Origin of the sequence: Mesorhizobium sp. WSM2561 (genome assembly GCF_000513915.1) — a bacterium.
Classification (GTDB): Bacteria; Pseudomonadota; Alphaproteobacteria; order Rhizobiales; family Rhizobiaceae; genus Mesorhizobium; species Mesorhizobium muleiense.
Map to the genome: position 1 here is coordinate 1 of NZ_AZUX01000041.1, position 55574 is coordinate 55574.

45 protein-coding genes and 1 riboswitch are annotated in these 55574 nt (G+C 63.2%); of the genes, 25 read left to right on the forward strand and 20 right to left on the reverse strand.

The features are described from left to right. Nucleotides 1–249 precede the first annotated feature (249 nt). Both M727_RS0126405 and pdeM read left to right on the forward strand, forming a co-directional pair. Nucleotides 250–2772: a ligase-associated DNA damage response DEXH box helicase gene (locus M727_RS0126405; RefSeq protein ID WP_027155151.1), complete on the forward strand. Its 2523-nt coding sequence runs from the start codon at nt 250–252 to the stop codon at nt 2770–2772. Continuing rightward, nucleotides 2769–3485, forward strand: a complete 717-nt coding sequence (pdeM, locus tag M727_RS0126410; protein ID WP_027155152.1) for a ligase-associated DNA damage response endonuclease PdeM — start codon at nt 2769–2771, stop codon at nt 3483–3485. Before M727_RS0126405 ends, pdeM begins: the two co-directional genes overlap by 4 nt. Nucleotides 3486–3491: 6 nt before the next feature. On the opposite strand, the gene M727_RS0126415 is transcribed toward pdeM, so the two are convergent. Genes M727_RS0126415 through M727_RS0126425 form a run of 3 tightly spaced genes read right to left on the reverse strand, consistent with a single transcriptional unit; the run spans nt 3492 to nt 8101 of the window. Further along, on the reverse strand, nt 3492–4427 hold the full coding sequence (locus tag M727_RS0126415; protein WP_027155153.1) for a DmsC/YnfH family molybdoenzyme membrane anchor subunit: 936 nt from the start codon (nt 4425–4427) through the stop codon (nt 3492–3494). A gap of 9 nt (nt 4428–4436) precedes the next feature. Next, nucleotides 4437–5171 carry a 4Fe-4S dicluster domain-containing protein gene (locus M727_RS0126420; RefSeq protein ID WP_027155154.1) on the reverse strand — a complete coding sequence of 245 codons (735 nt, stop codon included), beginning with the start codon at nt 5169–5171 and terminating at the stop codon, nt 4437–4439. Continuing rightward, nucleotides 5168–8101, reverse strand: a complete 2934-nt coding sequence (locus M727_RS0126425) for a molybdopterin oxidoreductase family protein (protein ID WP_027155155.1) — start codon at nt 8099–8101, stop codon at nt 5168–5170. Before M727_RS0126425 ends, M727_RS0126420 begins: the two co-directional genes overlap by 4 nt. A 280-nt stretch (nt 8102–8381) precedes the next feature. Between M727_RS0126425 and M727_RS0126430 the strand changes: the two genes are divergently transcribed. Continuing rightward, nucleotides 8382–9284: a LysR substrate-binding domain-containing protein gene (locus M727_RS0126430; protein ID WP_027155156.1), complete on the forward strand. Its 903-nt coding sequence runs from the start codon at nt 8382–8384 to the stop codon at nt 9282–9284. Nucleotides 9285–9290: 6 nt separating this feature from the next. Here M727_RS0126430 and M727_RS0126435 read toward each other — a convergent pair whose 3' ends face one another. From M727_RS0126435 to M727_RS0126450, 4 genes are all read right to left on the reverse strand, one after another. Continuing rightward, entirely contained in the window at nt 9291–10547 is a 1257-nt protein-coding gene (locus M727_RS0126435) for an Hsp70 family protein (protein ID WP_027155157.1), read from the reverse strand. A 109-nt stretch (nt 10548–10656) separates the two neighbouring features. Further along, a complete protein-coding gene (locus tag M727_RS0126440) occupies nt 10657–11448 on the reverse strand; it encodes a TIGR02186 family protein (RefSeq protein WP_027155158.1) in 792 nt (263 codons plus the stop codon). Continuing rightward, nucleotides 11448–12371, reverse strand: a complete 924-nt coding sequence (locus tag M727_RS0126445) for a sulfite exporter TauE/SafE family protein (RefSeq protein ID WP_027155159.1) — start codon at nt 12369–12371, stop codon at nt 11448–11450. The genes M727_RS0126440 and M727_RS0126445 overlap by 1 nt, the downstream gene beginning before the upstream one ends. A gap of 189 nt (nt 12372–12560) precedes the next feature. Then, a complete protein-coding gene (locus tag M727_RS0126450) occupies nt 12561–16520 on the reverse strand; it encodes a peptidoglycan-binding protein (RefSeq protein ID WP_027155160.1) in 3960 nt (1319 codons plus the stop codon). Nucleotides 16521–16969: 449 nt separating this feature from the next. Between M727_RS0126450 and M727_RS0126455 the strand changes: the two genes are divergently transcribed. The 7 genes from M727_RS0126455 to M727_RS0126485 all read left to right on the forward strand — a co-directional run bounded on the left by M727_RS0126455 (nt 16970) and on the right by M727_RS0126485 (nt 25828). Continuing rightward, a complete protein-coding gene (locus tag M727_RS0126455; protein ID WP_023802166.1) occupies nt 16970–17431 on the forward strand; it encodes a MerR family DNA-binding transcriptional regulator in 462 nt (153 codons plus the stop codon). 297 nt (nt 17432–17728) lie between these two features. Then, nucleotides 17729–19525, forward strand: coding sequence for an acyl-CoA dehydrogenase (locus tag M727_RS0126460; protein ID WP_027155162.1), 1797 nt, complete (start codon nt 17729–17731; stop codon nt 19523–19525). A gap of 57 nt (nt 19526–19582) precedes the next feature. After that, nucleotides 19583–20752 (forward strand): acyl-CoA dehydrogenase family protein, encoded by a 1170-nt coding sequence (locus M727_RS0126465; RefSeq protein WP_027155163.1) that lies wholly within the window; start codon nt 19583–19585, stop codon nt 20750–20752. 30 nt (nt 20753–20782) lie between these two features. Further along, nucleotides 20783–21991, forward strand: a complete 1209-nt coding sequence (locus tag M727_RS0126470) for an acetyl-CoA C-acetyltransferase (RefSeq protein ID WP_023802169.1) — start codon at nt 20783–20785, stop codon at nt 21989–21991. A 14-nt stretch (nt 21992–22005) separates the two neighbouring features. After that, a complete protein-coding gene (locus tag M727_RS0126475; RefSeq protein WP_027155164.1) occupies nt 22006–24225 on the forward strand; it encodes a 3-hydroxyacyl-CoA dehydrogenase NAD-binding domain-containing protein in 2220 nt (739 codons plus the stop codon). Nucleotides 24226–24307: 82 nt separating this feature from the next. Then, a complete protein-coding gene (locus M727_RS0126480; protein WP_027155165.1) occupies nt 24308–24958 on the forward strand; it encodes a helix-turn-helix transcriptional regulator in 651 nt (216 codons plus the stop codon). Nucleotides 24959–24967: 9 nt separating this feature from the next. Then, on the forward strand, nt 24968–25828 hold the full coding sequence (locus M727_RS0126485; RefSeq protein ID WP_027155166.1) for a thermonuclease family protein: 861 nt from the start codon (nt 24968–24970) through the stop codon (nt 25826–25828). On the opposite strand, the gene M727_RS0126490 is transcribed toward M727_RS0126485, so the two are convergent. Then, nucleotides 25791–27440 carry a lysine--tRNA ligase gene (locus M727_RS0126490; RefSeq protein ID WP_027155167.1) on the reverse strand — a complete coding sequence of 550 codons (1650 nt, stop codon included), beginning with the start codon at nt 27438–27440 and terminating at the stop codon, nt 25791–25793. The two genes, M727_RS0126485 and M727_RS0126490, sit on opposite strands and share 38 nt — an antisense overlap. A 168-nt stretch (nt 27441–27608) precedes the next feature. Here M727_RS0126490 and M727_RS0126495 point away from each other — a divergent pair, with 168 nt between their 5' ends. Next, nucleotides 27609–28019 (forward strand): tellurite resistance TerB family protein, encoded by a 411-nt coding sequence (locus tag M727_RS0126495; protein ID WP_027155168.1) that lies wholly within the window; start codon nt 27609–27611, stop codon nt 28017–28019. Between the two features lie 65 nt (nt 28020–28084). On the opposite strand, the gene M727_RS0126500 is transcribed toward M727_RS0126495, so the two are convergent. Beyond that, complete coding sequence (locus M727_RS0126500; RefSeq protein WP_084646898.1) at nt 28085–28918, reverse strand: transporter substrate-binding domain-containing protein; 834 nt, start codon at nt 28916–28918, stop codon at nt 28085–28087. A gap of 276 nt (nt 28919–29194) precedes the next feature. Here M727_RS0126500 and M727_RS0126505 point away from each other — a divergent pair, with 276 nt between their 5' ends. The 3 genes from M727_RS0126505 to M727_RS0126515 all read left to right on the forward strand — a co-directional run bounded on the left by M727_RS0126505 (nt 29195) and on the right by M727_RS0126515 (nt 31427). Next, nucleotides 29195–29929 carry a LuxR family transcriptional regulator gene (locus M727_RS0126505; RefSeq protein ID WP_023802176.1) on the forward strand — a complete coding sequence of 245 codons (735 nt, stop codon included), beginning with the start codon at nt 29195–29197 and terminating at the stop codon, nt 29927–29929. Nucleotides 29930–30026: 97 nt separating this feature from the next. After that, a complete protein-coding gene (locus M727_RS0126510) occupies nt 30027–30665 on the forward strand; it encodes an acyl-homoserine-lactone synthase (RefSeq protein WP_027155170.1) in 639 nt (212 codons plus the stop codon). A 15-nt stretch (nt 30666–30680) separates the two neighbouring features. Beyond that, on the forward strand, nt 30681–31427 hold the full coding sequence (locus M727_RS0126515; RefSeq protein WP_084646899.1) for an enoyl-CoA hydratase-related protein: 747 nt from the start codon (nt 30681–30683) through the stop codon (nt 31425–31427). Nucleotides 31428–31498: 71 nt separating this feature from the next. On the opposite strand, the gene ppk2 is transcribed toward M727_RS0126515, so the two are convergent. Next, nucleotides 31499–32407: a polyphosphate kinase 2 gene (ppk2, locus tag M727_RS0126520; protein WP_027155172.1), complete on the reverse strand. Its 909-nt coding sequence runs from the start codon at nt 32405–32407 to the stop codon at nt 31499–31501. A 195-nt stretch (nt 32408–32602) separates the two neighbouring features. On the opposite strand from ppk2, the gene M727_RS0126525 reads away from it, so the two are divergent. From M727_RS0126525 to M727_RS0126535, 3 genes are all read left to right on the forward strand, one after another. Next, nucleotides 32603–33874, forward strand: coding sequence for an ATP-binding protein (locus M727_RS0126525; protein WP_027155173.1), 1272 nt, complete (start codon nt 32603–32605; stop codon nt 33872–33874). A gap of 202 nt (nt 33875–34076) precedes the next feature. Further along, nucleotides 34077–34802 (forward strand): phosphate signaling complex protein PhoU, encoded by a 726-nt coding sequence (gene phoU, locus M727_RS0126530; protein ID WP_027155174.1) that lies wholly within the window; start codon nt 34077–34079, stop codon nt 34800–34802. 91 nt (nt 34803–34893) lie between these two features. Beyond that, the gene (locus tag M727_RS0126535) at nt 34894–35901 is read left to right on the forward strand and encodes a magnesium and cobalt transport protein CorA (protein ID WP_027155175.1); all 1008 of its coding nucleotides are present in this window, start codon (nt 34894–34896) and stop codon (nt 35899–35901) included. Nucleotides 35902–36000: 99 nt separating this feature from the next. Here the strand turns inward: M727_RS0126535 and M727_RS0126540 are convergent, their stop codons facing one another. Beyond that, nucleotides 36001–36519: a GcrA family cell cycle regulator gene (locus M727_RS0126540; RefSeq protein WP_027155176.1), complete on the reverse strand. Its 519-nt coding sequence runs from the start codon at nt 36517–36519 to the stop codon at nt 36001–36003. Between the two features lie 355 nt (nt 36520–36874). Here M727_RS0126540 and M727_RS0126545 point away from each other — a divergent pair, with 355 nt between their 5' ends. The 3 genes from M727_RS0126545 to M727_RS0126555 all read left to right on the forward strand — a co-directional run bounded on the left by M727_RS0126545 (nt 36875) and on the right by M727_RS0126555 (nt 40160). Then, nucleotides 36875–38074: an aspartate aminotransferase family protein gene (locus tag M727_RS0126545; protein ID WP_027155177.1), complete on the forward strand. Its 1200-nt coding sequence runs from the start codon at nt 36875–36877 to the stop codon at nt 38072–38074. 16 nt (nt 38075–38090) lie between these two features. After that, nucleotides 38091–39002 carry an ornithine carbamoyltransferase gene (gene argF / locus M727_RS0126550; RefSeq protein ID WP_027155178.1) on the forward strand — a complete coding sequence of 304 codons (912 nt, stop codon included), beginning with the start codon at nt 38091–38093 and terminating at the stop codon, nt 39000–39002. Between the two features lie 147 nt (nt 39003–39149). Beyond that, nucleotides 39150–40160, forward strand: coding sequence for an Hsp33 family molecular chaperone (locus M727_RS0126555; protein ID WP_027155179.1), 1011 nt, complete (start codon nt 39150–39152; stop codon nt 40158–40160). 196 nt (nt 40161–40356) lie between these two features. On the opposite strand, the gene apaG is transcribed toward M727_RS0126555, so the two are convergent. Beyond that, the gene (gene apaG, locus M727_RS0126560) at nt 40357–40749 is read right to left on the reverse strand and encodes a Co2+/Mg2+ efflux protein ApaG (RefSeq protein ID WP_027155180.1); all 393 of its coding nucleotides are present in this window, start codon (nt 40747–40749) and stop codon (nt 40357–40359) included. Nucleotides 40750–41007: 258 nt separating this feature from the next. Here apaG and M727_RS0126565 point away from each other — a divergent pair, with 258 nt between their 5' ends. Beyond that, nucleotides 41008–42162, forward strand: coding sequence for a ceramide glucosyltransferase (locus tag M727_RS0126565; RefSeq protein ID WP_027155181.1), 1155 nt, complete (start codon nt 41008–41010; stop codon nt 42160–42162). A gap of 46 nt (nt 42163–42208) precedes the next feature. On the opposite strand, the gene M727_RS0126570 is transcribed toward M727_RS0126565, so the two are convergent. Next, nucleotides 42209–43399, reverse strand: coding sequence for an O-succinylhomoserine sulfhydrylase (locus tag M727_RS0126570; RefSeq protein WP_027155182.1), 1191 nt, complete (start codon nt 43397–43399; stop codon nt 42209–42211). A gap of 73 nt (nt 43400–43472) precedes the next feature. Next, nucleotides 43473–43550: riboswitch (SAM riboswitch) on the reverse strand. Between the two features lie 125 nt (nt 43551–43675). On the opposite strand from M727_RS0126570, the gene M727_RS0126575 reads away from it, so the two are divergent. Next, a complete protein-coding gene (locus tag M727_RS0126575; protein WP_027155183.1) occupies nt 43676–44770 on the forward strand; it encodes a 2'-deoxycytidine 5'-triphosphate deaminase in 1095 nt (364 codons plus the stop codon). A 92-nt stretch (nt 44771–44862) separates the two neighbouring features. Further along, nucleotides 44863–45636 (forward strand): ABC transporter substrate-binding protein, encoded by a 774-nt coding sequence (locus M727_RS0126580; RefSeq protein ID WP_023802191.1) that lies wholly within the window; start codon nt 44863–44865, stop codon nt 45634–45636. 185 nt (nt 45637–45821) lie between these two features. On the opposite strand, the gene araD1 is transcribed toward M727_RS0126580, so the two are convergent. From araD1 to chvE, 4 genes are all read right to left on the reverse strand, one after another. After that, on the reverse strand, nt 45822–46814 hold the full coding sequence (gene araD1 / locus M727_RS0126585) for an AraD1 family protein (protein WP_027155184.1): 993 nt from the start codon (nt 46812–46814) through the stop codon (nt 45822–45824). 288 nt (nt 46815–47102) lie between these two features. Then, a complete protein-coding gene (mmsB, locus tag M727_RS0126590; RefSeq protein WP_023802194.1) occupies nt 47103–48395 on the reverse strand; it encodes a multiple monosaccharide ABC transporter permease in 1293 nt (430 codons plus the stop codon). Further along, entirely contained in the window at nt 48392–49924 is a 1533-nt protein-coding gene (mmsA, locus tag M727_RS0126595; protein WP_027155185.1) for a multiple monosaccharide ABC transporter ATP-binding protein, read from the reverse strand. Before mmsA ends, mmsB begins: the two co-directional genes overlap by 4 nt. A 99-nt stretch (nt 49925–50023) precedes the next feature. Beyond that, nucleotides 50024–51088 carry a multiple monosaccharide ABC transporter substrate-binding protein gene (gene chvE, locus M727_RS0126600; RefSeq protein ID WP_027155186.1) on the reverse strand — a complete coding sequence of 355 codons (1065 nt, stop codon included), beginning with the start codon at nt 51086–51088 and terminating at the stop codon, nt 50024–50026. A gap of 315 nt (nt 51089–51403) precedes the next feature. On the opposite strand from chvE, the gene M727_RS0126605 reads away from it, so the two are divergent. Together M727_RS0126605 and M727_RS0126610 are read left to right on the forward strand one after the other, a co-directional pair. After that, nucleotides 51404–52393 (forward strand): LysR family transcriptional regulator, encoded by a 990-nt coding sequence (locus M727_RS0126605; RefSeq protein ID WP_027155187.1) that lies wholly within the window; start codon nt 51404–51406, stop codon nt 52391–52393. 156 nt (nt 52394–52549) lie between these two features. After that, nucleotides 52550–53554: a L,D-transpeptidase gene (locus tag M727_RS0126610; protein WP_027155188.1), complete on the forward strand. Its 1005-nt coding sequence runs from the start codon at nt 52550–52552 to the stop codon at nt 53552–53554. Nucleotides 53555–53656: 102 nt separating this feature from the next. Here M727_RS0126610 and M727_RS0126615 read toward each other — a convergent pair whose 3' ends face one another. From M727_RS0126615 to M727_RS42500, 3 genes are all read right to left on the reverse strand, one after another. After that, nucleotides 53657–54538 (reverse strand): hypothetical protein, encoded by an 882-nt coding sequence (locus M727_RS0126615; protein WP_027155189.1) that lies wholly within the window; start codon nt 54536–54538, stop codon nt 53657–53659. Next, on the reverse strand, nt 54535–54930 hold the full coding sequence (locus M727_RS0126620) for a phage holin family protein (RefSeq protein WP_023800246.1): 396 nt from the start codon (nt 54928–54930) through the stop codon (nt 54535–54537). Before M727_RS0126620 ends, M727_RS0126615 begins: the two co-directional genes overlap by 4 nt. Then, on the reverse strand, nt 54927–55574 hold a 648-nt coding region (locus tag M727_RS42500), incomplete at its 5' end, for a hypothetical protein (RefSeq protein ID WP_198032700.1). The genes M727_RS42500 and M727_RS0126620, both read right to left, overlap by 4 nt.

The following is a 55574-nucleotide window of genomic DNA, read 5'->3' on the forward strand; positions in this document are numbered from 1 at the left end:
TGCCGCTTCGCGGCAATCCACCTGGCGCGGTTCTTCCTTCTCCCCTTGTGGGAGAAGGTGGCCGCGAAGCGGCCGGATGAGGGGTGTTCCAGGGATCGCCAACGCCTCATTCCTTCCAACACCCCTCATCCGTCTTGGCGCTAACGCGCCAATCCACCTTCCCCCACAAGGGGGGGAAGGAAAAGCGCACGATCACCTTTTGTTCCGATTCTGCTTGGCGATTGCACGGCGCCGCGCTACCTCTGGCGGGTGACAGAGCAGCCGCGCCTCGCCGAACAGAATGCCGCCGTGCGCTTGCCCGAGCCATTCCTCAAATGGTTTGCGCAAAGAGGCTGGTCGCCGCGCGCCCACCAGATGGAATTGCTGGCGATTGCCCAGGCCGGGCAATCGGTTCTGCTGATCGCGCCGACCGGCGCCGGCAAGACGCTGGCCGGGTTTCTGCCTTCACTGACCGAGTTGGCCGGGCGGCCAGGGAGAAAGCCGGGGCAGGCGCGTCGCGGCATCCACACGCTGTACATCTCGCCGCTGAAGGCGTTGGCCGTCGACATCGAGCGCAATCTCGGCAAGCCGGTGGAAGAGATCGGCCTGTCCGTCACCATCGAGACGCGCACCGGCGACACGCCCGCGCACAAGCGCCAGAGGCAGAAGCTGGCCCCGCCCGACATCCTTCTGACGACGCCCGAGCAACTGGCGCTGCTGATTGCTGCGCCCGACGCCAGGCGCTTCTTCGAGGATCTGCGCTATGTCGTGCTCGACGAACTGCATTCCTTGGTGACGTCGAAGCGCGGGCATCTCCTGTCGCTCGGGCTGGCCCGGCTGCGATCCCTTGTTCCCGGCTTGCAGACGATCGGCCTGTCGGCGACGGTCGCCGAGCCGGACGAATTGCGGCGCTGGCTGGTCAGCCAGAATCCATCCGGCGGCATGGCCGAATTGATCGTCGTCACCGGAGGCGCCAAGCCCGACATCTCCATCCTCGACTCGGAACAGCACGTGCCGTGGGCCGGACATTCGGCCCGCTACGCGACACCGGAGATCTATAGCGAGATCAAGCGACACAAGACGACCCTGCTGTTCGTCAACACGCGCAGCCAGGCCGAACTGCTGTTCCAGGAATTGTGGCGGGTCAACGAGGACACTTTGCCGATCGCGCTGCATCACGGCTCGCTCGATGTCGCCCAGCGCCGGCGCGTCGAAAAAGCCATGGGCGAGAATGCCTTGCGTGCCATCGTCGCCACGTCGACGCTCGACCTCGGCATCGACTGGGGCGATGTCGACCTGGTCGTGCATGTCGGCGCTCCCAAAGGTGCGAGCCGGCTGGCGCAGCGCATCGGCCGCGCCAACCACCGCATGGATGAGCCGTCGAAGGCGATCCTGATTCCGGCCAACCGCTTCGAGGTGCTGGAATGCCGGGCGGCGCTCGACGCCAATTATCTCGGCGCCCAGGACACGCCGCCGCTGGTCAATGGCGGGCTCGACGTGCTGGCGCAGCATGTCCTGGGTTGCGCCTGCGGCGCGCCTTTTCATGCCGATGCGCTGTTCGAGGAGGTGCGAACCGCCGCGCCCTATGCCGAACTCGATCGGCCAACGTTCGATCGTGTCGTCGACTTCGTCGCCACCGGCGGATATGCGCTGAAGAACTACGAGCGCTACGCCCGCATCCGCCTGAACAAGGACGGGCTGTGGCGCGTGTCCAATCCTCGCATCGCCCAGCAGTACCGGCTGAATGTCGGCACCATCATCGAGGTGCCGGCGCTCAACGTGCGTTATATCAAGGCCGGCAGCAAAGGCTCTGCCTCGCGCGGCGGTCGGGTTCTCGGCAAGATCGAGGAGGCGTTCCTCGAAACGCTGACGCATGGCGATACCTTCATGTTCGCCGGCAAGGTGCTGCGCTTCGAGGGCATCCGTGAAAACGAGTGCTTCGTGTCGAATGCGCCCGGCGTTGACGCCAAGGTGCCCTATTATGGCGGCGGCAAATTCCCGCTTTCGACTTACCTCGCCGAACAGCTCCGCATCATGCTGGACGACCCGCAGCGCTGGAAGAAGCTGCCGGAACAGGTCGCCGACTGGCTGCGCTTCCAGGCCGACAAATCGGTGCTGCCGAAGCGCGACGACCTGCTGATCGAGACCTTTCCGCGCGGCAACCGCTACTATCTGGTGGCCTACCCGTTCGAGGGCAGGCTGGCGCACCAGACGCTTGGCATGCTGCTTACCCGCCGGCTCGACAGGGCGGGAGCCAGGCCGCTCGGCTTCGTCGCCACCGACTATGCGCTTGCCATATGGTCGCTGGCCGATATGGGCAGGATGTTCCGGGCGAAGAAACCGTCGCTGGCCGCGCTTTTCGACCAGGACATGCTGGGCGACGATCTCGAAGCCTGGCTGGCCGACAGCTGGCTTTTGAAGCGCACCTTTCGCAATTGCGCGCTCATCTCCGGACTGATCGAAAAACGTCATCCGGGCCAGGAGAAGAGCGGCCGTCAGGTCACCGTCTCGACCGACCTCATCTACGACGTTCTGCGCAGCCATGAGCCCGACCACATCCTGCTGCAGGCGACGCGTGCCGACGCGGCTACGGGTCTGCTGGATGTCAGCAGACTTGCCGAGATGCTCTCGCGTATCCAGGGACGAATCGTGCATAAAGACCTCGAGCAGATTTCGCCGCTCGCCGTGCCTATCATGCTCGAGATCGGCAAGATGCCGGTGCATGGCGAGGCCGATGATACGCTGCTGATGGATGCGGCAACGCTGGTCGAGGAGGCCATGGGGACGAAATGACATTCGCACTCGCCATGACGGCGCTCCTGGCGGATGCCGATCCTATCGGCATCGCCGGCGAGCGTGCGATCTGCGATCGGCGCGGCGTGCTTTATTTTCCCGAGCTTCGGCTTCTGACCGTGTCCGACCTGCATCTGGAAAAGGGCTCGTCGCTGGCACGGCGCGGTACATTGATCCCGCCTTATGATACCGGTGCGACGTTGCTGCGATTGCAGGCGGTGATTGCCGATTATCAGCCGGCGATCGTCATCAGCCTCGGCGACAGCTTTCATGACGGCGGCGGCGCCGCGCGCATGCATGCAAGCTTTCGCGAACGCCTGGAAGCGCTGATGGCCGGCCGCGACTGGTTCTGGGTTGCCGGCAATCATGACCCGGATGCGCCGGCCGACCTGCCCGGCGAGACGGTGCGCGAGCTGGCCATAGGCTCTCTCGTATTCCGGCACGAGCCTTCGGCGGTGAGAGTGGAAGGCGAGGTATCAGGTCATCTGCACCCTTGCGCCCGCATCGTGCAGCAGGGCCGCTCGGTGCGACGGCGCTGCTTTGCCGGCGACGGCGGCCGCATGATCATGCCGGCCTTCGGCGCCTATACCGGCTCGCTCAATGTGCTCGACCGCGCCTATGCCGGGCTGTTCCGCCGCGAGACGCTGATGGCCTATATGCTCGGCACCGAGCGCATTTTTGCGATTTCCCACGCGATGCTGCGGCCGGGCTGAGCTGCTCTACCGGCCGTAGTAGAGGGTGACGGTGTGTTTCGCTTCGGCGAAGAACAGCCAGCGTTCGACCAGCATGCCGGCGAATTGGGCTGATGTGGCGAGTGCCGACAGCACCGCCGCATAAGGCCATGGCAAGGCGAATGCGGCAATCAGCAGCAAGACGGGCAGAGCGAAGGCCAGCACTTGCGTGATCTGGCGCAGCCGCGCCTTGTGCTTGCGGGCGATGCGAAAGCCCATCTCCTTGAGCAGGTAGTTTTCTTCGGTGTGCGGCCATTCCAGCGACCGCACCGTACCGCCGGCAAGTCCGGTCGCGGTGTTGGCGTTGGTCGGGATTTCCAGCCTGTCATTGTAGCGCCAATTTGCTAGCTTCCAGCCCCAGCCGAGCAAGGTCAGCAGCACGCAACCTGTCAGAACGATAGTCGAGCCGAGGGCGAAGCCCTGCAGCAGCGCGTTGAGAAGCACGCTGCCGCTCATCGCCGAAAAGATCAGGTAGCCGGGCAAAGTGAAGCGGCTGTGCCACTGGGCGATCGGCTTCAGCGAGGCATAGATCATGCCGGTGGTGCAGACGGTGGCGACCGCGCCGACCGCAGCCAGCAGCCCGGCGACGGCCACCCAGCCGTTTGTGCGGCCGAGGAACAGCCAGCCGACGGCGAACAATCCCGTCGGCACGAAGGTCGCGACCGAGGCAACGCCTTCGCGCGACAGCCATGAGCTGCGCCATTGCGAGAATGCTCTCCAGGCGCGTTCTGGTCGGCCGAGATGGCCGGCCGACGACAACAGGCCGACCGAGATCAGGCCGAGAGCCAGCCCCATGCCGACGAGGCCGAGCCAGAAGTCAGGCGGGACAAATCCTTGTCCGGCTAGCACGCCGAGCAGCGCGAGCAGGCCGTAACCGGCGCCCGTGGCAGTGGTGAAGAAGACGACGGAGAAGGCTGGATGCATGGATGCTGATCAATGCGAAAGCATGCGGTCGACCCAGCCGAGGAAACCGCCTTCAGCCCGCACCGGTTCGAGCCTCGGCGCCGGCACCGATGCAGCGCGCGGCGTGTGGGCGCGCGGCGGCAAATATTTGTTGGTCGGGTGATAGCCGAGTTCGGGCATCAGGTCGACGCCGCCGCGTTCGGCCACTAGTTGCGAGATCGCCGATGCCGGGTCGCCGAGATCGCCAAAGTGCCGCGCGCTGGTCGGACAGGCGGCGACGCAGGCCGGCACGCGGTCTTCTTCCGCCAGATTGTCGTTGTAGATGCGGTCGACGCACAGCGTGCACTTCTTCATCACGCCGACATCGGTGTCGAATTCGCGCGCGCCATAGGGGCAGGCCCAGCTGCATAATTTGCAGCCGATGCACTTGTCTTCGTCGACCAGCACGATGCCGTCCGAGGCCCGTTTGTAGGAGGCGCCGGTCGGGCAGACGGTGACGCAGGCCGGTGTCTCGCAATGCAGGCAGGAGCGTGGGAAATTGACCGTGCGCCCACCCATCTCCGTCATGTGCTCATAGCTGTGCACGCGGTTGAACCAGACCCCATCGGCATCGCCGCCATAGGGATCGATGTCGGTCAGCGGCGCCATGTGGCCGCCGGTGTTCCATTCCTTGCAGGCGGTAACGCAGGCCTGGCAACCGACGCAGGTGTCGAGGTCGATGACCAGGCCGAGCTTTTTGTCGGTATGGGCGGGAAGGCAGGTCATGGTCTGGAAGCTTCTCTTGCCCGGCGAAACTCGGCGCCAAAACTGAGCTTGTCGGGCGAGGGTTTGAAATGCGGTGGCTGCCGGAAGCGCTCGAACTGCGGCTCGGTGAAGCCGGCTTCTTCAGCCGCGCATTTGACGATGCGGACGCGCAGGTCGAACCATGCCGCCTGGCCGGTGACCGGATCGGAATTCGAGTAGCGCTTGCCGTTCGCATCGGCAGAAGTCTGGTCGCCGATGATGTGGTTGAGCAGGAAGCCGCGGTTGGATTCGGCCGCGTCGTCCTTCAGGCCCCAGCTGCCGCGCCGCTTGCCGATCGCGTTCCAGGTCCACACCGTGTCGGCGTTGACCCCGTCGACCAGCTTGATCTGTCCCTTGACCCTGCCGTTGATGCTCTCGATCCAAACCCAGTCGTCATCGGCAAGCCCGAGGCCGGCGGCGGTTTGGCTGTGCACGAACAGCCGGTTCTGGCTGGTGATCTGCCTGAGCCAGGCGTTCTGCGAGCCCCAGGAATGATACATGTGCATCGGCCGCTGCGTCAGCGCATGCAGAGGGTATTTCTCAACGTCGACAACCGCCTCCTCGAAGGGCGTGTACCAGAACGGCAACGGGTCCATATAGGTTTCGATGCGGCTGCGCTCCGCCTCCGGCGGCAGCACCCGGCCATGGCCGCGCGCGGCGAGGCGAAACCGCTGGATTGGTTCCGAATAGAGCTGGAACACGATCGGCTCGGCCTTCGGGATAAAACCCATAGTCTCGGCAAACTCGAGATAGGAGCGGTTGGCCATCTTGTAGTAGCGCTGGTCGTCGGCAAAATCCTGGTGCCAGAAGCCGCCATTGTCGATGTAGCGCTGAAGCTGGTCGGGATTGGCCTCGCCCTTGCCGATCGAGGTTCCGTCCTTGCCGCGCCAGCCGGCGAGCGGGCCGATGCCTGGCCTGCGCTCATGATTGACGATGTAATCGGCATAGTCGCGGTATTTGGCCGAGCCGTCGTCGTCGACGAAGCCGGGCAGGCCGAGCCGCGCGCCGAGCTCGATCAGCACCGTCTGGAACGCCCGCACGTCGCGGTCCGGCTCGACAACCGGATGGCGGATGGCGTCACCCGGTCCATCGGCGTGGCTGATCGGCCGGTCGAGCAGGCTGATGCAGTCATGACGCTCGAGATAGGTCGTGTCGGGAAGCACGAGATCGGCGAACGGCACGGTCTCGGAATAATAGGCGTCGGAATAGATGATGAACGGGATCCTGTACTCGCCTGACGCATCCATGTCGGTCAGCATCGCCATCGTCTCGACGGTATTCATCGACGAGTTCCAGGCCATGTTGGACATGTACATGAACAGCGTGTCGATCCTGTAGGGATCGCCGGCCCAGGCGTTACGGATGACCGTGTGCATGAGCCCGTGTGCTGCCAGCGGCGCATCCCAGGAATAGGCCTTGTCGATACGGATTGGCGTGCCGGCGTCATCGACCAGCAGATCGTCCGGGCCGCAGACGAAACCGAGCGGCATGCCTTCGAGCGGCGTCATCGGCCTGACGTCCTTGCCCGCCGGCTTCGGCCCCGGCGGCGCCGACCGCGGATAAGGCGGCTTGAAGCGAAACCCGCCGGGCACGTCCACCGTACCCAGGAGTACTTGGAGCAGGTGGATGGCGCGGCAGGTGTGAAAACCGTTTGAATGGGCCGAGATGCCGCGCATCGCGTGCATCGACACCGGCCGGCCCTTGATCGTCTCGTGTCGGCGGCCGGCCCAGTCGGTCCACGCCACCGGCAGTTCGATCGCCTGCTCGAAGGCGACATGCGCCAGTTCGGCGGCGATGCGGCGGATGATGTCGGCCGCAACGCCGCAGCGTTCGGCGACCGCATCGGCAGAATAGCTCTCCTGCAGATAGCGGTCGGCAATAAGCTGGAAGACCGGAACGCAGCGGCGGCCATCGACCTGGAAATTGCCGGTCAGCGCCGGCTTTGCATCGGTATCGGTGGCGCTGACGGAGACTTTAGCCAGCCTGTCCCAAGCCAGCGGATTGCCGCCGCTGTCGCGTGCGAACAGCCCGTCATCTGCTGCACCCGGCTCCTGGATGACGAGGACATGGGCGTTGGTGTAGCGCAGCAAATAATCGAGATCGACGCGGCCGGCCTTCAGCAGTTCATGGATGAGAGCAAACACGAACAGGCCGTCGGTGCCGGGCCGGATGCCGATCCAGTCATCGGCAATGGCGTTGTAGCCGGTGCGGCATGGATTGATCGAGACCACCTTGGCGCCGCGCGCCTTGAGCTTGCCAAGGCCGATCTTGATCGGATTGGAATCATGGTCCTCGGCGACGCCGAACAGCATGAAGTATTTGGTGTTGTCCCAGTCGGGTTCGCCGAACTCCCAGAACGAGCCGCCGATCGTATAGAGCCCGCCGGCCGCCATGTTGACCGAGCAGAAGCCGCCATGGGCGGCGAAATTCGGCGTGCCGAACTGGCTCGCCCACCAGCCGGTCAACGATTGCGACTGGTCGCGGCCGGTGAAGAAGGCGAGTTTCTTCGGGTCGGTGCGACGGATTTTCGAAAGCCGTTCCGTCGCGATCGAGAGAGCCTCCTCCCACTCGATCTCGCGAAACTCTCCCGAGCCGCGCGGACCGCTGCGCAGCAATGGTTTCTTCAACCTGGCCGGACTGTAGTGCTGCATGATGCCGGCGCTGCCTTTGCCGCACAGCACGCCGCGATTGACCGGATGGTCCTTGTTGCCGTTGATGTAGCGGACCTTGCCGTCCTTGATGTGGACGTCGATACCGCAGCGGCAGGCGCACATGTAGCAGGTGGTCTTGGCGATGCTGTCGGAGACATCAGGCGAGGTATCGACGCCATCACCCTCGTCGGGCGCGCGGGTGTTGGCAAGCGACCGTTGGGACGGTGCGGAATTGGCGCCGCGCAGCGGTCCGTGGTTCATGATTCGGCGCTTTTGCGGTCTGCGAATTTGGCTCTCGTCTTCGGCCCGGGGGCCGCGCATGTAGTGTTCTTCCGGATGATAACGGTCGCCGGCAAGCCGACGCCGCAGACCGCGGGTCCAATGGGCAAACAAGGATTTGAACCGCCCGATCACTTTTCTACCCATTGCAGGTTGGCCGCGATTTTTTTCCAACTCCGCGGGGAAAATTAGAACAAAGCAATCGATCTGTCTAACAAGTTGCTCTTGTAATTCCAATCGAACTTGTTTCTTAATTCTCCGCATGACCCTGGACCAACTGCGGATATTCGTTGCCGTCGCCGAACGAGGACACATGACCAAGGCGGCCGAACTGCTGGGCATTTCCCAATCGGCCGCCTCGGCCGCCATCCGCTCGCTCGAACAGCAGCATGGCGTCCAGCTGTTCAACCGGGTCGGTCGCAACATCGAACTGGCGCAGACCGGGCGCAGGTTTCTGCCCGAGGCGAAGGCCGTGCTCGAACGGGCGGCTGCCGCCCACGACGTGCTGGAGCACGTCTCGCAGACGATCACCGGCAGCCTTTCCATCGCCGCCAGCCAGACCATCGCCAGCTACTGGCTGCCGCGCCGGCTGGCCTCCTTCCACGAGGCCTATCCCGCCGTCAGGCTGAGCGTGACCATCGGCAACACCAGGCAGGTTGAGACCACCGTACTCGACGGTACGGCTGATTTTGGCCTGGTCGAGGGGCGCACCGAATCGGACATATTGCGGCGCGCCAAGGTCGATGTGGATCGCCTGATGCTGGTCGTGGCGCATTCGCATCCCGAGATCGCCGAAGTCTCGCGCGGGCATCCCGATATCAGGGAACTCCGCTGGATCATCAGGGAAGGCGGATCAGGCACGCGCGAGGTGCTGGAAGATCTTGCCCGCCGCGAAGGGATACCGTTCGCAGAGCTGCGGATATTCCTGGTGCTGCCGAGCAACGAGGCGGTCCGTCAGGCGGTCGAGGCCGGCGCCGGCGCCACCATCATTTCGGAGCTCGTTGTCGAACGCGCGGTCGCCGAGGGCAGCCTGCGAGCCGTGCCGATCGATCTGCCAAAGCGCGATTTCGCCATGATCACGCATCGTGACCGGCAGGCAAGTCTGGCCCAGATGGCGCTCAAGGCGCATCTGGGCGCGAGGGCCGGCGAGACCGTCCGCGGGTAGGCCGGGTCAACCGAATTTCCGCTGCGCATCGAGCGCCAGGCCAAGCCCGACCGAGCCGAACATATCACCTTCGATGACCGACGCCTGCGGCACCAGGGCCAATATCTGCTGCCTTGCCAGCGGGATGGCGGTCGATCCGCCGGTCAGGAACACTGCGGTGATGTCGGACGGTTTCACCTGCGCGTCGCGGATCGTCTCACCAACCGTCGCGGCCACCCGTTCGATTTCCCTGGCGATCGTGGCCTCGAGCCCGGCGCGCGAAATTTCTGCCGCGAACTTCGCTCCCGTCAGCGCGACCATCACCTCGGCGGACGATTGCTGCGTCAGCGCGATCTTGGCCCTCTCGACCAAAGCGGCCAGCGCGTGCCCGTAACGATGCTCGACGATGTCGATGAAGCGGTCGACCAGGTCGGCGCGTTCCGCCTCGTAGCGGATCTGGCGCAGATGCGTCATCGCCCGGGCGGTGTAGACCAGGTTGATGCGCTGCCATGTCGCCAGGTCGATGAAGTAGCTGGCCGGCAAGTAGCGCTTGCCGTCCTTGGTCGGCGAGAGGTAGCCGAGCTGCGGCATCACATGGGCGATGCTCAACAGCCGGTCGAAGTCGGTGCCGCCGATGTGGATGCCTCGGCTGGCCAGAATGTCGTCCTTGCGATCGAGGGAGCGGGCGCGCTGCGGCGAGACCCGCACGATCGTGAAGTCGGACGTGCCGCCGCCCATGTCGACGATCAGCGCCAGCTCTTCGCCCGTCACCTTCTGCTCGTAGTCGAGCGCCGCCGCGATCGGCTCGAACTGGAAGGCGATATGCTTGAAGCCCTGGGTGCGGGCGGCGTTTTCGAGTTCACCTTCGGCCTTGGCATCGGCCTCGGCATCGTCGTCGACGAACTGCACGGGACGACCAAGCACCACGCTTTCAACCGTATCGTCCGCATCCTCTTCCAGCCTTTTCCTGAGGTGGCCGACGAACAGACCGATGATCTCGGTGAAGGCGATCGATCGGGTTTTGATGCGCGTCTTTTCATGGACCAGCGTACCGCCGAGTACGCTCTTCAGCGAGCGCATCAGGCGACCTTCGACACTGTCGGTATAGTTGGCGATGGCGCGGCGCCCAAAGTAGGTGCGGTTGTCCTCGAAATTGAAGAACACCGCGCTGGGCAGCGTCACCTCGCCGTCCTCCAGCGCCACCAATTGCGGCTGCCCGTCCCTGATCACGCCGACGGTGGAATTCGAAGTGCCGAAGTCGATACCGCCGAATGCTGGTCGCATCGCAAAGTCCTGTATTTTTGATTTGGCGAGCGACAGCCGGTGTTCGGCCGGGCCGGGGTCGCGGTCTAACCCACGAGCGTAAAAAGGGGAACCGCCTTTTGAAGCGAGTTTAATCCTTCCGGAAGACGAGCCTTCCGAGCCAGCCGGTCAGCATGGCCAACGACACCGCGAAGACGCCATACAGGAACGAATAATCGTGGGCGACGCGGAAGATCGACTGTTCGAAACCGGACTTGCGGATTTCGAGCTGGGCGGAGCTTTCCTTGATGAACAGGCCGCTCTTGAACAGGAACGCGCGGGCCTTGTGGGTGCCGACCGGAACATTGGGGGCGAGCCTGACGGTGGCGCGGAACAGGTTCTGCGACAGGAACTGCACGCCGCCGACATTCACGCTGTAGAGGCCGGTCGCCGTCTTGCGCTCGCGCAGCGCCGCGGTGAATTCCCGGATGGTCGCCGGACTTTCGCCATCGTCGGCCGGCTGCATGTAGATGTTGGCGGCGCCGAGCGACAGTTGCTTGTAGCTGTTGGGGTCGGTGACGTCCTGCAGCGGGCGCGTCGTCGCCACCGAATAGGACACCGGCACATTCTCGAAGGTCTCGGACTCCAGATTGATCCAGATGCCGAGCACCCGGTCCTTGCGGCGCACGACGACCGGCCGGGCCGGACCCTCAAGCACGACGACGATGTCGTAGCGCCCTTGGCGGGCGACTAGCGGGTCGGCATTTTCCAATGAGCCGAAGATGGTGAGGTCGGCACCGGAGAAGCCGGCGGTGATTGAGACATGGTCGGTGGACAGGCCGATCTGGATGTTTTCGGTAACCGGCGTCTGCGCTCTTGCCGGTGACGAGGCGGCGAACAGCGACAGCGAGGCAACGGCCAGGAACGCCCTAAAACCCGCCATCAGGTCGGATCCACGCCGGACAGCAAATAGAGGCTGGGCGGCGTCACGAACAGATCGATGGCGAGCCGGAAGGCAACCGCCAGCACCAGCAGTGCCAGCAGCGCCCTGAGCTGCTCGCCGCGCAGCCTTTGGCCGGCCTTGGCACCGTATTGCGCGCCGGCGACGCCACCCGCCATCAACAGGAAGGCGAGCATGACGTCGACCGTCTGGTTGGTGGTGGCATGGACCAGCGTGGTGTAGGCTGAGGTGAAGATGATCTGGAACAGCGAGGTGCCGACGACGACGTTGGTCGGCACTTTCAAGAGATAGATCAGCGCCGGCACCATGATGAAGCCGCCGCCGACGCCCATGATCGACGACAGGAAACCGATGCCGGCGCCGAGGCCGAGCACCGGGATGACGCTGACGAACAGCTTCGAGGCCCTGAACCGCATTTTTAGCGGCAAGCGGTGAATCCAGTTGTGCTGGCCGGATTTCTTCAGCACCGGTGCCGCGCCGCTGCGCGTGGCGCGCAGCGCATTGACGCTCTCGACCAGCATCAGCCCGCCGACGGTGCCGAGCAGCACGACATAGAGCAGCGAGATGAACAGGTCGAGCTGGCCGAGCCGGCGCAAGAAGCCAAAGACGAAGATGCCGCCGGTCGAGCCGACGATGCCGCCGGCCAAAAGCACACCGCCGAGCTTGAAGTCGAGCGTACCGCGCTTCACGTGCGACAATGCGCCGGAGAAGGAGGAGGCGATGACCTGGTTGGCGCCGGTGGCGACTGCGATCGCCGGCGGTATGTTGTAGAAGATCAGCAGCGGCGTGATCAGGAAGCCGCCGCCCACTCCGAACATGCCCGAGAGGAAACCCACCGCCGCGCCCATGGCCAGCAGCACAAAGATGTTGACGGAAATTTCCGCGATCGGGAGATAGATGCCCACCCGTCAGTCTCGATCAGTTTGCCTCTCGACGAATGCAACCGTTGCGGGCATTCGCGCCAAAAAGCTGTCTCGTTCTTGCGCCGGCCGGGCGGCGAAGTCAAACCTCGCCACGTCGCCGAAACAAAAAACAACTCAATCAGTTAACAGGCAAATGTGTGGCAAGGCGTCGCGGAAACGACGCATCTGACGTTATTTGCGCGCAAGCAGCGCCTTGACTAGCTTTTCGTCGACCGCGCCGGTAGGCTTCAGGTCGTTGTCGGTCTGGAAAGCCATGATGGCATCCTTGGTTTTCTGGCCCATCACGCCGTCGTCATTGCCGGCCTCATAGCCGTTCTTGTTGAGAATGCGCTGGATGTTCTGAACGACCTTCTTCATGTCGACGCTGGCAGTCGTCTGCGGCGTGCCGTCCTGCCACGATTCGGGAATATCGGCCGAATTGGCCGCAGGATCGAGCGGCTTTGCCTTCCACAGTTCCGTGGCGGCGCGTGCGCGTTCGAGCTGCTCGGGCCTGAGCGCCTTGGCGATCTCGTCGCGCTTTGCCGCCGCATCCTTGTCGCCGGTCTTGGCGACGAGCGCGAACCATTTGTAGGACTCTTCGAGGTTCTGCTTCATGCCGACCCCCTTCGCCGCCAGGATGCCGAGATTGAACTGGCTGTCCTTGACGCCGAGATCGGCGGCGGCCTGGAACCAGTGCGCGGCCGATTCATTGTCGGTCACGCCGTCCGCCGCCATGGCGAAGAGCACGGCGAGGTTGTGCATGGCGCTGGCGTTGCCCTGCGCGGCGGCGAGCTGGTACCAGGTCTTCGCCTTCTTGACGTCGCGCGCGACGCCGGTGCCCTTCTCGTAGAAGTTGCCGATGCGGTATTCCGCCGGTGCGAAGCCGAGCTCGGCTGATTTCTCGTACCATTTGGCGGCCGCTGCCATGTCTTGCTTGACGCCGCGCGATTCGGCGTAGCGCGAGCCGATCTCGAACAGTGCCTTGGCGTCGCCGCTGGCCGCTGCGTCACGCAAGGCAGCCGGGCCGGCATCGGCTGGAATGTCGATCTTGGCAGTGGCCGCCGCCGTCGAAGCATCCGCGGGCGTGACCGTGCCGGTCATGTCCTGGGTCGCGGGCGTGGCGTCCGGCGCGGTGGCCATTGGTTCGGCGTCCGCAGCCGTCGGGCCCGCAGGTGCCGATGCTGTCACGTTCGCCGCCGCCGGATCGGGCGACGTCGTTGAAGCCATTGGCTCAGGAACAGGCTCGGCCGCGGACCCTGAGTCGGTCGGCGTTTCGGCATCCGCCGATCTTTCGCCATATGACGGCGTGACGATGGCGGCCTGCGCCGGCATGTCGTCCTCGGCTACCGATTCGGATGGCTCTGCCTGCCGGACAGCGTGGTCTGGTGCGCTATCCCCTGCAGTTTCTGTGTCCGTCTTCGGCTCGTTGACGGTACCGATCGATGCGCTTTCCGCTGGCTGCGCGGCCGCCATCGGTGCCGTGTCGTTGCTGGCAATATCGACCGGGTCGGAGACAAAGGCCTTGCCCAATTGCAGGCCGGCGAGCGCCAGCATGACCGCGGCGGCTGCCATCAGAATCGGCTTGCGTCGCGCCTTGAGCAAGTCGCCGATCCTGAGCGCCTTTACCGGCCCCCTCATCGTCGATTGCCGCTTGAGAGCGTCGGCCTCGGCAGCGGCCGCTTGCGCCGCGCGCCTGGCAGCGGCGATGAAGTCGGATTTCGATGCGTCGGCATTGCCGGCCCTGCCGGGCGGGCCGCGTTCGTCGCGCACGCGCTTCATGATGGCGTTGAGGTCAGGTGGGCCGGAGCCGGGCTCCAGCGGCCGGTTGGCAACCTTCGGGTCCAGCGGCTCGTCGAGATCGGCAATCGGTATCTCGACATCAGGCGCGGAGCCGGCAAGCGGCGGAACGATCGTCTCCTTCTTGGCCTTGAAGGCGCGCGCCAGTCCGCCGAGCATCGACTTCCGGCCGCCGGTCGGCTGGCTTTTTTCCGCCGTGTCCGAGCCAAGCGCCGCCATGGCCGCGGCCGCGGCGGCTTCGGCAGGCGTGCGCGTGCCCGGTTCGCTAGGCGAACTTGAGTCATCGCTGATCATGGCAGAGACATGGCTGTCGAGGTCGGCCATGTCTTCCGTCAGCGGCAGTGGCTGGTCGATGTCCATGGACGGCGCGTCACGTACGGCCATCTTTGACGATCGCACGCCGCGCCAGCTGTCCGGCTCGGCCGGCTGCGTATTCAGAAGTTCGCTCACAGCGTCGGTCGGCTCGCCGGTTTCCAGCGAGCCCAGCCGGTCGACGATCTTGAGCAGCGTGTCGTGGATGGCTTCGAAGGTCCTCGAATTGCGCTCGTCGGAACGGCGCGTCAGTGCTTCGAGTGTCTTCAGATCCTGGGCGAGGCCAGAGACGGCCGCCGTGTTGGCACTGGAGCCCGCCAACGAACGGACGGCGCTCTCGGCTGCCTCGCGCGCCGCGCTGAGGATGGAATCGCGGGTGCCAGCCAGCGACTTCTCGATTTCGTTGAGACGAGGGCTGATATCCTCCAATTCCGGCAGTGGCGCGCCGGGTTTCGAAAGGTGCGCCGACAGGCCCGCGACCTGCGCTTCCAGGCTGCGGATCAGGGCCGGGTCGATACCGGCGACTTGTGCCGCCGATGAATCCAGCCGGATTGAAATGTCTTCGAGCCGGCTTTCCAGGCCACGGATCGCGGCTTCACCTGCGTGATCGGGAACGCGCGTCTCCAAGCGCTTGGCCAGCGCGCTGAAGCGGGCGTCGAGGGCGTCCATGATGCCGGCCCCGTCGATCTGCGGCATGCGCTGGTCCAGCCTGTCGGCAACTTCGTCCAGCCGGCGCTCGAGATCGCGAAACAGCACGTTGCCCTGTTCGATCGCGTCGCCCTGGCGGCGCTCCATCATGCCGGACAGCACGTCGAAACGCTGTTCCAGCCCCTGGAAGATATAGTCGGCGTCCGGCATGGCAGGCGCCCGGTCGATCTTGTCGGCAATAAGCGCGATCTGCTTGTCGAGACGCTCCATCGCCTGCTCAGGCAAATTGGCCCGGTTGGCAAGATCGTCGACCCGGCTCGACAGCATGTTGAGGCGGTCGATGATCTCGCCGCTGGGGTGGACTTGCGTCACTTCCTCGATCTGTTCGGCAAGCGAGGCGATCCGCTTCTCGATACGCTCGAATGCTTCGGGGTCGAATGAATTGGCCTGCGCGGCGACGGTCGAGGCGACGATGGCGCGGGAAATCTCGTCCAGCCGCTCGTCGATCATTGCCAATGTGCTGCTGCCGAGACTGTCCTGCTGGCGGGCGAAATGCTCGACCGCGCTGGCAAGCGTGCGGACCTTCTCTTCGAGCGAACGCAGCGACAGCGATTCCGGCAGATTGTTGACGGCATTGCTGATCTGTTCAAGCCGTTCGGTCAGCATCGAAAGACCGGGTGCGTCCGACCGCTGTCGCTGATCGGCATCGACACGATCCTCGAACGCGGTCCAGCGGCGGTTGAACTCGTCCCAGCGGCGGCCGACCGCCTGCACGCTCTCCTCGCGCGCCAATGTGTCGAGCGCGGCCTTGACCTGCTCCAGGTCGAGCCGGAGCATGTTGACGCTTCTGTCGTCGCTCTTTTCGGCCAGGGACTGGATGGCGCCGGAAAGCCGCTCGAACTCGACGCCGAGTTCGGCGCTGCCTCTGCCTCCTGCCGATTGGCCACCCGGCTGGGTACTTGCCTGGAAAGCCCGCTCGATGTCGTCGCGCAGCGCTTCGAATTCGCGCTGCAGGCCGGCGGTCATCTGGTGGCGCAGTTCCTCGCGCAGGCCGCGCAATTCGCCGGCGATCTTGCCGACCACGGCGACGCCGTCTTCCTGGCCGCGCACACGGTCGATGTCGCGGGCGATCGCCTGGTAATTCTGGTCGAAGGCGGCTGGCGCCGGGCTTTTCGGCGGCTGCGCCGGGCGCGGATCCTCATAGGGCCGTGCGCTGGCATAGCGTGGCTCCGCGCTCAGCCGGCGCGGATCGGGACGTTCGCTCAGGTCCTCGCGCGTCCGCTCCAGCCGCTGCTCCAGCGTTTCCAGGGAACGGTTGAGCTGTTCAAGCGTGGTGTGCGGCCTGCGCTGCCGGCCGGCGTTGAGTGTATCGAGATAGGACCGCTTGCTGTTCATCGATGCGCCCGTTCAGTTTCACTGCTGGCTTTATGACCAGTGTTCCCAAAGTCCTGCCGGAAACGAAGGCGGCCGCGGTTTTGCTGCGGTGGACTCCGAAAAACCGTGAAAAATTCGCTACAGGATAAACACGGGGAACCGACATGCGCACATTTCGCCCAACGTGGTAAACAACGCGTTAACCAAGCTTAAGAAGTTACAACGATGTTGACGAGCGCCTGAAGCGCGGCCGAGCCGTGCGCTGGAGGATGCGGCAAAAAGTTCCTCCCGCACGTCGCCCTTGCTTCGTGAGGCGGCTATCGGTATACAATTGACGTAAACGTAAGGGTGCAGATCGTGCCGTTTGCGATTTTGTTTGTTGAAACCACGAGTGGAAGCACGCCCCCGCTTCGACTCAGGCGACGCACGGTCCAGGACCGCGGCGCCACCAGATGGGGAAGCCAGTGACCATGAAACTTGTTTCGCCCGGCGAAGCCGCGGCCAATACCAATGACATGTCCGATAAAGCCGGCGAGGATCTTGTCCGCATCGGCGAGATGGCCAAGAAATACGGAGTAACGCTGCGTACGCTGCGTTTCTACGAGGACAAGGGCCTTCTCAATCCGCAGCGCGACGGCTCGACCCGTCTCTACACGCGCCGCGACAAGGCGCGGCTGAAGCTGATCCTGCTCGGCCGCAAGGTCGGGTTCTCGCTGCGCGACGTCAAGCAAATGATGGACCTCTACGACCCCAGCGGTTCCAACACCAAGCAGTTGCGACTGACGCTCGACAAGTCGGAGAAGCAGCTTGCCCGCCTGCAGAAGCAGCGGGCTCTGATCGACGATGCCATCAACGAGTTGAGCAACTCGATGGCGGCGGTGCGTCAGATGCTGAGCGAACGCTCGGCGCCGCAGGCCAGCGTCGCCGGGTAATTCTCCGCCCGCTTCCGGTGAACGGCCTTCTGGGAGAGAGCCGCGTGGGCCTTGGCTGCGCGGCTCTTCCCTTTGTCTTGCGGCTGCGTCGGGGACGAATATCTTTCAATCTGTTCGGACTGGCTACGGCCAGCGCCGTTACGCTATGAGCGAGTGGCGGGGATAATTTGTCGCATCAAAAAGTTGACGTTTACGCAAACGTCAACTTTTGCTATTCCGACCTGAACATTGGTCCGCATGCCCGTCTGACTTCACATTGGGGGATTCGGGGCCAAGGCCGCATGGTGGAGGAAATGCATGCCGATCTACAGGGCGCCGGTCCAGGACACGCTGTTTGTGCTGAAAGAAGTGCTGGGCTACCAGCGCTATCCCAATCTTCCCGGATTTTCCGACGCGACGCCGGACGTGGTCGAGGCCATCCTCGCCGAGGGCGCCAAGCTCGCTGAAAATGTCATGCAGCCGCTGAACCGCGTCGGCGACATGGAAGGCTGCGTGCGCCATGGCGACGGTTCGGTGACGACGCCGAAAGGCTTCAAGGAGGCCTTCGAACAATACCGCGAGGGCGGCTGGTTGGGGCTGGCCGCACCCGTCGAATTTGGCGGCCAGGGTCTGCCTTACGCGGTGCATACCGCTGTTTCCGAATATATGATTTCGGCCAACATGTCGCTGATGATGTACCCCGGCCTGACGCAGGGCGCGATCGCCGCGATCATTACCCATGGCACCGACGAGCAAAAGGCGCTCTGGTTGCCGAAGCTGGTCGAAGGCGTCTGGACCGGCACCATGAACCTGACCGAGCCGCATTGCGGCACCGATCTCGGCCTGCTGCGCACCAGGGCGGTTCCCAATGGCGACGGCACTTACAGGATCTCAGGCCAGAAGATCTTCATATCGGCCGGTGAGCACGACATGGCGGACAACATCGTCCACCTGGTGCTGGCCCGCATCGAGGGCGAGCCGGAAGGCGTGAAGGGCATTTCGCTGTTCATCGTGCCGAAGCTCAAGCTCGATGCGTCAGGCAATCCCGGCGAGAAGAACACCGTCTCCTGCGGCTCGATCGAGGAGAAGATGGGCATCCATGGCAATTCGACCTGCGTCATGAATTATGACGAGGCACAAGGCACGCTGCTTGGCGAGACGAATGGCGGGCTGAAAGCCATGTTCACGATGATGAATGAAGCGAGGCTCGGCGTCGGCCTGCAGGGGCTTTCTGTGTCGGAGGTCGCCTACCAGAACGCTGTGTCCTATGCCAAGGATCGCCTGCAGGGACGCTCGCTGTCTGGGCCGAAGGCGCCGGACAAGAAGGCCGACCCGATCATCGTCCACCCCGATATCCGCCGCAGCCTGATGACTATGAAGGCCTTCAACGAGGCCGGTCGCGCGCTGGCGCTGTGGACGGCGATCAAGTCCGATATCGCCCACCGCGCCAATGACGACAAGGACCGCCAGGCCGCCGACGACTACACCGGGCTGATGACGCCGGTGGTCAAGGGCGTGCTCACCGACAAGGGTTTCGACCACGCGGTGATGGCGCAGCAAGTGTTCGGCGGGCACGGCTATATCGAAGAGCACGGCATGAGCCAGTTCGTGCGCGATGCCCGCATCGCCATGATCTACGAGGGTGCCAACGGCATCCAGGCGCTCGACCTCGTCGGCCGCAAGCTGGCCTTGAATGGCGGCCGTGCCGTGCAGGCCTTCTTCAAGGAGGTCGGCGAATTCTGCGAGGAGAACCGCACTGACGAGAAGATGGCGCCCTTCACCAAGGCGCTGAAGAAGGGCCTCAACGATCTGCAGGCGGCGACGATGTGGCTGATGCAGAACGGCATGGCCAAGCCCGATAACGCCGGCGCCGCCTCGACCGACTACATGCATCTCTTCGGCCTGGTGGCGCTGGGCTATATGTGGGCGCAGATGGCCAAGGCAGCCGGGGCGAGATTGGAGAATGGCGCCAATGGTTCTTCGGCCTTCTACGGCAGCAAGCTGGTGACGGCGCGCTTCTTCATGGAGCGGATCATGCCGGAAACGTCGGCGCACCTCGCCCGCATCTCCAGCGGCGCCGATACATTGATGGCACTGCCGGCGGAAGCGTTCTAAGCTCGATTTTCCCTCCCCTCAAGGGGGAGGGGGACGTCGGCGCAAGGGAGAAACAGCATGACCAACCCCGCCGAAATCCTTGGCCTTCCCAAACCTGCCTGGGCGGCGGACGAGGTCGGCATGCTCTACGACATGGCGCACCGCTTCATGTCGGAAGAGATCGCGCCGCGCTATGACGAGTTCGAGAAGAACGAGATGGTCGACCGCGAGAGCTGGCTGAAGGCGGGCGCGGCCGGTCTGCTCTGTGCCTCGATGCCGGAGGAATATGGCGGTTCGGGCGGGACGTTCGCGCATGAGAGCGCCATCATCGAGGCGATCGGCCATGTCGGCGTCGACGGTTTTGGCATCGGCCTGCACAATTCGATCGTCGCCCCTTACATCCTCCACTACGGCTCGGAGGAGCAGAAGAAGAAGTGGCTGCCGAAACTGGCCACCGGCGAGCTGATCGGCGCCATCGCCATGACCGAGCCCGGCGCCGGCTCCGACCTGCAAGGCGTCAAGACGCGCGCCGAGCAGGACGGCAACCAATACAAGGTCAACGGCTCGAAGACCTTCATAACCAACGGCCAGCTCGCCAATTTCATCATAATCGTCACCAAGACCGATCCGGAGAAGGGCGCCAAGGGCACCTCGCTGATCGTCGTCGAGACCGACGTGGTGGAAGGGTTCGAGCGCGGCCGCAACCTCGACAAGATCGGGCTCAAGGCCAACGACACGTCGGAACTGTTCTTCAACGATATGCGCGTGCCGACCTCCAATCTGCTCGGCCACGAGGAAGGCCAGGGCTTCGTCCAGTTGATGCAGCAATTGCCGCAGGAGCGGCTGCAGATCGGCACTGGCGCCATCGCCATGGTCGAACGGGCGCTGGCGTTGACCATCGACTACGTCAAGGAGCGCAAGGCCTTCGGCAAGGCGATTATCGATTTCCAGAACACCCAGTTCAAGCTGGCCGAACTGAAGACCGAGGCGACCATCGGCCGGGTCTTCTACAATGACTGCGTCGCTCGCCATATCGATGGTGGTCTCGACCCGGTGACGGCCTCGATGGCCAAATACTGGCTGTCCGACCTGCAGGGAAAAGTCGTCGACGAATGCCTTCAATTGCATGGCGGCTATGGCTACATGAATGAGTATCCGATCGCCCGCATGTTCCGCGACGCCCGCGTCCAGCGCATCTACGGCGGCACCAACGAGATCATGAAATTGCTGATCGGGCGCTCTCTCTGAGAGACTTTCAGCAAACCAAGGAGCAGGAAAATGGCCGAAGCTTATGTCTATGACGCCGTGCGCACGCCGCGCGGCAGGGGCAAGAAGGATGGCTCGCTGCACGAGGTGCCGGCGGTGCGGCTCGGCGCCAAGGTGCTTGAGGCGATCCGTGACCGCAATGGGCTGGACACCGGCGCCGTCGACGACATCATCTTCGGCTGCGTCGATCCGGTCGGCGAGGCGGGCTCTGTCATTCCGCGCGCCGCCGCCTTCGAGGCCGGTTACGACACGAAAGCGCCCGGCATGCAGATCTCGCGTTTCTGCGCCTCTGGCCTGGACGCCATCAATTTCGGCGCCGCCAAGATCGCGCAAGGCGCCGACGAGATCGTCATCGCCGGCGGCGTCGAATCGATGTCGCGCGTCGGCATGGGCGCATCCGGCGGCGCCTGGTTCATGGACCCCTCGGTCGGCCTGCCGGGCTGGTTTGTGCCGCAGGGCATCTCGGCCGATCTGATCGCCACGAAGTACGGCTTTTCGCGCGACGACGTCGACGCCTATGCGGTCGAAAGCCAGAAGCGCGCCGCCAAAGCCTGGGGCGAAGGCCGCTTCAAGAATTCGGTGATCTCGATCAAGGACCAGAACGGCCTGACCATCCTCGACCACGATGAGCACATGCGGCCTTCGACCGATATGCAGTCGCTGGCGGCCCTCAACCCGTCTTTCGTCATGCCCGGCGAAATGGGCGGCTTCGATGCCGTCGCGGTGCAGAAGCATCCCGAGGTGGAGGAGGTCAATCACGTCCACCACGCCGGCAATTCGTCCGGCATCGTCGACGGCGCGGCGGCGGTTCTGCTCGGCTCGAAGAAGGCTGGAAAGTCGCTCGACCTGAAGCCGCGCGCTCGCATCCGTGCATTCGCCAATATCGGTTCGGAACCGGTGCTGATGCTGACCGGTCCGGTCGACGTGACCGAGAAGCTGCTGAAGCGCGCCAGGATGAAGCTGTCGGACATCGATCTGTTCGAGCTCAACGAGGCGTTCGCCTCGGTGGTGCTGCGCTACATGCAGGCTTTCGACATTTCGCACGACAGGATCAACGTCAATGGCGGCGCCATCGCCATGGGCCATCCGCTCGGCGCAACCGGCGCGATGATCTTCGGAACGGTGCTGGACGAACTGGAGCGCCGCGACCTGAACACCGCGCTGGTGACGCTCTGCATCGGCGCCGGCATGGGCACCGCAACGATCATCGAACGCGTCTGACGGGAGAGAGACCGATGAGCTACACCAATTTCACCCTCGACATTGACGCCGATGGCATCGCGCTGGTCACCTGGGACATGCCCGACCGCTCGATGAACGTCTTCACCGAAGAGGCGATGCTGGAGCTGAACGCCATCGTCGACAAGGTGGCGAGCGACGCGTCGATAAAGGGGGCGGTGATCACCTCCGGCAAGGACACGTTCTCCGGCGGTGCCGACATCACCATGCTGCAGAAGATGCTGTCGAAGTTCGCAGCCGATAAAGCCAAGGACCTGGACAAGGCGACCAAGGCATTGTTCGACAATGCCGGCTACATGACCGGCCTGTTCCGCAAGCTGGAGACCTCAGGCAAGCCGTGGGTATCGGCGATCAACGGCACCTGCATGGGCGGCGCGTTCGAGCTGTCGCTCGCTTGCCATGGCCGTGTCGCGGCCGATTCCGACAAGGTCAAGATGGCGCTCCCCGAAGTGAAGATCGGCATCTTCCCCGGTGCCGGCGGCACTCAGCGCGTGCCGCGGCTGACCGACCAGCAGCAGGCGCTGCAGATGCTGACTTCCGGCCAGACGCTGTCGCCGCAGAAGGCCAAGTCGATGGGCCTGATCCATGAGATTGCCGAACCGACGAAGCTGGTCGAAACCGCCAAAGCCATGATCAAAAATGGCTTGAAGCCAGTGGCGCCGTGGGACGAGAAGGGCTTCAAGCTGCCCGGCGGCCCGGTCTATTCGGTGGCCGGCGCCAATCTGTGGCCACCGGCAATCGCCATCTTGCGTCGCGAGACCTATGGCAACTATCCGGCTGCCGCGGCCATCCTGAAATGCGTCTATGAAGGCCTGCTGGTGCCGTTCGACACCGGTTTGCGCATCGAGCAGCGTTATTTCACCGAGATCATGCAGACCAGGGAAGCGGCGGCGATGATCCGCTCGCTGTTCGTGTCGCTGCAGGAACTGAACAAGGGCGCGCGCCGCCCGGCCGGCTTGCCGGAAACCAAGTTCAAGAAGATCGGCGTGCTCGGCGCCGGCTTCATGGGCGCCGGCATCGCCTATGTCACCGCCAAGGCCGGCATTCCGGTGGTGCTGCTCGACCGCGACATGGACGCTGCCGCCAAGGGCAAGGCGCATTCGGACAGCCTGATCTCGGATCAGGTCAGGAAGGGCCGTGCCAAGCCGGAGGACAAGGACAGGCTGCTGTCGCTGATCACGCCGACGGCGGACTATGCCGACCTCACAGGCTGCGACCTGGTGGTCGAGGCGGTATTCGAGGATTCGGGCGTCAAGAAGGACGCCACCGAAAAGGCGGAGGCCGTGCTGAAGTCGGCGGCGGTCTTTGCGTCGAACACGTCCACCATCCCGATCACGTCGCTGGCGAAGAATTCGGCGCGGCCAAAGAACTTCATCGGCATCCATTTCTTCTCGCCGGTCGACAAGATGATGCTGGTCGAAATCATTTTGGGCAAGAAGACGGGCGACAGGGCGCTGGCCACCGCGATCGACTTCGTCCGCGCCATCAAGAAGACGCCAATCGTCGTCAACGACACGCGCGGCTTCTACGTCAACCGCTGCGTGCTGCGCTACATGTCGGAAGCCTACAAGATGCTGATCGAGGGCGTTCCGGCGCCGATGATCGAGAATGCGGCGAAGGCCGCCGGCATGCCGGTCGGCCCCTTGGCGCTGACGGACGAAACGGCGATCGACCTCGCGCAGAAGATCATGAAGCAGACCATGCGCGATCTCGGCGACAAGGCGGTCGACCCGAAGCAGATGGCGTTGATCAACACGCTGGTCGACACGCATGGCCGCTTCGGCCGCAAGAACGGCAAGGGCTTTTACGATTATCCGCAAAAGCCTGCCAAGAAGAAGCTGTGGCCGGGCCTGAAGGATCTCTATCCGCAGTTGGCGCCCGAAGAGGTCGATTATGGGGAACTGAAGCAGCGGCTCCTGGTCACCATCGCGTTGGAGGCGGCCCGGGTGATTGAGGAGGGCATCGTCACCGATCCGCGCGAGGCCGATGTCGGCTCGATCCTCGCCTTCGGATTCGCGCCCTTTACCGGCGGCGTGCTGTCCTACATCGACGGCATCGGCGCGAAGAAATTCGTCAAGATCGCCAAGGGTCTTCAGAAGAAGTACGGCGGCGAGTTCAAGGCGCCGAAGCTCCTGCTCGACATGGCCGAGAAGGGCGAGACTTTCTACGAACGCTTTGATCCCTATGCCAGGAGCGAGGCCAAGAAGGCGGCGTGACGCCGCCTTCGGTGGTGGACAAAATCACGGCCACCGGTTAGAACGGAGAAGGTATTTTTTCCTGTTCGGAAGGAGAGCAAAAGTGCTCTCGCATGACCGCGTATGGGCCGCAATCGATGCTCTCGCCGAGCGCTATTCGCTCTCGGCCTCGGGGCTGGCGAGACGCGCGGGCCTCGATTCGACCGCCTTCAACAAGTCGAAGCGGCTGTCCTCGGACGGGCGGCCGCGCTGGCCGTCGACCGAGTCGCTGGCCAAGATCATCGAGGCGACCGGCGCCTCGCTCGACGAATTCACCGGACTGGTCGAAGGCCGGGGCAAGACCGTTCCCGGATCTCTGCCGGCACAGACGTCATCAGTGCCGCTGCTCGGCTTCGCCCAGGCCGGCGCCGGCGGCTTCTTCGACGATGCCGGCTTTCCCGTGGGGCAGGGTTGGGACCTGATCGAGCTTCCGGCACGGGCGACCGATACCTCCTATGCGCTGCAGGTCCAGGGCGATTCCATGTTGCCGCTCTACCGCAACGGCGACGTGTTGATCGTCGAGCCGGGCGCCGCCACCCGCAAGGGCGACCGCGTCGTCATCAAGACCAATGCCGGCGAGGTAATGGCCAAGGTGCTGGACCGTCAGACGGCGAAGTCGATCATGCTGGTCTCGCTCAATCGCGATCACCCGGATCGCGACATCCCGATGCGCGATGTCGAATGGGTGGCGCGGATTGTCTGGGCAAGCCAGTAGGGGCCGCCGATGCGTCCGGTTCATGCAGCCGCCGCGGTGTTGACGATCCTGGCAATGGGGGCTGCGATTGCCGCCGGTGGCCGCGCCGTGCTGCAGGACGAAAATGGGCGCGTCGCGGCTCGGGCGCAGGCCGGCATCGCGGCGCAATCCCAAGCGCCTGCTACATCAGCAAATCCGCGACCCAAGGCGGCGGTGCCAGAGGCGCATTCCAGGGCCATCGATCCCGAAGTCGTCGCCCCGCCGCCGCTTCAGCCGCAAGAGCTTGAACGGGTCGAGCCCCGCGCGCCGCTGAGTGAGCTGGCGCTGGCCGGACCGCCCAAGCCGCCCAAAACGAAAATGCCCGACGACTGGAACGGGACAAAACTGTTCCAGCCGGTTGCATCGGCCGCCGGTGTGATCGAGGCCAAGGGCTACTCCGTCGCGATTTCCGGCGTCGACATCGTCAGGCAGGACGAAACTTGCACCGACGGCGGCAAGTCCTGGACGTGTGGTACCCGGGCGCGAACGGCGTTCCGTGCCTTCCTGCGCGGTCGGGCGGTGGTCTGCACGGTGCCACCCGAGGGCGGCCGCGACCTGATCACCGCCGAATGCCGCGTCGGCAACCAGGATGTCGGCCAGTGGTTGATCGAAAACGGCTGGGCGCGCGCCGCCAAAGGTGGCCCTTACGTCGAGGCCGGCGAGAAGGCGCGTATGGCGAGGAAGGGCATTTTCGGGCCGGCGCCCAGTCTCTCCGGCCTGCCTCCGGCACCAGCCCCTTTTGCGGCCACAGCGCAGCCGGCGCAGCCGATTCTCGATCCGTCGGCGATGGCTACGCCGCCAACCGATTCGTCGGCTACGCCGCCAACTGACCGGCCAGCGCCTTCTGAATGAGCGCGCGGGTTTCCGCGATGCCGTAGAGCGCGGCGAAGGAACCGAAGCGCGGGCCGCGCTCCTGTCCGATCAAAACCTGGTAGATCATCTGGAAGAAGGCGACGGAGACGCCCGGCCCGCCTTCCGGGCTCTGCTTCGAATGGTCCTGATAGCACTCGATCTTGCGCGCGACGTTGAGGGCAGCATTCTGGATCGCCTCGCCATCGGCATCTGGCGGCAATGCGGCGAGCGCTTCGGACAGTTTCGTCAGCGCCTCGCGCTCGACCGCATCGGCGGCCCGGTACACCTTGGCCGGCTTCACGAAATCGTCGAAATAGCGGATCGCATATTCGGCCAGCCGGTCGAGCTCGGGATGGGTCTTCGGCGTCACGCCTGAGGTGTGGCGCAAAATGAACCCCCACAGCACGTCCTTGTTCTGGGCGTTCGAGGCGCTGACCAGATTGAGCAGCAGCGCGAACGACACCGGCAGGTCGACGACAGGCGGGTTCCCGTCATGCATGTGCCAGACGGGATTTCCCAGCCGCTCCTTCCACTCCTGCCGGCGATAGGCGGACAGAAAGGCGTAATACTCATCCACCGCCTTCGGAATGACGTCGAAATAGAGCTTCTTGGCCTGCCGCGGCCGCTGGTACATATAGAGCTCGAGGCTTTCGGTCGGCGCGTAGGTCAGCCACTCGTCGATGGTCAGTCCGTTGCCCTTCGACTTCGAAATCTTCTGGCCGTTCTCGTCCAGGAACAGCTCATAGACGAAATGCTCGGGAGCGCGCCCGCCCAGGATATTGCAGATACGGTCGTAGATCACCGCATTCGTCTGGTGGTCTTTGCCGAACATTTCGAAATCGACGCCGAGCGCCGCCCAGCGCATGCCGAAATCCGGCTTCCACTGCAGCTTCACCCTGCCGCCGGTTATGGGCAGCGTGGTTTCGGTGCCGTCATCGTCGAAGGTGATCGTGCCGGCCTTGGCGTCGACATGCTTCATGGGGACGTAAAGCACGCGGCCGCTTTTGGGGGAAATCGGCAAGAACGGACTGTAGGTCGCCTGACGCTCCTCTCCGAGCGTCGGCAGCATCACGTCCATGATTTTGTCGAAACGTTCGGCAGCGCGCAGCAGAACGTCGTCGAAACGGCCAGCCTTGTAGTATTCCGTCGCGCTGGCGAACTCATAGTCGAAGCCGAACGTGTCCAGGAAACGGCAAAGCATTGCGTTGTTGTGGTCTGCGAAGCTCGCATAGTCGCCGCCGAAAGGATTGGGGACGGACGAGAGCGGCTTGTGCAGGTGCGGCTCGAGCGCGGCGCGATCGGGGACGCTGTCCGGAATCTTGCGCATGCCGTCCATGTCGTCGGAAAAGCACAAGATCTTGGTCTTGACCGTGTCCCGGGTGAGGACGCGGAAGGCGTGGCGCACCATCGAGGTGCGTGCGACCTCGCCGAAAGTACCGATGTGCGGCAGCCCCGACGGACCGTAGCCGGTCTCAAACAGGACAGTCTCGGGAAAGTCAGCCCCTTTGTAGCGCTCGACGATCTTCCTGGCTTCCTCGAACGGCCACGCCTTGCTTTCGGCCGCTGCCGCAAGCACCTCGGGATTGAGATCGATGATGTTTGATCCCGCCATGTCACTGTTTTCCAAATTATTCGCCGGCATCGCCGCAAGAAGGGGCCGGATGATTTTTTCAACCGGTCTCTAGGCGTGCCTGCCGTGGGCGTCAACGATCGCAGCGCTTTTTCCTTGCGACGTCGGTCCCGCGTTCCTAACTTCGGAGCCCGTTTGAGGAGTTGTTAAATGCCATTGCCGCCGCACGAAGCCCTGATCCATCTGATGGTCATCACCTCCGCGTCCGATCGCGACATGACCGATGTCGAACTGGCGCGGATCGGCGACGTCGTCCGCTCATGGCCGGTGTTCGAGGACTTCGACCACGACCGGCTGGTCGGCGTCGCCCAGGACTGCCAGAAGCTGCTGCACGAAAAGGACGGGTTGGAAGGCGTTTTGGCGCACGTCGCTGAAGCACTGCCCGAGCGGCTGCTTGACACCGCTTACGCCGCAGCCTTCGAGGTCGCGGCCGTCGACCTCGAAATGCGCCTGGAGGAGGTGAGGGTGCTGCAGCTTATCCGTCGCCAGCTCGATCTCGACACGCTCACCGTCGCCGCCATCGCCCGTGCTGCCAAGGCTCGCCTGCGCACGCTGACTTAGATCCAGACCCCAACGGATCAGAAGAAACTGACCGGGCCGGATCAGAAAAAGCTGACCGGGCCGGATCAGAAAAAGCTGACCGGGAAATAGCGCAGATAGAATTCGGCGAAGATGCCCTTCACCGAAATCTCCTGCAGTGCGTAGTCGAACGCTGCGGCCAGCGCTGGATCGTTGGCCCTGGTGGCGATGGCCATGCCCGACCCCAGATATTCGGGCGCCAGATAAGGACCGCCGGCAAAGCGGCAGCAGGCTGCAGCATTCGAACTGCCCAGCCAGAAGGCGAAGCGCATGCCGTCGCCGAAGCCGGCGTCGACCTTGCCGGCCTTGAGACCATCGTAGAGCGCTTCCAGCTGCGCGAACGGAACGACCTGGACGGTGCCGAAATAATCGCGCAGCATCCGCTCATGCGCGGAGCCTGCGACCACGCCGACGCGCTTGCCACGCAGTCTGTCGAAGATAGGCTCCGTGAGCACCTTTGCCTTCGGCATGATGAAGCGCGCCGGAAACTGCAGGTAGGAACGCGAGAAAGCATATTTCGACCGCGACTCCGGCGTGGCGGCAATGCCTGCAATGATCGCTTCGCCTTCGCCCTTCTGCAGCGCCCTTTCGAGCTCGGCCCAAGGCAGCGCCTGGATCTGGCATTTTTCGGCGATGCCGAGTTCGGCGCAGATCGCGCGCGCCAGATCGACGTGGAAGCCGGACAATCGGCCCGCCCCGTCGAGGAAGTTGAACGGCGGGAAATCGGTGGTGGTCAGGAATCTCAGACGTGGCAGCGCGGACAGGTCAGGCTTCGGCAGCCGCTCCTTGGCATCCCACAGCACCGGCACTTGCGGCTCCGCGGCGCGTGCAGCGGTGACCCACTGTGCGCCGGTCATTGCCAGCATCAAGACGATGGTCATCCACCGAATTGCCACGTTCGAACTCCGCCCTGTCCTGTCCTATGTGGCTTTTGGTACGAAAATGCCACAGGCACAACGGTTTTTGATTTCATCACGCCGATTTAGGGCTATGCTTCAGCGAGCTTGCAAACATGTGTGGCGGTCGGCTGGAGGGTAGCCGCAAGCCGCTGCAAACTGAGGGGAGCAGGTTTGTAATCCGGGGTCGAGGGCAAAGTGCGGGTCAAGCACTGGGCCTTTGATCTCAACGCGGGAAGGCAACATGGGGTAGATGTTGCAATGGGCCACTTCGATCGCACACTGGAATTCATAGATCAGCTGCAGCACGCCGATACGGCGGCCGCGGTCTGCGAAAAACTGCTTGGCATAACCTCGGAGTTCGGCTTGACGGCGCTGATGGCCGGAACGGTTCCGCAACCGGGCACGCCAAGAGGCCAGCAAAAGGATCATGTGCTGCTTTGCGAGTGGCCGGGAGAATGGCTGGAGCGCTATGTGGCGCGCAACTATGTCGACCATGACCCCGTTGTCAGCCACATGAAGCAGCTGCAGGCGCCGTTCCAGTGGCGGGAAGCGTCCCAGAGCATCCGCATCGACAAGAGCAGCGGCGAAGTGATGGGCGACGCCGGCGAATTCAAGCTGCGCGACGGATTGGCCTTTCCGCTGATCACGCTCGATGGCCAGATCGTCATGGTGTCGCTGGGCGGCGAGGCCGTCGAATTGTCGGGCGCCGATTTTGGGCTGGTGTCGCTGGTGGCGACCTATGCGATTGGCCGCGCCATGCAGATCCACACGATGGCGGCCAAGACCCTCGACCACCACGTCGAACTGACGCCGCGTGAGCGCGAATGCATGCAATGGGCCGCCGTCGGCAAGTCCGAATGGGAGATTTCACAGATTCTCGGCATTTCGGAACACACATCAGAGAAACACCTTCTTAACGCCAAAAGCAAACTCGGTGCCGTCAACCGGGTGCAGGCGGTCGCGGAAGCGATAAGGCGCGGCTATATTAGCTAGCTCGGCCGTGCCGGCCTAGAAATTCTTGCCTACGTGATCGCGTAATTTCCTCGGGACAGCCCGGCCGTATCTTCCTATTGAACCTAGGAGACGGCAGATGCTTTTTTCCCTTACAACACAGGAACTTATGGAACGTCCCGACCTTTGGGAGGCCGTTCATCGCTTACGCTACAAGATTTTCGTCGAGGAGATGGGGTGGACCGATCTGCAGCGTCCCGACGGCCTTGAGATCGATCAGTTCGATCATGACGAGGCGGTGCACCAACTCGTCATCCGCAATGGCGAGCTCGCCGGTTATCAGCGGATGTTGCCGACAACGCGTGCGCATCTTCTGACCGAGGTGCTGGCGGACCTCTTTGAAGGGACGCCGCCATCCGGGCCGAACGTGTGGGAACTGACCCGCTATGCGGTCGCGCCGGGCTTTCGTGACGGCAAGCGCGGCGTCTCGACGGTCGGCACCGAGCTCATTGCCGGCTTCGTCGAGTGGGGGCTGAAGCGGAATGTCAACCAGGTGATCATCGAGTTCGAGCCGATGTGGGTTCTGCGGGCGCTGCAGTTGCACTTCCTGGCGAAGCCGCTTGGCTACCAGCGCACCTATGGCAACCAGCAGGTCGTCGCCACACTGCTCACCTTCAACGAGCACACGCTTGAGGTGGTGCGGTCGCGTCGCAGTCATTTCGCGCCGGTCCTGGCCAGGGGATATCCCGACAGGCTCGGAATGAGGCAGGCCTCGTGAGAATTGGAGACAGCCATGAACATCCACCCGCAAACAGAGTTCCGCAATCATTCGTTGATCGTCACGGTGTCGTCGGATGACGGCCGGCCGGTGCTGGACGGGCGAGCCTATGAAAGCCTGGCCAGGATCTTCCACGAAGCTGCAATCGACGATGATGTGCGCGTCGTGGTGCTGCGCGGCCTCGCCGGCTGCTTCTGCCTCGGCGGCGATTTCTCCGAGTTCCTCGACGCCACCAAGCATCAACGGTTGATCGCTGCCGTCACCGACATGTTCCGCACGTTGGCGACGTTCCCCAAACCGGTCCTTGCCTGTGTCGACGGCGACGCCGTCGGTGTCGGCTGCACCATCCTGTTCCATTGCGACATGGTGATCGCATCTGACGAAAGCACGTTCCGGGTGCCGTTCGTCGATTTCGGCCTCGTGCCGGACGCGGCGACCAGCATCCTGGCGCCGCAGAAACTCGGTTATGCCGGCGCTTTCCGCTTCTTCTGCCTGGGCGACACGCTCAGTGCCGCGGACGCCAGGATGCTGGGCCTGGTCACGGAGATCGTGGTCGGCGACGTCGAGGAAGCCGCACTTGGCAGAGCCAGGCAACTCGCCAAGAAGCCGGTTGCCGCACTGCTGCAGACGCGCGACCTGCTCAAGGGCGACACAGGCGCACTCTGCGATCGCATCGACCAGGAGATTTCGCTATTTCAGCAGGCTTTGCAGGACGATACCACACTGCGGCGGCTGCAGCGGATTGCCCGGCTGGCGGCATGAGACGTCATTCGGCAGAATGACAGGAATATCCGGAATCGTGCCGCGCGTCCTTGGGGGTGCGCGGCAGCGCTTCAGGCCTGTCTTCCCAGGAACGAAGGCCCTTCCCCGATGATTTTCTTGTCTTCCTTGCCGATGGCGTCGAGATCGCGGCCGTCATAGGGAAGCGACAACAGGATGCGCCGGATGATGGCAAGTCGCGCGCGCCGCTTGTCGTTGGCCTGTATGATGATCCAGGGCGCGAATTCCTTATGGGTGCGTTCGAACATAAGGTCGCGCGCCTTGGTGTAGTCGTCCCACTTGGCGATGCCGGCAATGTCGATCGGCGAGAATTTCCAGTTCTTCAAAGGACTCCAGCGGCGATCGTGAAACCGCTCGAGTTGTGTTTCCCGACCGATGTTCAGCCAGAATTTGAAGAAATGGATGCCCTCGTTGCAGATCATCCGTTCAAAATACGGCGTCTCGTCCAGGAATTTCTGATGCTGCTCCGGCGTGCAGAAGCCCATGACCGGCTCAACGCCGGCGCGATTGTACCAGGAGCGGTCGAAGGTGACGAACTCGCCGGATGTCGGAAAGTGCGCGACATAGCGCTGGAAATACCATTGCCCGATTTCGGTTGGGCTAGGCTTGGTCAGCGCCACGTTGCGCGCTGTCCTGGGGTTCATGTACTGGCGCAGCGCGAAGATTGTGCCGCCCTTGCCGGCGGCATCGCGTCCTTCGAACAGCGACATCACCCGCTTGCCCGTCGATTGCAGCCATGCCTGCGCCTTGACCAACTCGATCTGCAGCCGCTCGAGCGTCTCGTCATACTCGTCGCTTTTCATTTTCTTGTCGTAGGGGTAGCCGCCGGCGGTCAGCTTGTTGTCCTCGATCCAGTCCGGAAGCTTGGGATCCTCGATGTCGAACTCGAACTCCTTGCCGTTGATCCGGATCTTTTGCGGACCTGGAACAGGCGCGGCGGCATCTTCCTTGGGGTTTTTCATCGAGACGAACCTTTCCAGCTTCCGGACTCATGCTATTGGGAGCCTTACTGCATCGGCCCGAAAATCGGAATCGATTTTCGAAAGGAACGATGCAGCAGATTTAGTGATAGCGCCGGTCAGCGGGAATTTTCCAACCTGGCCGGTCGGGGTGGGGACGGAGGCACAGTGCGCGCGAATGGCTGACAGTAGCTGACAATGGCTGATATGGGCGGCGCAGAACAGCGAACCACGGCGCAAGCCGTCGCCACCCGGTTGTGGAACAGCCGCTGGCTGCTTGCGACCGGCATCGTCGTGGTCTTGACGGTCTATGGTTTCGCAAACATGTCCTTCTATGTTGTGCTGCTGGCATGTGCTGTGCTGCTGCTCGCCGCCGCGATGCTGCCGGCCGGCGTAGCGCGCCAATCCGCGGAGGATGCCACGGCGATCGAGGCAGGCGGGCTGCAACAGCTGTCGGGAGAATATCTGGCGGCTGCCGTTGCCGATCCGCTGATCATCTTCGATCGCACCGCGACGATCGTCCATGCCAACGCCGCCGCCTTCGCCGCCTTCGGCGGCATCGCACCGGGCATGTCGCTGTCGCTGAAATTCCGCGCGCCCGAGATGCAGGCCTTGCTGGACAGTATCCTGTCGGGCGCCGCCGCTTCGGACGTCGTCGAATATACCGAAAAGCTGCCGGTCGAACGGGCCTATCGCGTGAGTGCATCTTCGGTCGGCCACGGCACCGACCTCTATGTGCTGGTCTTCAAGGACCAGAGCGAGGCGCGCCGGATCGACCGGATGCGGGCCGACTTCATCGCCAATGCCAGCCATGAGCTGCGAACTCCGCTCGCCTCGATCTCCGGTTTCATCGAGACGCTGCGCGGCCCGGCCCGCAACGACCCGGCGGCGCGCGAGCAGTTCCTGCAGATCATGCACAACCAGACCGGCCGCATGGCGCGCCTGATCGACGACCTGCTGTCGCTTTCGCGGCTGGAGATGAAACCCTATCTGAAGCCGGGAACCGAGGTCGATCTCCGCCAGACCCTCGACAGCGTCATCGATTCGCTGGGTCCGCTTGCGCGGGAAAACGGCGTTGCCATCGAGCGGGATTTCGCGAAAGGACCACTCAATGTGCCGGGGGATCGCGATGAACTTTTCCAGGTTTTCGAAAATCTGCTGGAAAACGCCTGCAAATATGGACAGTCGGGTGGACGTGTCGTGGTGACGATTGCCCACAGCGATGACGGTCCCGAACCCGGCATCGACGTCACCATCCGGGACTTTGGCCCCGGCATTCCCGAGGAGCACATCCCGCGCATCACCGAACGTTTCTACCGCGTCGATGTCGAAAACAGCCGGACCCAGAAGGGCACCGGCCTTGGCCTGTCCATCGTCAAGCATATCCTGACGCGCCACAACGCCAGGCTGTCGATCAAGTCGGAGGTCGGCAACGGCGCAGCTTTCACGGTGCATTTGCCGGTGCACTGACACCTCACTATCTAAGCACGCGCCGGCCCGAGTACCGGAAGACCTTAGGACCACCGGATGCGTGGATACAGGACTTTAGAGCCTACTCTGTGGCCTAGTGGACGCACGTCGCTCTAACGCTTTCTTTTTTCTGTCATCCCGCTAGCGTATCAGCGGGGATTCGAGGAACGACTCGGACCAGAAGACCCGGGAAGGCATCTCCATGCAGTCCGTGCACATCGTCAGCGCCTACGACGAGGAGCTGAAATATCTGTCGAAGCGCATTGCCGCGATGGGCGGGCATGCCGAACGCATGGTCGAACAGGCGATTGCGGCCCTGGTCAACGCCGACCCTGGCCTTGCCCAGAAGGTCATCCGCGACGATGCCGTTCTGGACCAGGGGCAGCGCGAGATCGACGACAAGGCGATCATCATCATCGCCAAGCGCCAGCCGATGGCGACGGATTTGCGCGAGATCGTCGGCGCGATCCGCATCTCGGCGGATCTCGAGCGGGTCGGCGACCTCGGCAAGAATGTCGCCAAGCGCGTGGTTGCCGTCATAGAAGGGCGCCAGCCGACCAGCCTGTTCCGCGGCATCGCGGCCTTAGCCGACCTGGCGTTGACGCAGCTCAAGGAAGTGCTCGACGTCTATGCGTCGCGCTCGGTGGAAAAGATCGGCTTCGTGCGTGACCGCGACGATCAGATCGACGCCGTGTACACCTCGCTGTTTCGCGAGTTGCTGACCTACATGATGGAAGATCCGCGCAACATCACGCCCTGCACGCACCTGCTGTTCTGCGCCAAGAACATCGAGCGGATCGGCGACCACGCCACCAATATCGCCGAGACGATCTACTACATCGTCACCGGCGACCAGATGCCGGCCGAGCGGCCGAAGGGCGACAAGACAGACAAGATTGTGCTTCCCGCAACGCTACCGGCGAAGTGAACGGCTGCCTCTCGAACCCATTGCTGATTTAGGCTAAGCTTTACCGAACGTTCCTGATCCTGACCCGAGGCCATGCCTCCAGGAGGTAGCGATGGAAACCGTTCGGAACCTGACGCCGGCCCCGCCGACATCGGCCATCGTCGCTTCCAGCGTCTATACCGCCGGCCGGCGTGTCGCCGACATTCCGATCGAGGAAGCCGGCGAATGGGCCAAGAAGCCAGGTCATGTCGTCTGGATCGGCCTGCTGGAGCCGGACCGCGACCTGTTGCTTCGTGTCCAGGCGCAATTCCACCTGCACGATCTGGCGATCGAGGACGCCGAGCATCCGCATCAGCGGCCGAAGATCGAGCAATATGGCGATGCGTTGTTCATCGTTGCCCGCACGGCTCAACTGATCGACAGGCGCGTCACCTTCGGCGAGACGCATCTGTTCGTCGGCGCTGGCTACATCGTCAGCGTCAGGCACGGTCCGTCGACTTCTTATGCCGTCGTTCGCCAGCATTGGGAAAGCTGCCCGCATTCGCTAGCCAAAGGCGAGGATTTCGTCCTCTATGCCATTCTCGATTTCATCGTCGACAACTACATGCCGGTGCTCGAGCAGATCGAGGACGAGGTCGAGGCGATCGAGGACAGGGTTCTGCTGAAGCCGATGACCGGCTCCGACATAGAGCGGCTCTACATGCTGCGCCGCGATCTCTTGCGCCTGCGCAACGCCGCGCTGCCGCTGGTGGAAGTCTGCCGCCGGTTGACCAGCGCCGACCTGCCGCAGATCCATGCGGCCATGCACCCGCTGTTCCGCGACGTCACCGACCACATCCGCACCGTCCAGGAGAAGATCGACAGCTTGCGGGAGGTGCTCGCATTTGCCTTCGAGGCGAGCCTCCTGGTTGGCCAGAGCCAGGAAACGGCGATCACCAAGAAGCTCGCCTCATGGGCTGCAATCCTGGCGGTGCCGACGGCGCTCGCAGGCATCTACGGCATGAACTTCAACGACATGCCGGAACTTAGGATGGAATATGGCTACCCAGTCGTCCTGGGAGCGATTATTTTGGTCTGCTCGGTTCTCTACTGGCGCTTCCGCAAGAGCGGCTGGCTGTGAAGAGTAGGGCAGTAGGGCAGTAGGGCAGTAGGTAAAGATGGCGCCTCACGAGCGCAGTCTTTTGCAGTTCACCACATACTGCCGTACTGCCGTATTCCTCTACCTGCTGCGCCGCCGCTCCGAAGCGGGCTGAAACGCAACGCGGGCGTGATACTTGCAATAGGGTCCGGTTTCGGCCGCGTCGTTGCCGCAGAAATGGAACTCCTCCGAAAGCGGATCGCCATTCGGCCATTTGCATGTCCGCTCGGTCAATTCGACGAGCTGCAGATGCCGCGAGATCGGCACGACGACGTTCTCGACCGGACGGACATAATGACGCGTCACCGGTACGGCGTCGAATTGCGCCTGCAGCGCGGTCGCGCCGATCGACGTGGTGATATGCCGCGCAGTGCTCGCCGCCCGCGACACCGATTTCTGCACGGTCGATCCCTGCACGCTCTTCTTCTGGCGTGCCGGCGTGGCAGTCGCGCGTCCGCGGCCCGACAGTTTCAGCCGATGCACCTTGCCGATGACGGCATTGCGGCTGACACCCCCAAGCTGTGCGGCGATCTGGCTGGCGCTCAGCCCCTCCGACCACAATTTTCTAAGAAGTTCGACCCGCTCGTCAGTCCAATTCATGAGACCGCGCTCCTGCTGAAATGTGCGGCGATCGGAATCCTTCCACGATCCGGCTTCCGCCGGGCAGACACCACATATATCGGGTGATTAGGTCCGCCGCACGAAATCTAGTTATTTCTCGACCTATAATTACCTTATGCGCTGACTCGGTGACAAGAGTCCGAGGGCCAACACGAATCGGTTTTTTCGGTTTTCCCCAACTTGCCCGGTCGCTGATGAGCCGGCGTCTCGCTGGAAAGCTTGCCGCGCGTCCTTGCGCGACGTTTTCGTTGACTTCATGGCCGAAAAACACGATAAGCCGCACAGGCCGCCGCTTTGGCGGCTTTTTGATTTTCCGGTTCCGGAGACGCATATAATGAGCGGTTCGGCGCTTTTCGAGACCTTTACCCGCGCACCCCTGGCCTTCGACCATGGGGAAGGCACTTGGCTGGTCACCGACAAGGGCGAGCGATATCTCGATTTTGGCGGCGGCGTTGCCGTGAATTCGCTGGGCCACAGCCATCCGCATCTGGTCTCGGCACTCACCGAGCAGGCGGCCAAGCTCTGGCATGTCTCCAACCTGTACGAGATTCCGGGGCAGAGCCGTCTGGGCGAGCGGCTGGCCGACGCCACCTTCGCCGACAAGGTGTTCTTCACCAATTCCGGCGCCGAGGCGCTGGAATGCGCCATCAAGACGGCGCGGCGCTACCATTTCGTCAGGGGCCATCCCGAGCGCTTTCGCATTATCACCTTCGAAGGCGCCTTTCATGGCCGCACGCTGGCGACCATCGCCGCCGGCGGCCAGTATAAATACCTGGAAGGTTTCGGCCCCAAGGTCGAAGGTTTCGACCAGGTCGGCTTCGACGACATCGACGCCGCCGAAAAGGCGATCACATCAGAGACCGCCGCGATCCTGATCGAGCCGGTGCAGGGCGAGGGCGGTATCCGCCCGGTGCCGACGCAGTCGCTGAAGCGGCTGAGGCAGCTCTGCGAACAGCATGATCTGCTGCTGATCTTCGACGAGGTCCAGTGCGGCATCGGCCGCACCGGAAAACTGTTCGCGCATGAATGGGCTGGCGTCACGCCCGACATCATGGCGGTCGCCAAGGGCATCGGCGGCGGCTTCCCGGTGGGCGCCTGCCTCGCCACCGACGAGGCCGCTGTCGGCATGACCGCCGGCGTGCACGGCACCACTTTCGGCGGCAATCCGCTGGCGATGGCGGTCGGCAACGCCGTGCTCGACGTCGTGCTGGAAGACGGTTTTCTGGAGGATGTGCAGCGCAAGGCGTTGCTGCTGAAGCAGGGGCTGGCGGGTGTCGCCGACGAATTTCCCGATGTCATTGAAGACATCAGAGGCAGCGGCCTGATGCTTGGCCTGAAATGCGCCGCGCCCAACACCAAGGTGAACATGGCGTTGCGCGACCAGCATCTGCTGGCGGTTCCGGCCGGCGACAACGTTCTTCGCCTGCTGCCGCCGCTCACCGTCACCGACGCCGAGATCCATGAGGCGCTCGACCGCATCCGCGCCGGCGCCCGGGGCCTGTCGGACGCCATCGCCGCGGCTGCGGCGAAATAACAGTCGGAAGACCCACATGAGCCTTCGCCATTTCACCGATCTTTCCGCCGTTTCCGAGGGCGATCTGCGCCTTATGCTGGACGATGCCGTCGTGCGAAAGGCAAGGCTCAAGGCTGGCGAGCGGACAAAACCGCTTGAAGGCAAGGTGCTGGCGATGATCTTCGACAAGCCGTCGACGCGCACGCGCGTGTCCTTCGACGTCGGCATGCGCCAGCTCGGCGGCGAGACCATCATGCTGACCGGCGCCGAGATGCAGCTCGGCCGCTCCGAAACCATCGCCGACACGGCCAAGGTGCTGTCGCGCTATGTCGATGCGATCATGATCCGCACCACGTCGCATGATCGGCTGCTGGAGCTGACCGAGAACGCCACCGTCCCCGTCATCAACGGGTTGACCGACGATACCCATCCCTGCCAGCTGATGGCCGACATCATGACCTTCGAGGAGCATCGCGGCCCGGTCGCCGGCAAGACCATCGCCTGGACCGGCGACGGCAACAACGTGCTGCATTCGCTGCTGGAGGCCTCGGCGCGGTTCCGCTTCAACCTCAACGTCGCCGTGCCGGAAGGCAGCGAGCCGGCGCAGAAGCATGTCGACTGGTCGAGGGCGCATGGCGGCAAGTTGAACTTCACCCGCTCGCCCGAGGAGGCCGTCCACGAGGCCGACTGTGTCGTTACCGATTGCTGGGTGTCGATGGGCCAAGAGCACCGTGCTCGCGGCCACAATGTCTTCTCACCCTATCAGGTCAATGCGGCACTGATGGCGAAGGCAAAGCCCGACGCGTTGTTCATGCACTGCCTGCCGGCGCATCGCGGCGAGGAGGTCACCGACGAAGTCATCGACGGGCCGCATTCGGTGGTGTTCGACGAGGCCGAGAACCGGCTCCACGCCCAGAAGGCGGTTTTGGCTTGGTGCCTCGGCGCTTGATCCCGGCCGCCTTGATCAGGACCGCCTTGATCCCGGCCGCCTTGATCCGGCAGTGCGTGATGCCTATCTCAGGCGCATCACGCAAATCGAGCGCGTTTCGACGCATGCGCCCCGGAGGGCGGCATCGCCGCGCCCTGGAGCTTTGTCATGTTGGAAACCCGTCAATTGGCTGAACATCAACCCAAACTCGGCGAATTCGGCTACGCCGGCGACGATCATGTCGTGCCCTTCGAGGTCGGCCCGCTCGACGTGCGCGGCCGCACCGTCCAGCTCGGGCCGATGCTCGACGCGATCCTCAGCCGTCATGACTATCCCGAGCCGGTCGCCCGCCTGCTGGCGGAAGCCTGCGTGCTGACGGTGCTGCTTGGCACCTCGCTCAAGTTTGAAGGCAAGTTCATCCTGCAGACCCGCACCGACGGGCCGGTCGACATGCTGGTGGCGGATTTTTCCACGCCGCATGCGCTGCGCGCCTATGCCCGCTTCGACGCCGACCGGTTGGAGGCACTGACGTCTGCCGGCGAGAGCTCGCAGCGGACGCTGCTTGGCAGCGGTGTCCTGGCGCTGACTATCGACCAGGGTGCCCACACGCAGCGCTATCAGGGCATCGTCCAGCTCGACGGCGAGACGTTGGAGGAGGCCGCCCGCACCTATTTCCGGCAGTCGGAGCAGATCCCGACCGATCTCAGGCTTTCGGTGGCCAAGCTGTTGACGCCCGGCATCGGCGGTGCCCGCGAGCAATGGCGCGCCGGTGGCATCCTGGCGCAGTTCCTGCCGCAATCGCCCGAACGCATGCGCGTGCCCGACCTTCCGGGTGGCGACGGCGATCCGCGCGAGGAGATCCATGATCCGGCCGACAATTCCTGGCAGGAACTGCTCGCGTTGCTTGGCACCATCGAGCCGACGGAACTGATCGACCCGACGATCGGCGCCGAGCGGTTACTTTACCGGCTGTTCCACGAGCACGGCGTGCGCGTCTTCGGCGGCGTGCCGGTAGCCGACCAGTGCTCATGCTCCAGGGAGAAGATCCGCGGCATTCTCGAAGGCTTCTCCGCCGACGAGATCAGGGACAGCACCGAGGATGGCGGCATTCACGTCGCCTGCGAATTCTGTTCGAAGCAATATGACTTCGACCCGGCGGAATTTGCTGCGGCTCAATAGAATTGAAATCACCGATGAAGCGTTGGCGCTGCCGTTCACCCTTACCTCTCCCCGTGAAGAACGGGGAGAGGGGGCGCCAGCGTTGCGACAGGTTGTCCAGTTGATAGATGGGTTCCCTTCTCCCCGTTCACCATACGGGGAGAAGGTGCCGGCAGGCGGATGAGGGGCAGCACGACCTTCCGGCCATCTATCTCTCTCAGTTCACCGTCCGCCGCGTGCCCGGCAGGTCGAGCGAAAAGGCGGGGATGGCGACGTCGAACGTCTCGCCCCGCTTGTTGCGCATCGTGTAGTGGCCGACCATGATGCCGGATGGCGTCGAGAGTGGGCAGCCAGACGTATACTGATAACTATCGCCGGGATTGAGTTCAGGCTGGTCGCCGACAACGCCGGCGCCGCGCACCTCCTCGACCCGGCCGGTGCCGTCGGTGATCTGCCAGTAGCGCGACAGAAGCTGCACGAGTTCATCCGACTGGTTGTCGATGGTTACCTGGTAGCCCCAGACATAGCGGTTCTCCGACGGGTCGGAGCGATCTTCCAGATAGAACGGCCTGACCTGCACTTCGATGTCGCGCGTGACGGCGCTGTACATAAATCACTCCACACTATGCAGACGGAACATTCGACCCTCTCAGCAGTTCGGTCAACGGGGTGCGTCGCCTCGGTGTCTGCCATCGTTGCCCGAATTTGTTAAGCGCAGGTGCCGAACAACAATGTCATTTAAGTGACACGTGACAATGATGGTGTGCAGGGCTGGGGATGGTGTGCAGGGCCGGGCGACTCAGCATTCTGTCGAACTGTTGAAAACGGCTTTCATGCGGCCGGTTTTTTCTGGAGCGACCAGATATTGATGGAATTGACAGTCACAGCCGCCTTGCTTTCCATAGTTCTGCTTATTGTCAATCTCGCCAGCATCCTGCTCGCTTCGTTGAAGCTGAAGCGGCCTGGCAGGATCACGCCGCCAGCCGCCAAGGCGCCGCCGGTGTCGATCGTCGTGCCGTCGCGCGGCGTCGAGCCGTTTACCGAGGAGACGCTCGAGCGCGCCTTCTCTCTCGACTGGCCGCGCTATGAGCTCATCTTCTGCGTCGCCCATGCCGACGACCCGGTGGTCGGGCCGATCACCGAAGCGATCGCCCGCTTTCCGGCCGTGCCGGCCCGGCTGCTCGTCGGCGACGACCGCATCAGCGGCAATCCGAAACTCAACAATTGCGTGAAGGGCTGGGAGGCCGCGCGCCACCACTGGGTCATCCTTGCCGATTCCAACGTCCTGATGCCGAGGGACTATGTCCAGCATCTGATGACGGGATGGCGGCAGGACACCGGCCTCGTCTGCTCGACGCCGATCGGCTCGCGGCCGGACGGGATCTGGGCGGAGGTCGAATGCGCTTTCCTCAATACGCTGCAGGCGCGCTGGCAATATACCGGCGAGGCGCTCGGCCTCGGTTTTGCCCAGGGCAAGAGCATGCTGTGGAGCAAGCCATTGCTCGACGCCAATGGCGGCATCCGTGCGCTTGCTGCCGAGATTGCCGAGGATGCCGCTGCGACCAAGCTTGTCAACGGGCTCGGACTGCGCGTCAATCTCGTTGCCTCGCCCTTCGAGCAGCCGCTCGGCTTGCGCACATTTGGCGAAATCTGGTCGCGCCAGGCCCGCTGGGCACGCCTGCGTCGCGTCACATTCCCACTGTTCTTCGCGCCCGAGATCCTGATCGGAGCGGCGCCGCCGCTGGTGCTGGCGCTGGTTGCGGCAGCAGGCGCCGGGTTCAGCCTGCCGGCGACCGCCATCGCCGTGCTGATAGTCGCCTATCTGCCGGAATGCGCTCTCGCCTCGGCCAAGGGCTGGCACCTGTCGCTGCGCATGATCCCGGCGATGGTTGCGCGGGACGTGATGCTTCCCGCCATCTGGGTGCGCGGCTGGCTCAGCGGTGCCGTCGACTGGCGCGGCAACACGATGACCATCCAAACCAGCGCCGTTGCGGAATTGGAAGAGTCGCCGTCGGGCGCCTGACCGCGCCTGCTTTGCAGATCAGAGCGCAGCAGTTCGGCGCGTATCCCTACCTGGCGGCTTTCAAGGCCTGCTCGATGTCTTCGAGCAGGTCGTCAGTGTCCTCCAGTCCGACGGACAGCCTGAGCGTGCCTGGCCCGATGCCAAGTTCGGCCCGCGCCTCGTCGCTCAGATTCTTGTGTGTCGTCGTCGCCGGATGGGTGATCAGGCTCTTGGCGTCACCGAGATTGTTGGAGATCAGCACGACATCGAGCGCGTTCTGGAAGGCGAAGGCCGCCTGCTTGCCCCCCTTGACGTCGAGGCAGATCAGCGTCGAGCCGCCCGACATCTGCTTCTTGACGATCGCCGCCTGCGGGTGATCGGCGCGGCCGGGATAGATGACGCGGACAATTTCCGATCGCTCGGCGAGGAAGTCCGCGATCCGGCCGGCACTTTCCGTCTGCTGGCGCACGCGCAGCGGTAGCGTCTCCAGCCCCTTCAGCAGCGTCCAGGCATTGAAGGGCGAGAGGCTGGGACCGGTGTGGCGGAAGTAGTCGTGCAAATTCTCGTCGATCCACTTCTTGTCCGACAGGATGATGCCGCCGAGGCAGCGCCCCTGGCCGTCGATGTGCTTGGTCGCCGAATAGACGACGATATGGGCGCCGAGTTGCAACGGCTTCTGCTGCAAGGGCGTGGCAAAGACGTTGTCGACGATCAGCCGCGCGCCGATCGAATCGGCAAGCGAGGCTACGGCTGCGATGTCGACGACCTCCAGCGTTGGATTGGTCGGGCTTTCAAGGAAGAACAACTTGGTGTTGGGCCTGACCGCCTTTTCCCAATTGGCGATTTCGGTGCCGTCGACCAGCGTCGCCTCGATGCCATATTTCGGCGCCAGCGTCTCGACCACCCAGCGGCAGGAGCCGAACAGCGCGCGCGCCGCCACGATGTGGTCGCCCGCCCGGGCACTGCACAGCAACGCCGCTGTCACCGCCGCCATGCCGGATGCGGTGGCGCGGGCATCTTCGGCACCTTCCAGCGCACACATGCGCTTCTCGAACATGTCGACCGTCGGATTGGCATAGCGCGAATAGATGAAGCCCGGTTCCTCGCCCTTGAAGCGGGCTTCCGCCGCCTGCGCCGTGTCGTAGACATAGCCTTGCGTGAGATACATCGCCTCGGAGGTTTCGCCGAAGCCGGAACGCAGCGTTCCTGCATGCACGAGGGCGGTCTGAGGCTTCCAGTTGCGCGTTTTGCTCGTCATCACCTTGTTCCAAACACAAAAAATGGTCCAAACACAAAAAAACCGGCCGCGAAAGTCGCAACCGGTCGTACGGCCTTTCGGCCCGACGGTCCTTTAGCGACTTGTTTAACGTGGCTGCAAGCCGACCGGCCAAATCACCACGGGATAACGATCCTTTAGACCTGCACCGCGCTTGCGTCAATTGCCGGCATGATTAAGAGGTTTGTACCAGCGGGTTCCACGGCAAGAACCTGCGACAAGACGAGACCACGCCCGGCCTTCGAGCGGAGCCAGACTTTGCGGCAGACAGGCATTCTTCCGGATCAGGATATTTCCGCGCTGTACCAGTCGGGCGCGCTGAAGTCGCCGCGCGCGCTCGACGCCGACCAGGTCCAGCCGGCCAGCCTCGACCTCAGGCTTGGCGACAAGGCCTGGCGGGTGCGCGCCTCCTTCCTGCCCGGCCCCAACCACAGGGTCGCTGAAAAACTCGACCGCCTGAAGCTGCACGAAATCAATCTCGCCGATGGTGCGGTGCTGGAGACGGGCTGCGTCTACATCGTGCCGCTGCTCGAGAGCCTGGCGCTTCCGGCAAACATTTCCGCCTCGGCCAACCCGAAGAGCTCGACCGGACGGCTCGACATCTTCACCCGGGTGATGACCGATCGCGGCCACGAGTTCGACAAGATCGCTGCCGGCTACAACGGCCCGCTCTATCTGGAAGTCAGCCCGCGCACCTTTCCGATCGTCGTCCGCGCCGGCTCGCGGCTGTCGCAGATCCGGTTCCGCACCGGCAATGCGCTTTTGTCGGAAAGCGAGCTGCACGAATTGCATCGTGCCGAGACGCTCGTCGCCACCGAGCCGCCGAACATTTCCGGCGGCGGCATCGCACTGTCGATCGACCTCGACGGCGACAAGGACGGACTGGTCGGCTACCGCGGCAAGCACCACACCGGCCTGGTCGATGTCGACAAGCGCGCCGCGCAGGATGTCGTCGATTTCTGGGAGCCGCTCTACAAGAGCGGCGCCGGCGAACTGGTGCTCGACCCGGACGAATTTTATATCCTGGTCAGCCAGGAAGCGGTGCATGTGCCGCCGCTCTATGCCGCCGAGATGACGCCCTTCGATCCGCTGGTCGGCGAATTCCGCGTCCACTATGCCGGTTTCTTCGATCCGGGTTTCGGCCATTCGGCCTCGGGCGGCACCGGCAGCCGGGCCGTGCTCGAAGTGCGCAGCCACGAAGTGCCGTTCATCCTCGATCACGGCCAGATCGTCGGACGGCTGGTCTACGAGCACATGCTGAAGCGGCCGCAGGCGCTCTACGGCACAGATCTCGGCTCGAACTATCAGGCACAGGGCCTGAAACTGTCCAAGCATTTCCGCGCGGCGCGCTGATCGCCGCTATGATCAGACCATGCTTGCCTGACCTTACGGGTCGTGCTTGGCTGTCTTAGCCGTCAATACGGTTGGCACAAGGGGAACAAAAAATGCAGATTTCAAGATGGATCGCATCGGCAGCAACAGCCGTCATGCTGGCGATGTCAGTCGGGTCGCTGTCGGCGCAAGCACAGGAAAAGTTGAAGATCGCCACTGAAGGCGCCTATCCGCCGTTCAACACCATCACCGCGGATGGCAAGCTCGTCGGCTTCGACATCGACATCACCAATGCGCTTTGCGCTCAGATGAAGGTCGAATGCGAACTTGTCACGCAGGACTGGGACGGCATGATCCCGGCGCTCCAGGCCAAAAAATTCGACGCCATCATCGCGTCCATGAGCATTACCGAGGAGCGCAAGAAGCAGGTCTCCTTCACCAACAAATACTATACGACGCCGCTTTCGCTGGTGGCCTTGAAGGACAGCGATATTGCCTCGACCGAACCGGCGGCACTCGCCGGCAAGACAGTCGGCGCCCAGGCTTCGACCACCCAGGCCGACTATGCCCAGGATGTCTATGGCAAGGCCGGCGCCGAGGCGAAGCTCTATCCAACCCAGGAGGAGGCGGTCGCCGACCTGATGAACGGCCGTCTCGATGCCGTCCTTTCAGACAAATTCGTGCTGATGGACTGGATGAAGAAGTCGAGCGACGACTGCTGCAAGATGGTCGGCGACGTCAAGGGCACGGAGACCGAAGCCGGTATCGCCGTGCGCCAGGAAGACAATGCGCTACGCGAAAAGCTCAACGCCGCGATCGACGCGATCGTCGCCGACGGCACCTACAAGAAGATCCAGGCCAAATATTTCGACTTCGATATTTATTGAGAGGTCGAAGCTGCGCGTTCTTCCTTCTCCCCTTGTTTGTGGGAGAAGGTGGCCGAGCGAAGCTCGGTCGGATGAGGGGTGTTCCAGGGAACACCAACGTCTCATTCCTTCCAGCACCCCTCATCCGTTTCGGCGCGCGCGCCGATCCACCTTCTCCCACAAGGGGAGAAGGAGAAGGTTGGCGCCTAAAGCGCCTTCACCGCCACCTTCACCGGCTGCTCGATTTCAAGCGGGTTGCGCAGCGGCAGGCCGAAATCCTTGGCCTCGATTTCGAAGACATCGCCGGCCTCGGTCCTGACGCCGTCGGCGAAGGACAGTGTCGCGGTGCCGAACATGTGCACATGCACGTCGCCCGGCTGGCGGAAGGCCGAATATTTGAAGTGGTGATGTTCGAGATTGGCGATGGTGTGCGACATGTTCGCCTCGCCCGACAGGAAAGGCTTTTCCCACAGCAGCTGGCCGTCGCGGAGGATGCGCGAGGAACCCCTGACGTCGGACGGCAGGTCGCCGATCAGGATTTCCGGTCCGAACGAAGCGTTGCGCAGCTTGGAATGCGCGAGGAAAAGATAATTCACGCGCTCGGTGACGTGATCGGAAAACTCGTTTGACAGCGTGAAGCCGACGCGGAACGGGACGCCGTCGTCGCCGATGACGTAGATGCCGGCTACTTCCGGCTCCTCGCCGGCATCCTCGGCGAAGGCGGGCGACAGAAGTGCCGCACCGGGCGCCACTGCCATGGTGCCGTTGCCCTTGTAGAACCATTCCGGCTGCACGCCGGTCTGGCCCTTGGCCGGCTTGCCGCCCTCCAGCCCCATGCGGAACATCTTCATGGAATCGGTGAGCTGCTCCTCGCCGTCGCTGCTGAGCTTCTTGTGCATGGAATCGCGGGTCGCGGCGGAGCCGAGATGTGTCAGCCCGGTGCCGGTGAGGTGGAGATGCGCCGGGTCGGGATGGTTGATCGGCGACAACAGCCGCCCCTTCTTGTAGGCGGCATCGAGGTCGACCGCTTCACCAAAACCCTTGCGCTCGATGAGGGCGACAAGCCCGGTGCCGGTGCGCGCGGCCTCCATCGCCAGCGAATAGACGCTGCGGGCGCCGTTGATGATTCTGGTCTTGCCGCCGTTGCGGGCGACGACGCGGATGGTCTCCGCCTCGTCGAGGATTTGGGAAATCAGCATGACGTACCCTCTCTCAATTGCCTTGGCCGGCCTGCCGGTCTGGCAAGCTTTTCCTGGCGCAGCTCGGACGGTGTCCGCGCCACGGGTGAAATTCTTCGTCCGGATTGCGCTCGCGGGCCCGGTCCCCTGGGGGACTTCCTTGCGCCGCCCGGCAGCGCCGCGATGTGACCCGTGCCTCCTAAAAGCGCGCCGCGTTTGAAAACGGGCCCGCTTTAATCCTTGCTTTCACGCATGCCGTTGTCCCAACACGCTGCACACGTTTGGCGACATGCATGAGTTCCCTCGCCCTCAAGCCTTGTTCTTGTTGTAGACGTCGAAGACCACGGCGCCGAGCAGCACCAGGCCTTTGACCACCTGTTGCCAATCGACATTGACGCCCATGATCGACATGCCGTTGTTCATGACGCCCATGATGAAACCGCCGACCACCGCGCCAACCACCTGACCGACGCCGCCCATCGCCGAAGCGCCGCCGATGAACACAGCGGCGATGACGTCGAGCTCGCTGCCGAGGCCGGCCGCCGGCACCGCCTGGCCAAGGCGCGCCGCAATAATCAGCCCGCCGAGCGCCGAGAGCACGCCCATATTGATGAACACCATCAGGGTCAGCCGCTCGGTCTTGATACCCGATAGCTGCGCCGCCTTGGCATTGCCGCCCATTGCGTAGATACGGCGGCCGACCGTCATGCGTTTGGTGACGAAGACGAACAGCGCGATCAGCACGCCCATCACCACGAGAACGATTGGCAGACCCCTGTAGGTGGCGAATTGGTAGACCAGAAACAGCGCCAGGGCGCTGGTCACCAGGGTCTTGACGACGAACAGCGAGAAGGGCTCGGCCTGGTAGCCGTGCCGCTCGCGGCTGCGCCGTGCCCTGAGCCCGAAATAAGCATAGGCGACCACGGCGACGATGCCGAGCACGATCGTCGTCATGTGCAGCGTCAGGCCGCTGCCGACGATTGTCTTGCCGGCGGCGTTCACGACCGGCGGTATGAGCGTCAATGAGCCGATCACGTCGGGAATGAAGCCGGAACTGAGCGCCTTGAAGCCGACCGGAAGCGGCCCCACGGAAGACCCCCCACCCAGCAGCGCCTGGCAGATGCCGCGGAAGATCAGCATCCCCGCCAGCGTGACGATGAAGCTCGGTATTCGGTGATAGGCAATCCAGTAGCCCTGTGCCGCGCCGATGGCACCACCGACGATCAGGCAGATGATCGACACCACCAGCGGATTGCTGAAAGGGCCGAGAGGCCAGATGACCATCATCATCGCCGCCAGCGCGCCAATGAAACCGGCGACGGAGCCGACGCTGAGATCGATATGGCCGGAGACGATCACCAGCAGCATGCCCAGTGCCATCACGATGATGAAGCTGTTCTGCTGCACCAGGTTGCTCAAGTTCACCGGCTTGAACAGCGTTCCGGACGTCGTGTACTGGAAGAACACCATGATGGCGATAAGCGCCAGGATCAGGCCGTATTCGCGCAGGTTGGTGACCAGCGCCGAGACAGCAATGCGCGGCCCTTGCTGCACATCTTCGGCGACGCCGCTTTTCGGGACGGGACCGCTTTCGGTGCTCATGATGCTTTTCCTTCTCCGCGAACGATGGCGCGCATGATCTTTTCCTGGCTGGCGTCGCTCGCCGCCATTTCGCCGACGATACGTCCTTCGTTCATGACATAGATACGGTCGGTGATGCCGAGCAGTTCGGGCATCTCGGACGAGATGACGATGATCGCCTTACCCTCCGAGGCGAGACGCGCGATGATCGTGTAGATTTCATACTTGGCGCCGACGTCGATGCCGCGCGTCGGCTCGTCGAGGATCAGCACCTCCGGATTGGCGAACAGCCACTTCGACAGCACCACCTTCTGCTGATTGCCGCCCGATAGGTTGCCGGTCATCTGATAAACGCTGGACGAGCGGATGTTGGTCTTGGCCTTGTAGTCGTTTGCGACGGCCAACTCGCGCATGTCGTCGATCACGCTATGGCGCGACACGCCAGGAAGATTGGCCAGCGTGATGTTGTGCTTGATATGATCGATCAGGTTGAGACCGTAGGTCTTGCGGTCTTCGGTGACGTAAGCAATGCCGTGCTCGACTGCCTTGCTGACAGAGGAGACATCGATGGGCTTGCCCTTGAGCAGCACCTCGCCGGTGATGCGGCGGCCATAGGAGCGGCCGAACAGGCTCATCGCGAATTCTGTGCGTCCGGCGCCCATCAGCCCGGCGATACCCACCACCTCGCCCTTGCGGACGTCGATATCGATACCCTTGATCACTTGCCGCTCGGCATGGATCGGATGATAGACCGACCAGTTCTTCACCTGGAGCACGATCTCACCGATGTCAGGCTCGCGCGACGGATAGCGGTCGTCCAGCGAGCGGCCGACCATCGAGGTGATGATGCGGTCTTCCGAGATGTCCTTCTTGGCCAGCGTCTCGATCGTCCGCCCGTCGCGGATGATCGTGACCTTGTCGGCGACCCGGTTGATTTCGTTGAGCTTGTGCGAGATCAGGATCGAGGTGATGCCCTGCCGCTTGAATTCGAGCAGCAGGTCGAGCAGCGCCTGGCTGTCCTTTTCGGACAGGCTCGCCGTCGGCTCGTCGAGGATCAGCAACTGCACTTCCTTGCTGAGCGCCTTGGCGATCTCGACCAGTTGCTGCTTGCCGACGCCGATATTGGTAATCAGCGTCTTGGGGTCTTCCTTGAGGCCCACCTTCTTGAGCAGAGCGCTGGTGCGCGTCTCGTTGGCGTTCCAGTCGATGATGCCGTAGCTGGCGTGTTCGTTGCCGAGGAAGATGTTTTCGGCGATCGACAGCATCGGCACCAGCGCGAGTTCCTGGTGGATGATGACGATGCCGCGGCGCTCGCTGTCGTGGATGCCTTTGAAATGGCACTCATCGCCGCGATAGACGATTTCGCCATCATAGGTGCCGGCTGGATATACGCCCGACAGCACCTTCATCAGTGTCGACTTGCCGGCGCCGTTCTCGCCGACAACGGCGTGGATCTCGCCTTCCTCGACGCTGAGGTTGACATTCGAAAGCGCCTTGACGCCGGGAAACGTCTTGGTGATGTCACGCATCTCCAAAATCGTCTGGGCCATCGGGAATACCACTCCTGCGAGGTCCGGAAACATACCGGGGTCGTTCACTGACGAAGCGGGGCCCTGCGTTGCGCAGGACCCCGGGTTTTACGTCTGCGGTTACTTCAGCTCTTCGGCCTTGATGTAGCCGGAATCGACTACCAGGGCCTGGTAGTTCGACTTGTCGACATCATGCGGCGTCAGCAGGATCGAGGGGACGACCTTGACGTCGTTGTTGTAGGTCTTGGTGTCGAGGCCCTCCGGCTTGCCGCCCGAGAGCACCTTGTCGACGAGCTCGACCGTCGCCTTGGCGAGTTCGCGGGTGTCCTTGAACACGGTCGAGTACTGCTCGCCGGCGATGATCGCCTTGACCGAAGCGGTTTCGGCGTCCTGGCCGGTGACGATTGGCCATGGCTGATCGGCCGTGCCGTAACCAACGGCGCGCAGCGAGGCGATGATGCCGCGCGACAGGCCGTCATATGGCGAGAGCACGCCATCGACGCGGCTGCCATCCGAGTAATGGGCGGAGAGCAGATTGTCCATGCGGGCCTGGGCGGTGGCTGCCAGCCAGCGGAGCGTGCCGACCTTGTCCATGCCCATCTGGCCGGACTTCACGACGAGGGTCTTGTCGTCGATCAGCGGCTGCAGAACGGACATGGCGCCGTCGTAGAAGAAGAAGGCGTTGTTGTCGTCGGGCGAGCCGCCGAACAGTTCGACGTTGAACGGACCCTTGTTCTCGGGATAGCCGAGGCCCTTGAGCAGCGATTTCGCCTGGATGACGCCGACGCCGAAATTGTCGAACGTGGTGTAGTAGTCGACATTCGGGGTTTTCTTGATCAGCCGGTCATAGGCGACGACGACGACGCCGGCGTCAGCCGCCTTTTGCAGCGCGTCCGACAAGGTGGTGCCGTCGATCGAGGCGATGATCAGTGCCTTTGGGCCCTTGGTGATTTCGTTTTCGAGCTGGCTGAGCTGATTGGGGATATCGTCCTGCGCATATTGCAGGTCGACAGTGTAGCCCAGAGCCTCGAGCTGGGACTTGACGGCGTCGCCGTCGTTGATCCAGCGCTGCGAGGTCTTGGTCGGCATTAGCACGCCGATGAGGCCTTCGCCTGACTGCGCCGGGACCGTCATGGCCGCGATGCTAAGGGCCGCGACGGCGGCCAGTGTCTTGATGATCTTCACATTAACTCTCCCTGGTTGATGGACGCGCACCCTGGGTTTCGTGGGCCGCGCGATCGTGCAGGAGCGCCAAAACGCGCCGCTGCCGCCAAATCGATCTCCGGTATCCTCCCAATCGGCCCTGAGACTCTGGTTCCGGTCGATGCGATTTTTCTCGCTGGCGACGGTCAGGTTTCAGGACGCGCAAAGGTGTGGCGCTTTGCCATAACTGTCAAATGCGATCTTCGGTAGTTGCTATACCCAAACTGGTATACTGAAAGTGGCCAAAGACCTGGCCGGGATTGCCGGCCGGCGACGAGCGAGGAGCAAACCGATATCATGGCGGCGCTACGGGATACTGGCGGACTTTCAGAGGGTTACGGGGAACGTCCCGGCAGGAGTGAGACCTTGCTGCGCAGCGGCCTCAGTCTGCGCCACATGCGCATGATCGCAGCCCTCGACGACCATGGCCGGGTCAGCGCGGCAGCCCAGGTCATGAACATCTCCCAGCCCGCCGCCTCGCGCATGATCGCCGAGATGGAGGCGGTGCTCGACGTCAAGCTGTGCGAGAGGCTGCCGCGCGGCATCACGCTGACGCCCTATGGCAAGGCGTTGGCGAGGCGCGCGCGTTCGATCCTGCTCGAGATGCGTGAGGTCGACCGCGAGATATCCGAGCTCAAGGCGGGCAAGGGCGGCTCGGTGTTCCTAGGCGCGGTGACGGCCCCTGCAATCGAACTCGCCGTGCCGGCGATCCGCGAGATCCGGCGCATCTATCCGCGTATCGAGATCACCATGCAGGTCGAGACCTCCAATGTGCTGGCGCGCGAGCTGATCGCCACACGTCACGATTTCATCATCGCGCGCATCCCCGAGGACCTCAATCCGCGGCTGTTCGAGGCCCGCGTCATCGGCGTCGAGAAAGCCTGCCTCATCGTGCGCCGCGGCCACCCGCTGGCTAAGGGCAAGGCGGTGCGGCTGGAGGAGACCGCCGCCTATGACTGGGTTTTCCAGTCGGGCGGCTCGCCGCTGCGCCAGGCGATGGAGAGCAATTTCCTGAACCGCAACATCGCGCTGCCGGACCGCATCCTCAACACCAGCTCGCTGCTGCTCACCCTGGTCATGGTCGCGCAGTCGGACGCCATCGCGCCGGTGTCGATCCAGGTGGCGAAATTCATCCAGAATCCCGAGGGGCTGGCCGGCGCCATCGACATCGTCCAGACCGAATTCGACATCGAGGTCAGGCCTTACAGTCTGATCACCGTAAAAAATCGCGTGCTGTCGCCGGCAGCCAAGATGCTGCACGACTTCATTTTGCGAGAGGTGGGCTGACGGCTTAAATCAAGCGATCCATTGCCATCCACTCTTCGGCCATGTCGCTTCAATCCCGGGTCGCTTCAATCAGAATATCGCTCGAGCGAAGGAACCACACAGGGCCGTGCCGCGTCATAGTAGCGGGCTCCTGTTGCAGGGCCCAGGGAGCTATCGATGATCAGGCTTCTCCTCGTCTTCGCCGCGATGCTTGCCGTCGCGTGCGGCGGGGCGCGTTCGGCCAGGCTGGACCTGGCGACCGTCAACCAGGCCCAATTCACCGCCGGCGAATCAGAGGATGTCGATCCGACGCTGCTCAAGGCGCAGATTCTTTTGGATCGCGCCCGCTTCTCGCCGGGGCTGATCGATGGTCGCCTCTCAGAGAACTTCGCCAAGGCAGTCGGCGCCTTTCAGCAGGCGAACGGACTCCGATCCGATGGCAATCTCACTGCGGAGACCTGGAGCAAGCTCACGGCGACCTCCGCCGACCCGGTGCTGGTCACCTATGAGGTGACGCGCAAGGATTTGCGCGGACCTTTCACCAGGCGTATTCCGGCTCGCATGGAGAGGATGGCCCGTCTGCGGCGGCTCGCCTATCGCAACGCGTTGGAGAAGCTGGCGGAGCGCTTCCATGTCAGCGAAAAGTTGCTCAGGATGCTCAATCCGGGCGGCGGCTTCAGGAAGCCCGGCAAGACCTTGATCGTGCCTGATGTTGGCCGCGGCGATCCTCCCGCCGGCGTAGCCGGCATCGAGGTCGACAAGGGCGCTCGCCTGGTGCGCGTGCTCGATGCTTCCGGCAAATGGCTCGCAGTCTACCCCGCCTCGATCGGCAGCGATGAAAAGCCGGCGCCAAGCGGCACGGCGGAGGTCAAGCGCGTGGTGCGCAATCCGACCTATCACTACGATCCGGATTTTGCCTTCAAGGGAGTCAAGACCAAGCGTCCCTTCACCATCGCTGCCGGGCCGAACAATCCCGTGGGATCGGTGTGGATCGATCTCTCCATCGAAAGCTACGGCATCCACGGCTCGCCCGAACCCGGCAAGATCGGCACGACCTTCTCGCATGGCTGCATCCGATTGACCAATTGGGATGTCGAAGATCTCGGCTCCATGGTGCAGCCGGGCACGAAGGTCGAGTTCAAGGACGAGATCGCCCGCGCCGTCGACGAGCTTGCCCCGTAGCAAAGCGGACTGGCCCGCCACCTGCTCTCGCAAGGCCCGGGCGCGCGCCGGAGACGATGCCGGATGACGTCCTATGGACCTGGCCTTCAGGCCGGTGGCGAGCTACGAGGTGGCTGAAGACCCGTCCGACGACCCCGGCAAACGATCGCGAATGGCTTCCTCGGTTCGCTTTGCGGTCGATTCAACAACTTTGCCGACCTTGCCTGCTAGCGTGTCGGCATCTTCACCCGAGCCTTGCCGGTCGGCCTCTTCCTTGACCGTTTCGTAGGCCTCGGCGGCAACTTGCTTTGCTTGCTCCAGGCCCGTTTCGAAAACCTCCTCCGCACTGTCGCGAATTTTGTCGCGGTAGGCGCCAAGTTGCTCGTCCTCGGTGGCTGTGTGGGGCAGCATCACCCCGATGGCAGTGCCCAGCGCAAGGCCGACTGCGGCGATAGCCAGCGGTTCGCGCTCGAAGAGGTCTTGTGCCGATTGGCGCGTCCGAGCCGCTATCTCGCTGGCGCTTGAGCCGAGCTGTCCGGCGGTTTTTGTCATCCTCTCCTTGGCGCCCGTTGCAGCGTTTGCTGCAGCTTCGGCCGCGTCGCTTGCTGCTGATGTAACCGAACCGGCGGTATCGGAGAGCATCGCCCCGATTCCGGACCCTTCGTTGCCCTGGCTGAAATCATCGCCGCGCAAGTTAGAGAAAGCGTCAGGAGCTGTGCCTGTCCGATAGGCGGCGGCAGCTGAGTTGGTTGCCGACGTGCCGTCGCCCAGCATCAGCCAGGCCAGGCCGGCTCCAATCAACGTCAATGGCAACGGGTTGTCCCTGACTTGCGACTTGAGATTGCCAAGCATGGCGGATCCCTCGCCACCGGCGAACATCCCGGTAAATTCGTCGATCAATTGACCCGGTGTCATCTTGCTGCGGATCGAATCGGCGGTGTCTGCTACTTTAGCACGGGCGATGTCGGCATCGCGCTCGAGCTCGGCTGCGGATTTTTCGCTCATCTTATTTGATCCTTGATCACGCGCGCGTCGCGCTTGAGTTGGTCTTGTGTGCGATCAGGCGTCAGCTCGGAAGGAGCCATGCTTTTCGTGCCGGAGCGCAAGAGAATGATCCCCAGTATCGCGACGACGATTCCAACCAGCAGCGAGGACCATCCCGCTCCCAGGCCGGCACTCGCCAGGGCGATTACGAGTGCTTGCAAAAGCACCATCAAGGCCGCGAGAAGGCATATGGCGCCGGCCAGAACCTCGGCGGCGCCTGCGCCGGCCTTGCTGATTTTCTCCGACATTTCGGCCCGCAACAGCCTACTTTCGGTTTGAAGCAGGCTTGTGACCTGCTGTGCCAGATCGCTGACGAGGGTTGCGAGGCCGCGACTTTCCTGATTGTTGGTCATGGGTTCTGCCCCAGGCTTGCGCCTGCCAAATCCCTGTCGTCTCTAGGCTGATTGAAGGGGGGCGGCGTAGTGTCAGGTGCCTCTGCCGATCGCGTAGCGGACTGATCCGAGTTCGAAACCGTTTCTGAACCCCCGTCTGTTTGCGATCGACTCGGTGTCTCGGTCCGGGCAGATGGCGGCGAGCTCTTGATAAACCGCCCCAGCGCCAAGCCTGCCAATACTGAGCCGGCTATCAGCGCCCCTGAGTTTTCGCGGCCGAAAGACCGCATCTCGCCAAGAACATCTTCGAATGGTTTGTCCTTCAACGAAGATGAAAGGCGTTCAAGCGAGCCGGCGGCATCGAGGGTGAACTTCGAAGCGGTCCGTTGATTGTTATTGGCCAGATGCTCGCTTGCTGCTCGCAAGGCTCCGCTAAAGGCCTTCAGGTTGGAGCTGATATCGCGCTGTGTTCCCTCGGCTTTGTCGAACAACGCCTGCTTCGCTTCAGCAGCGTAGTCGCCCGCCTTCCTGGCGAGTTCGTCGCGAGCGTCGTGTAGCGCCTCTGTCGCGGTCTGCGTTTCCTGCTGGAACCGTTCGGACAGTTCGCTTTTGGCTGTTTCGAAATCGGCCGGCTTACGGCCCTGATCGTCTTCGCGCTGCATGGT

Bases quoted from the DNA above. Each gene is read 5' to 3' on its own strand.
- M727_RS0126610 (WP_027155188.1), top strand. From the start codon at position 52,550: ATGATCAGGCTTCTCCTCGTCTTCGCCGCGATGCTTGCCGTCGCGTGC.
- M727_RS0126470 (WP_023802169.1), top strand. From the start codon at position 20,783: ATGGCCGAAGCTTATGTCTATGACGCCGTGCGCACGCCGCGCGGCAGG.
- M727_RS0126465 (WP_027155163.1), top strand. From the start codon at position 19,583: ATGACCAACCCCGCCGAAATCCTTGGCCTTCCCAAACCTGCCTGGGCG.
- M727_RS0126525 (WP_027155173.1), top strand. From the start codon at position 32,603: ATGGCTGATATGGGCGGCGCAGAACAGCGAACCACGGCGCAAGCCGTC.
- M727_RS0126535 (WP_027155175.1), top strand. From the start codon at position 34,894: ATGGAAACCGTTCGGAACCTGACGCCGGCCCCGCCGACATCGGCCATC.
- M727_RS0126540 (WP_027155176.1), bottom strand. From the start codon at position 36,519: ATGAATTGGACTGACGAGCGGGTCGAACTTCTTAGAAAATTGTGGTCG.
- M727_RS0126460 (WP_027155162.1), top strand. From the start codon at position 17,729: ATGCCGATCTACAGGGCGCCGGTCCAGGACACGCTGTTTGTGCTGAAA.
- M727_RS0126490 (WP_027155167.1), bottom strand. From the start codon at position 27,440: ATGGCGGGATCAAACATCATCGATCTCAATCCCGAGGTGCTTGCGGCA.
- M727_RS0126580 (WP_023802191.1), top strand. From the start codon at position 44,863: ATGCAGATTTCAAGATGGATCGCATCGGCAGCAACAGCCGTCATGCTG.
- pdeM (WP_027155152.1), top strand. From the start codon at position 2,769: ATGACATTCGCACTCGCCATGACGGCGCTCCTGGCGGATGCCGATCCT.
- M727_RS0126475 (WP_027155164.1), top strand. From the start codon at position 22,006: ATGAGCTACACCAATTTCACCCTCGACATTGACGCCGATGGCATCGCG.
- M727_RS0126510 (WP_027155170.1), top strand. From the start codon at position 30,027: ATGCTTTTTTCCCTTACAACACAGGAACTTATGGAACGTCCCGACCTT.
- M727_RS0126505 (WP_023802176.1), top strand. From the start codon at position 29,195: ATGGGCCACTTCGATCGCACACTGGAATTCATAGATCAGCTGCAGCAC.
- M727_RS0126425 (WP_027155155.1), bottom strand. From the start codon at position 8,101: ATGAACCACGGACCGCTGCGCGGCGCCAATTCCGCACCGTCCCAACGG.
- M727_RS0126430 (WP_027155156.1), top strand. From the start codon at position 8,382: ATGACCCTGGACCAACTGCGGATATTCGTTGCCGTCGCCGAACGAGGA.
- M727_RS0126615 (WP_027155189.1), bottom strand. From the start codon at position 54,538: ATGAGCGAAAAATCCGCAGCCGAGCTCGAGCGCGATGCCGACATCGCC.
- mmsA (WP_027155185.1), bottom strand. From the start codon at position 49,924: ATGGCCCAGACGATTTTGGAGATGCGTGACATCACCAAGACGTTTCCC.
- M727_RS0126495 (WP_027155168.1), top strand. From the start codon at position 27,609: ATGCCATTGCCGCCGCACGAAGCCCTGATCCATCTGATGGTCATCACC.
- argF (WP_027155178.1), top strand. From the start codon at position 38,091: ATGAGCCTTCGCCATTTCACCGATCTTTCCGCCGTTTCCGAGGGCGAT.
- M727_RS0126485 (WP_027155166.1), top strand. From the start codon at position 24,968: ATGCGTCCGGTTCATGCAGCCGCCGCGGTGTTGACGATCCTGGCAATG.
- M727_RS0126565 (WP_027155181.1), top strand. From the start codon at position 41,008: ATGGAATTGACAGTCACAGCCGCCTTGCTTTCCATAGTTCTGCTTATT.
- M727_RS0126435 (WP_027155157.1), bottom strand. From the start codon at position 10,547: ATGCGACCAGCATTCGGCGGTATCGACTTCGGCACTTCGAATTCCACC.
- M727_RS0126555 (WP_027155179.1), top strand. From the start codon at position 39,150: ATGTTGGAAACCCGTCAATTGGCTGAACATCAACCCAAACTCGGCGAA.
- M727_RS0126415 (WP_027155153.1), bottom strand. From the start codon at position 4,427: ATGCATCCAGCCTTCTCCGTCGTCTTCTTCACCACTGCCACGGGCGCC.
- M727_RS0126570 (WP_027155182.1), bottom strand. From the start codon at position 43,399: ATGACGAGCAAAACGCGCAACTGGAAGCCTCAGACCGCCCTCGTGCAT.
- M727_RS0126450 (WP_027155160.1), bottom strand. From the start codon at position 16,520: ATGAACAGCAAGCGGTCCTATCTCGATACACTCAACGCCGGCCGGCAG.
- phoU (WP_027155174.1), top strand. From the start codon at position 34,077: ATGCAGTCCGTGCACATCGTCAGCGCCTACGACGAGGAGCTGAAATAT.
- M727_RS0126605 (WP_027155187.1), top strand. From the start codon at position 51,404: ATGGCGGCGCTACGGGATACTGGCGGACTTTCAGAGGGTTACGGGGAA.
- M727_RS0126455 (WP_023802166.1), top strand. From the start codon at position 16,970: ATGAAACTTGTTTCGCCCGGCGAAGCCGCGGCCAATACCAATGACATG.
- ppk2 (WP_027155172.1), bottom strand. From the start codon at position 32,407: ATGAAAAACCCCAAGGAAGATGCCGCCGCGCCTGTTCCAGGTCCGCAA.
- araD1 (WP_027155184.1), bottom strand. From the start codon at position 46,814: ATGCTGATTTCCCAAATCCTCGACGAGGCGGAGACCATCCGCGTCGTC.
- apaG (WP_027155180.1), bottom strand. From the start codon at position 40,749: ATGTACAGCGCCGTCACGCGCGACATCGAAGTGCAGGTCAGGCCGTTC.
- M727_RS0126545 (WP_027155177.1), top strand. From the start codon at position 36,875: ATGAGCGGTTCGGCGCTTTTCGAGACCTTTACCCGCGCACCCCTGGCC.
- mmsB (WP_023802194.1), bottom strand. From the start codon at position 48,395: ATGAGCACCGAAAGCGGTCCCGTCCCGAAAAGCGGCGTCGCCGAAGAT.
- M727_RS0126440 (WP_027155158.1), bottom strand. From the start codon at position 11,448: ATGGCGGGTTTTAGGGCGTTCCTGGCCGTTGCCTCGCTGTCGCTGTTC.
- M727_RS0126500 (WP_084646898.1), bottom strand. From the start codon at position 28,918: ATGACCATCGTCTTGATGCTGGCAATGACCGGCGCACAGTGGGTCACC.
- M727_RS0126515 (WP_084646899.1), top strand. From the start codon at position 30,681: ATGAACATCCACCCGCAAACAGAGTTCCGCAATCATTCGTTGATCGTC.
- M727_RS0126620 (WP_023800246.1), bottom strand. From the start codon at position 54,930: ATGACCAACAATCAGGAAAGTCGCGGCCTCGCAACCCTCGTCAGCGAT.
- M727_RS0126420 (WP_027155154.1), bottom strand. From the start codon at position 5,171: ATGACCTGCCTTCCCGCCCATACCGACAAAAAGCTCGGCCTGGTCATC.